Annotated in this window: 52 protein-coding genes, 2 tRNA genes, 1 pseudogene and 1 riboswitch (2 of these 56 only partly in view); of the genes and pseudogenes, 19 read left to right on the top strand and 36 right to left on the bottom strand. The window is 46.7% G+C overall.

Going from position 1 to position 57,671, the window contains the following annotated elements:
* Window positions 1-248, bottom strand: the 5' portion of a protein-coding gene (locus ACN5NT_RS08910) for a hypothetical protein (RefSeq protein WP_419175196.1). It extends 85 nt beyond the left edge of the window; 248 of the gene's 333 nt are visible here — the first part of the coding sequence; it begins with the start codon at window positions 246-248; its stop codon lies beyond the left edge, outside the window.
* Between the two features lie 411 nt (window positions 249-659).
* On the opposite strand from ACN5NT_RS08910, the gene ACN5NT_RS08905 reads away from it, so the two are divergent.
* From ACN5NT_RS08905 to ACN5NT_RS08890, 4 genes are all read left to right on the top strand, one after another.
* On the top strand, window positions 660-1,817 hold the full coding sequence (locus ACN5NT_RS08905; RefSeq protein ID WP_136795880.1) for an MFS transporter: 1,158 nt from the start codon (window positions 660-662) through the stop codon (window positions 1,815-1,817).
* Window positions 1,818-1,956: 139 nt separating this feature from the next.
* Window positions 1,957-2,472: a shikimate kinase gene (locus tag ACN5NT_RS08900; protein WP_419175195.1), complete on the top strand. Its 516-nt coding sequence runs from the start codon at window positions 1,957-1,959 to the stop codon at window positions 2,470-2,472.
* A 199-nt stretch (window positions 2,473-2,671) separates the two neighbouring features.
* Entirely contained in the window at window positions 2,672-3,085 is a 414-nt protein-coding gene (locus ACN5NT_RS08895) for a nitrous oxide-stimulated promoter family protein (protein ID WP_419175194.1), read from the top strand.
* Between the two features lies 1 nt (window position 3,086).
* Complete coding sequence (locus tag ACN5NT_RS08890) at window positions 3,087-3,992, top strand: TIGR01777 family oxidoreductase (protein ID WP_419175193.1); 906 nt, start codon at window positions 3,087-3,089, stop codon at window positions 3,990-3,992.
* 87 nt (window positions 3,993-4,079) lie between these two features.
* On the opposite strand, the gene ACN5NT_RS08885 is transcribed toward ACN5NT_RS08890, so the two are convergent.
* The 8 genes from ACN5NT_RS08885 to ACN5NT_RS08850 form a co-directional block, all read right to left on the bottom strand.
* Complete coding sequence (locus tag ACN5NT_RS08885; protein WP_136795884.1) at window positions 4,080-4,973, bottom strand: phosphoribosylaminoimidazolesuccinocarboxamide synthase; 894 nt, start codon at window positions 4,971-4,973, stop codon at window positions 4,080-4,082.
* Window positions 4,974-5,092: 119 nt separating this feature from the next.
* A complete protein-coding gene (locus ACN5NT_RS08880; RefSeq protein ID WP_419175192.1) occupies window positions 5,093-5,950 on the bottom strand; it encodes a DUF3108 domain-containing protein in 858 nt (285 codons plus the stop codon).
* Between the two features lies 1 nt (window position 5,951).
* Entirely contained in the window at window positions 5,952-6,812 is an 861-nt protein-coding gene (locus ACN5NT_RS08875) for a UbiA-like polyprenyltransferase (protein WP_419175191.1), read from the bottom strand.
* The gene (locus ACN5NT_RS08870) at window positions 6,812-7,387 is read right to left on the bottom strand and encodes a UbiX family flavin prenyltransferase (protein WP_136795887.1); all 576 of its coding nucleotides are present in this window, start codon (window positions 7,385-7,387) and stop codon (window positions 6,812-6,814) included. Before ACN5NT_RS08870 ends, ACN5NT_RS08875 begins: the two co-directional genes overlap by 1 nt.
* Window positions 7,388-7,441: 54 nt before the next feature.
* Complete coding sequence (locus ACN5NT_RS08865; RefSeq protein ID WP_419175190.1) at window positions 7,442-8,290, bottom strand: menaquinone biosynthetic enzyme MqnA/MqnD family protein; 849 nt, start codon at window positions 8,288-8,290, stop codon at window positions 7,442-7,444.
* Between the two features lie 138 nt (window positions 8,291-8,428).
* Window positions 8,429-9,496 (bottom strand): cyclic dehypoxanthinyl futalosine synthase, encoded by a 1,068-nt coding sequence (gene mqnC / locus ACN5NT_RS08860; RefSeq protein ID WP_419175189.1) that lies wholly within the window; start codon window positions 9,494-9,496, stop codon window positions 8,429-8,431.
* 59 nt (window positions 9,497-9,555) lie between these two features.
* Complete coding sequence (mqnE, locus tag ACN5NT_RS08855; RefSeq protein WP_419175188.1) at window positions 9,556-10,653, bottom strand: aminofutalosine synthase MqnE; 1,098 nt, start codon at window positions 10,651-10,653, stop codon at window positions 9,556-9,558.
* Between the two features lie 59 nt (window positions 10,654-10,712).
* Window positions 10,713-12,047, bottom strand: coding sequence for a sigma-70 family RNA polymerase sigma factor (locus tag ACN5NT_RS08850; RefSeq protein WP_136795891.1), 1,335 nt, complete (start codon window positions 12,045-12,047; stop codon window positions 10,713-10,715).
* Between the two features lie 450 nt (window positions 12,048-12,497).
* Here ACN5NT_RS08850 and malQ point away from each other — a divergent pair, with 450 nt between their 5' ends.
* Complete coding sequence (gene malQ / locus ACN5NT_RS08845; protein WP_419175187.1) at window positions 12,498-14,072, top strand: 4-alpha-glucanotransferase; 1,575 nt, start codon at window positions 12,498-12,500, stop codon at window positions 14,070-14,072.
* An 81-nt stretch (window positions 14,073-14,153) separates the two neighbouring features.
* Window positions 14,154-14,229 (top strand) — tRNA-Glu (locus ACN5NT_RS08840).
* Window positions 14,230-14,347: 118 nt separating this feature from the next.
* Here the strand turns inward: ACN5NT_RS08840 and ACN5NT_RS08835 are convergent.
* Complete coding sequence (locus ACN5NT_RS08835) at window positions 14,348-14,857, bottom strand: hypothetical protein (RefSeq protein WP_419175186.1); 510 nt, start codon at window positions 14,855-14,857, stop codon at window positions 14,348-14,350.
* Window positions 14,838-15,272: a hypothetical protein gene (locus ACN5NT_RS08830; RefSeq protein WP_419175185.1), complete on the bottom strand. Its 435-nt coding sequence runs from the start codon at window positions 15,270-15,272 to the stop codon at window positions 14,838-14,840. Before ACN5NT_RS08830 ends, ACN5NT_RS08835 begins: the two co-directional genes overlap by 20 nt.
* Before the next feature lie 673 nt (window positions 15,273-15,945).
* On the opposite strand from ACN5NT_RS08830, the gene ACN5NT_RS08825 reads away from it, so the two are divergent.
* Window positions 15,946-16,021 (top strand) — tRNA-Glu (locus tag ACN5NT_RS08825).
* A 74-nt stretch (window positions 16,022-16,095) separates the two neighbouring features.
* Here the strand turns inward: ACN5NT_RS08825 and metC are convergent.
* The 9 genes from metC to ACN5NT_RS08780 all read right to left on the bottom strand — a co-directional run bounded on the left by metC (window position 16,096) and on the right by ACN5NT_RS08780 (window position 25,032).
* Window positions 16,096-17,262, bottom strand: a complete 1,167-nt coding sequence (gene metC / locus ACN5NT_RS08820; protein WP_419175184.1) for a cystathionine beta-lyase — start codon at window positions 17,260-17,262, stop codon at window positions 16,096-16,098.
* Window positions 17,263-17,367: 105 nt separating this feature from the next.
* On the bottom strand, window positions 17,368-17,829 hold the full coding sequence (locus ACN5NT_RS08815) for a YbhB/YbcL family Raf kinase inhibitor-like protein (RefSeq protein ID WP_217907581.1): 462 nt from the start codon (window positions 17,827-17,829) through the stop codon (window positions 17,368-17,370).
* A 211-nt stretch (window positions 17,830-18,040) separates the two neighbouring features.
* Complete coding sequence (locus ACN5NT_RS08810) at window positions 18,041-18,244, bottom strand: DUF6485 family protein (protein ID WP_136796016.1); 204 nt, start codon at window positions 18,242-18,244, stop codon at window positions 18,041-18,043.
* A 572-nt stretch (window positions 18,245-18,816) separates the two neighbouring features.
* Window positions 18,817-19,494 carry a DUF1847 domain-containing protein gene (locus ACN5NT_RS08805; RefSeq protein WP_419175183.1) on the bottom strand — a complete coding sequence of 226 codons (678 nt, stop codon included), beginning with the start codon at window positions 19,492-19,494 and terminating at the stop codon, window positions 18,817-18,819.
* A gap of 101 nt (window positions 19,495-19,595) precedes the next feature.
* On the bottom strand, window positions 19,596-20,042 hold the full coding sequence (locus tag ACN5NT_RS08800; protein WP_419175182.1) for a GNAT family N-acetyltransferase: 447 nt from the start codon (window positions 20,040-20,042) through the stop codon (window positions 19,596-19,598).
* Between the two features lie 114 nt (window positions 20,043-20,156).
* Window positions 20,157-20,816, bottom strand: a complete 660-nt coding sequence (locus ACN5NT_RS08795) for a thiamine diphosphokinase (protein WP_136795902.1) — start codon at window positions 20,814-20,816, stop codon at window positions 20,157-20,159.
* Window positions 20,817-20,857: 41 nt separating this feature from the next.
* Window positions 20,858-21,922 (bottom strand): ABC transporter ATP-binding protein, encoded by a 1,065-nt coding sequence (locus tag ACN5NT_RS08790; protein ID WP_419175181.1) that lies wholly within the window; start codon window positions 21,920-21,922, stop codon window positions 20,858-20,860.
* A gap of 51 nt (window positions 21,923-21,973) precedes the next feature.
* Window positions 21,974-23,689: an ABC transporter permease gene (locus ACN5NT_RS08785; protein WP_419175180.1), complete on the bottom strand. Its 1,716-nt coding sequence runs from the start codon at window positions 23,687-23,689 to the stop codon at window positions 21,974-21,976.
* A gap of 293 nt (window positions 23,690-23,982) precedes the next feature.
* Window positions 23,983-25,032 carry a thiamine ABC transporter substrate-binding protein gene (locus tag ACN5NT_RS08780; protein WP_419175179.1) on the bottom strand — a complete coding sequence of 350 codons (1,050 nt, stop codon included), beginning with the start codon at window positions 25,030-25,032 and terminating at the stop codon, window positions 23,983-23,985.
* Window positions 25,033-25,158: 126 nt separating this feature from the next.
* Window positions 25,159-25,268: riboswitch (TPP riboswitch) on the bottom strand.
* 238 nt (window positions 25,269-25,506) lie between these two features.
* Between ACN5NT_RS08780 and ACN5NT_RS08775 the strand changes: the two genes are divergently transcribed.
* Window positions 25,507-25,761, top strand: coding sequence for a hypothetical protein (locus tag ACN5NT_RS08775; RefSeq protein WP_136795905.1), 255 nt, complete (start codon window positions 25,507-25,509; stop codon window positions 25,759-25,761).
* A 91-nt stretch (window positions 25,762-25,852) separates the two neighbouring features.
* On the opposite strand, the gene ACN5NT_RS08770 is transcribed toward ACN5NT_RS08775, so the two are convergent.
* From ACN5NT_RS08770 to ACN5NT_RS08750, 5 genes are all read right to left on the bottom strand, one after another.
* Window positions 25,853-26,407, bottom strand: a complete 555-nt coding sequence (locus tag ACN5NT_RS08770) for a hypothetical protein (protein WP_419175178.1) — start codon at window positions 26,405-26,407, stop codon at window positions 25,853-25,855.
* Window positions 26,391-26,732, bottom strand: a complete 342-nt coding sequence (locus ACN5NT_RS08765) for a TraR/DksA family transcriptional regulator (protein ID WP_419175177.1) — start codon at window positions 26,730-26,732, stop codon at window positions 26,391-26,393. The genes ACN5NT_RS08770 and ACN5NT_RS08765 overlap by 17 nt, the downstream gene beginning before the upstream one ends.
* Before the next feature lie 220 nt (window positions 26,733-26,952).
* Window positions 26,953-29,532 (bottom strand): amino acid permease, encoded by a 2,580-nt coding sequence (locus ACN5NT_RS08760; RefSeq protein WP_419175176.1) that lies wholly within the window; start codon window positions 29,530-29,532, stop codon window positions 26,953-26,955.
* A gap of 399 nt (window positions 29,533-29,931) precedes the next feature.
* Entirely contained in the window at window positions 29,932-30,288 is a 357-nt protein-coding gene (locus ACN5NT_RS08755; protein WP_419175175.1) for a hypothetical protein, read from the bottom strand.
* Window positions 30,289-31,120: 832 nt separating this feature from the next.
* Window positions 31,121-31,594 carry a cytochrome P460 family protein gene (locus ACN5NT_RS08750; protein WP_419175174.1) on the bottom strand — a complete coding sequence of 158 codons (474 nt, stop codon included), beginning with the start codon at window positions 31,592-31,594 and terminating at the stop codon, window positions 31,121-31,123.
* A 737-nt stretch (window positions 31,595-32,331) separates the two neighbouring features.
* Here ACN5NT_RS08750 and ACN5NT_RS08745 point away from each other — a divergent pair.
* Entirely contained in the window at window positions 32,332-33,528 is a 1,197-nt protein-coding gene (locus tag ACN5NT_RS08745; protein WP_419175173.1) for a radical SAM protein, read from the top strand.
* A gap of 53 nt (window positions 33,529-33,581) precedes the next feature.
* Entirely contained in the window at window positions 33,582-34,172 is a 591-nt protein-coding gene (locus tag ACN5NT_RS08740; RefSeq protein WP_419175172.1) for a 5-formyltetrahydrofolate cyclo-ligase, read from the top strand.
* A 289-nt stretch (window positions 34,173-34,461) separates the two neighbouring features.
* Here ACN5NT_RS08740 and ACN5NT_RS08735 read toward each other — a convergent pair whose 3' ends face one another.
* Entirely contained in the window at window positions 34,462-34,815 is a 354-nt protein-coding gene (locus tag ACN5NT_RS08735) for a chaperone modulator CbpM (RefSeq protein WP_419175171.1), read from the bottom strand.
* Window position 34,816: 1 nt separating this feature from the next.
* On the bottom strand, window positions 34,817-35,773 hold the full coding sequence (locus tag ACN5NT_RS08730) for a DnaJ C-terminal domain-containing protein (RefSeq protein WP_419175170.1): 957 nt from the start codon (window positions 35,771-35,773) through the stop codon (window positions 34,817-34,819).
* 301 nt (window positions 35,774-36,074) lie between these two features.
* On the opposite strand from ACN5NT_RS08730, the gene ACN5NT_RS08725 reads away from it, so the two are divergent.
* Window positions 36,075-36,641 (top strand): YajG family lipoprotein, encoded by a 567-nt coding sequence (locus ACN5NT_RS08725; protein WP_167495664.1) that lies wholly within the window; start codon window positions 36,075-36,077, stop codon window positions 36,639-36,641.
* 245 nt (window positions 36,642-36,886) lie between these two features.
* Window positions 36,887-37,765 (top strand): HesA/MoeB/ThiF family protein, encoded by an 879-nt coding sequence (locus ACN5NT_RS08720; protein WP_419175169.1) that lies wholly within the window; start codon window positions 36,887-36,889, stop codon window positions 37,763-37,765.
* 91 nt (window positions 37,766-37,856) lie between these two features.
* Here ACN5NT_RS08720 and ACN5NT_RS08715 read toward each other — a convergent pair whose 3' ends face one another.
* Window positions 37,857-38,369, bottom strand: coding sequence for a hypothetical protein (locus ACN5NT_RS08715; protein WP_136795916.1), 513 nt, complete (start codon window positions 38,367-38,369; stop codon window positions 37,857-37,859).
* Between the two features lie 334 nt (window positions 38,370-38,703).
* Here ACN5NT_RS08715 and ACN5NT_RS08710 point away from each other — a divergent pair, with 334 nt between their 5' ends.
* Window positions 38,704-40,506 carry an HD domain-containing phosphohydrolase gene (locus tag ACN5NT_RS08710; protein WP_419175168.1) on the top strand — a complete coding sequence of 601 codons (1,803 nt, stop codon included), beginning with the start codon at window positions 38,704-38,706 and terminating at the stop codon, window positions 40,504-40,506.
* Window positions 40,507-40,571: 65 nt separating this feature from the next.
* On the opposite strand, the gene ACN5NT_RS08705 is transcribed toward ACN5NT_RS08710, so the two are convergent.
* The 4 genes from ACN5NT_RS08705 to ACN5NT_RS08690 form a co-directional block, all read right to left on the bottom strand.
* On the bottom strand, window positions 40,572-41,813 hold the full coding sequence (locus ACN5NT_RS08705; RefSeq protein ID WP_419175167.1) for an aminotransferase class I/II-fold pyridoxal phosphate-dependent enzyme: 1,242 nt from the start codon (window positions 41,811-41,813) through the stop codon (window positions 40,572-40,574).
* Window positions 41,814-42,252: 439 nt separating this feature from the next.
* On the bottom strand, window positions 42,253-44,139 hold the full coding sequence (locus tag ACN5NT_RS08700) for a hypothetical protein (RefSeq protein ID WP_419175166.1): 1,887 nt from the start codon (window positions 44,137-44,139) through the stop codon (window positions 42,253-42,255).
* A gap of 384 nt (window positions 44,140-44,523) precedes the next feature.
* The gene (locus ACN5NT_RS08695; protein ID WP_419175165.1) at window positions 44,524-46,140 is read right to left on the bottom strand and encodes a fumarate hydratase; all 1,617 of its coding nucleotides are present in this window, start codon (window positions 46,138-46,140) and stop codon (window positions 44,524-44,526) included.
* A 336-nt stretch (window positions 46,141-46,476) separates the two neighbouring features.
* Entirely contained in the window at window positions 46,477-47,676 is a 1,200-nt protein-coding gene (locus ACN5NT_RS08690) for a peptidase U32 family protein (protein ID WP_419175164.1), read from the bottom strand.
* Between the two features lie 183 nt (window positions 47,677-47,859).
* On the opposite strand from ACN5NT_RS08690, the gene mnmA reads away from it, so the two are divergent.
* The 6 genes from mnmA to ACN5NT_RS08660 all read left to right on the top strand — a co-directional run bounded on the left by mnmA (window position 47,860) and on the right by ACN5NT_RS08660 (window position 54,914).
* On the top strand, window positions 47,860-48,888 hold the full coding sequence (mnmA, locus tag ACN5NT_RS08685) for a tRNA 2-thiouridine(34) synthase MnmA (RefSeq protein ID WP_167495666.1): 1,029 nt from the start codon (window positions 47,860-47,862) through the stop codon (window positions 48,886-48,888).
* Between the two features lie 41 nt (window positions 48,889-48,929).
* Window positions 48,930-50,273 carry a tRNA (N(6)-L-threonylcarbamoyladenosine(37)-C(2))-methylthiotransferase MtaB gene (gene mtaB / locus ACN5NT_RS08680; RefSeq protein ID WP_419175163.1) on the top strand — a complete coding sequence of 448 codons (1,344 nt, stop codon included), beginning with the start codon at window positions 48,930-48,932 and terminating at the stop codon, window positions 50,271-50,273.
* Window positions 50,245-51,483: a competence/damage-inducible protein A gene (locus tag ACN5NT_RS08675; RefSeq protein ID WP_136795924.1), complete on the top strand. Its 1,239-nt coding sequence runs from the start codon at window positions 50,245-50,247 to the stop codon at window positions 51,481-51,483. The genes mtaB and ACN5NT_RS08675 overlap by 29 nt, the downstream gene beginning before the upstream one ends.
* 345 nt (window positions 51,484-51,828) lie before the next feature.
* A complete protein-coding gene (gene recA / locus ACN5NT_RS08670) occupies window positions 51,829-52,887 on the top strand; it encodes a recombinase RecA (RefSeq protein ID WP_136795925.1) in 1,059 nt (352 codons plus the stop codon).
* Window positions 52,888-53,100: 213 nt separating this feature from the next.
* Complete coding sequence (locus ACN5NT_RS08665) at window positions 53,101-54,498, top strand: NAD(P)/FAD-dependent oxidoreductase (protein WP_136795926.1); 1,398 nt, start codon at window positions 53,101-53,103, stop codon at window positions 54,496-54,498.
* A gap of 254 nt (window positions 54,499-54,752) precedes the next feature.
* A complete protein-coding gene (locus ACN5NT_RS08660) occupies window positions 54,753-54,914 on the top strand; it encodes a rubredoxin (RefSeq protein WP_136795927.1) in 162 nt (53 codons plus the stop codon).
* Window positions 54,915-55,169: 255 nt separating this feature from the next.
* Here ACN5NT_RS08660 and ACN5NT_RS08655 read toward each other — a convergent pair.
* The 4 genes and pseudogenes from ACN5NT_RS08655 to coxB form a co-directional block, all read right to left on the bottom strand.
* A pseudogene (locus ACN5NT_RS08655) lies at window positions 55,170-55,460 on the bottom strand (hypothetical protein); the annotation flags it as partial.
* 167 nt (window positions 55,461-55,627) lie between these two features.
* The gene (locus tag ACN5NT_RS08650; protein WP_136795929.1) at window positions 55,628-56,137 is read right to left on the bottom strand and encodes a ferritin; all 510 of its coding nucleotides are present in this window, start codon (window positions 56,135-56,137) and stop codon (window positions 55,628-55,630) included.
* A 615-nt stretch (window positions 56,138-56,752) separates the two neighbouring features.
* A complete protein-coding gene (locus ACN5NT_RS08645; protein ID WP_419175162.1) occupies window positions 56,753-57,649 on the bottom strand; it encodes a UbiA family prenyltransferase in 897 nt (298 codons plus the stop codon).
* Window positions 57,642-57,671, bottom strand: partial view of a cytochrome c oxidase subunit II gene (gene coxB / locus ACN5NT_RS08640; protein WP_419175161.1) — the 3' end only. It continues 567 nt past the right edge of the window; the window shows 30 of its 597 coding nt (coding positions 568-597); its start codon lies beyond the right edge, outside the window; it ends in the stop codon at window positions 57,642-57,644. The genes ACN5NT_RS08645 and coxB overlap by 8 nt, the downstream gene beginning before the upstream one ends.

The following is a 57,671-nucleotide window of genomic DNA, read 5'->3' as shown; positions in this document are numbered from 1 at the left end:
TGTAATTCGTTATCGACTACGAGGGTCGCCATATAGTCGGTGCCTGAAACCCACCACATGCCAACGAGAATGCCGATAAGCAAAATGTCTTTAAAATTCTTTTTGTACAGGAGATAGCAAATCAGGGCTATGAATGGCACTAAAAACCATGGATTGCTAAATAACCCTGCAACATCGACATCGGCAATCTGCTCGTGCAGATTGGTTGAATCAAACCAGTCTGTAACTTTTTGTACTATGTCCGCCATTGGTAATGATTACACTCTATCCGTTACGTTAACTTTAGTTTTCCAGGCTCCAGGCGCCGCGCAAGGGCTTTCCCGATCATGCTGTTCTCAGCGTAAAGTTCGGTCAGAACCTGATGTTTCACTCGTACTGCATATATACCATACCACTAATTTTTTTGACAATCTATGAACACTTACAGAATTTTTTCTGAATTTCGAACAAAACAGAATACCCGAAAATTTCCGAATTTTCACTGTAACTCAGAAATCATCTGATTATTCAAGTTATATACGCAAATCATAATCTTATAACACTCATGGTTGTAACTTGTCAGCTTTGGTGTCTTAAAGTATTGTCATGGTTCTGTGGAGTTCCACTCACTCACCTTATCCATCCCTACCTTTTCCAGGTAATTGCACTGAGCAAATAGAATGAAAGCAATCAAAAGTAATCCCATGTATTTCTACCTGATGATCCTCACAATCTGCGCAACATCAGGGTTGTATGTATGGCGGGCTCTCTTCGACAATTTTTCAGTACATATTCTTGCCCTTGATGGCCAGCATATCGGAATTATTCAATCCGTGCGGGAAATCCCTGGTTTTCTCAGCCTGCTGGTAGTATACGCGCTCCTTATAATTAAAGAACATAGATTATCTGCAGTTTCAGTCCTCATTTGCGGGATAGGAATTTCCTGTACTGGGCTGTTCCCATCCTTCACAGGTATTATCTTCACTACCTTGATTATGAGTTTCGGTTTTCATTATTTCGAGACTACGAATCAATCCTTGACTCTTCAACATTTTGACAAGCATCATGCGCCATTGGTGTTTGGCAGTTTGCGCAGTGTCGCTGCCGGGAGTTGTGTCGCAGCCAGTGTACTCATATTCCTGCTATCAAACTTCCTGAATTTCAACCAGCTCTATATGTTGTTCGGCGGGATCATAGTTCTCGTATCTCTCTGGGCTCTTGGACAAAACCCTATTGACAGGGCTACCGTGCCTCAACATAAACACATGGTTGTAAAAAAACGGTATTGGCTCTACTACTGCCTTACGTTCATGTCTGGTGCCAGGCGCCAGATTTTCGTAGCCTTTGCCGTGTTTCTCATGGTTAAAAAATTCGATTACAATGTGCAGGAAATCGCCCTGTTATTTTTATTGAACAATGTCGTCAACTACTTTCTCAGCCCACTTATCGGCAAGGGAATCAATCGATTTGGTGAACGCAGCGTGCTGTCTTTGGAGTATGGTGCTCTGATTCTGGTTTTCATTGGTTATGCCATGGTAGAAAGTAAACTCATTGCGGCGTTTCTCTATATTGCGGACCATATCTTTTTTAACTTTTCCATCGCTATCCGGACATTTTTCCAGAAGATTGCAGAACCTGAGGATATTGCCCCAAGCATGGCTGTCGGCTTTACAATCAACCATATCGCTGCCGTCATCTTGCCCGTGATCGGAGGTCTTTTGTGGCTTGTTGATTATAGAGTTGTTTTCCTGTCGGCCGCAATTTTCAGCCTGGTCTCTCTGCTCCTTGTGCAGCTCATAAGTGGACAACTTAAAAAACATGCTGCAAAGATTCCTTGATGTTATTACTCTGCGCAACCTGTATCATATCCTATGTTTTTGTTGTATTTTTATGGCATGCAGCTGATTCAACCATTATTGATATTATGCTGAACTGCACTCTTCACCTCTAATTCCAATAGATTCAAACACGAGTATAATGTCCCCAAAAGCACAGAAAAGTAACATCGTTTTAATTGGTATGCCTGGTTCCGGAAAGAGCACTGTTGGCGTAATCCTTGCCAAAATGATGGCTAAAGACTTTGTCGATACCGATGTACTGATCCAACTTGAAGAAGACAAAACACTTCAGGAGATCGTAGATACCGAAGGCCACATGCAATTACGCAAAATTGAAGAGCGAGTGCTTTTGAATGTCAATCATCAAAATCACATAATAGCAACTGGAGGCAGCGCTGCATACAGTGATGCTGCGATGGCCCATCTCAGTGAAAATGGTATTATTGTTTTCCTGAATGCAGACCTTCCCTGCCTACGCTCAAGAATCACTAATTACGAAACAAGGGGACTGGCCAAAAGGCCTGAACAGAGTTTTGATGATCTTTTTTCAGAACGCTTTGCACTTTACAGCAGATACGCTGACATTACGGTAGATTGCTCCCAACTTACCCAGGAGCAGGTTTGCGAAAAGATCTTGAATGAAATTTCCCGCTAGGAGCCTGTCGGACTATTGCGATTTTCACTCAAATCGAGGCATCGAAAGAAAATCAATCGGAGCCATACGCATGATATTGCGAACATTTATTTTCATTCGATAACGATGAGTTGACTGAAAAGGGCTCAGTCCTACAGACTCCTAGACCGAACTCAGCACAGGTAATGCGTTACACCTGATCGAGCAGCGATTATAATCAATGAAGTATACTGATAAAGAGATACTCTCACCCCCTCGCCTGAAGCAGGAAGCCAAGACCATTGAAGTGATGATCCGCATCTATTGCCGGGCACATCACCAAGGCAATGATCTGTGTCAGCAATGTCTCGATTTATTGTTGTATTCCAGAAAACGGTTGCGACACTGCATCTTCCAGGAAGCTAAACCTGTCTGCGGCAACTGTACAGTGCATTGCTACAAAAAGGAAATGCAGGAAAAAATTCGTGAAGTCATGCGTTATGCCGGCCCGAGAATGGTGTACCGGCATCCTGCTATGGCGATGAGACACCTCCTGGAGAAATGGAGAAAAACTCCTGCTCTTCCAGAAAAAAAAAACCGCACCCATCCTCAAAGGCAGATAAAGACGAACACCGTTTCTAAAGGAGGCCAGTAAGATGCGAACACTTATTTCAGGTGCTACCGGCATGGTTGGCAGCGCCCTGGTTGAATCACTCCACACCAAAGGCCATTCAATTCGGTGTCTGCAGAGAAATAAAAAACCTGGCGCAGAATCTATCTGGCTGACCGAAAATCTGTTCGACAGTAACAGCGGCAGCAATGAACCGTTCGATACCGTCATCCATCTCGCCGGGGAGAACATCGCCGATGGTCGCTGGACAGCAGCAAAAAAGCGAAGAATCAAAAACAGCCGGGTTGAAGGCACGAAGGAACTTGTCGATTATCTCTCTGGCCTGCCACACAAGCCCAAAACCTTTATTTGCGCCTCTGCCATTGGCTATTACGGAAATCGAGGAGACCAGGTTGTATCCGAAAAAAGTCCTGCTGGAGATGGTTTTCTAGCCTCTGTCTGCAAGGAATGGGAGGCAGAGGCGTCAAAAGCTGCATTTTTTGGTGCCCGGGTGGTTCTGTTGAGATTCGGCATGGTGCTCAGCCCGAATGGTGGAGCACTGGCCAAGATGTTGCCCCCCTTCAAAGCCGGATTTGGTGGCACCATTGGTAACGGTAAACAGTATATGAGTTGGATCAGCATCCGCGACCTTATCGAGGTGATAGATTTCTCCATCAACAACGAGTCGCTCAGCGGGCCGGTCAACGCTGTCACGCCAAAGGCAGTCACCAATAAGGATTTTACCACCCAGCTGGCTGAGGTCCTGGATAAACCAGCAAGATTCCCTGTGCCGCCTTTCGGGTTGAAGCTACTTTTTGGTGAAATGGCTGGCGAAATGCTGCTATCTTCAACCAGGGTGCGTCCTGAGAGGCTTATGGCATCAGGCTATAATTATCGGGACACCAACCTCAAGGAAACTCTGAATTGGTGTATTCATGGAGAACAAAGCTGAGAAGGACCATCCATCTCAGCAAGACACAAAAAAAGGGGCTGCACCATAACTGGTCAGCCCCTTTTTCATAAGAATTTTCCAGAGAAGTTATTTGCCGGTTATGAGAGTCACCGCTTCCTCATAACGTTCTTTGGTTTTCTCTGTTATCTCTTTTGGCAGTTTAGGCGCAGGTGCGACTTTTCCCCAATCGAGGGTTGAAAGGTAATCGCGCAGGAACTGCTTGTCATAGCTTGGCTGGCTCTTACCCGGCTCATACTTGTCTTCTGGCCAGAAACGGGAAGAATCAGGAGTTAACACCTCATCAATGAGGATCAGACGCCCCTCATACATGCCAAGTTCAAATTTGGTATCAGCAATGATGATCCCACGCTGGCGGGCATAATCAGCCGCACGCTGATAAAGCTTTACGCTTATCTCCGCAATTTGGGCGGCGAGTTCTTTGCCGACAATTTTCTCCATCTGCTCAATAGAGATATTCTCATCATGATCACCTAACTCCGCCTTGGTGGAGGGAGTGAAAATAGGCTCGGGCAGCTTATCAGACTCTTTAAGGTTCTCAGGAAGTTCAAAGCCACAAACAATATTACTCTTCTGGTATGCTTTCCAGAAAGAACCGGAGATGTAGCCTCGCACAATACATTCCACTGATAATGGCTTAGTCTTTTTCACCAGCATGGAACGGCCCCGGAGCTGGTCTGCATATGGTTTGCACGCCTCCGGATACTCATCAACATCAGCAGTAATCAAATGGTTTTCGACGATATCGCCAAGAAGATCAAACCAGAACAGTGAAAGCTCGGTCAGCACCGCCCCCTTACCAGGAATAGCATCTTCCATCACAACATCGTATGCTGAAATTCTATCGGAAGCGACCATGAGCAGCTTATCATCGTGACCTGGAATGGAGTACATATCACGAACCTTGCCACGATGTACAAGGTTAAGATCTGGAAAATCTGTACGAATAATCGGTTCGGTCATGCGTTTCACTCCTTTAAAACGTATTAAGATAATAGTAATTTTTTAGCGTCATGTGACATGGGGCAACGAGTTGATATCTGGAAGCCGCTCCCATGACATCTTGGATGATGTAGACCCGACTACTTTTTCAACTGTGCAATCTGAGTATACCTGCTGCAAGCGGGGTTATCGTATGACATCAAGGTGGAGGTGATGGAACCGAGTGCCAGTTTTGATGTTATCTTAACCGGTACACGACACTCATCATCGGTATACCAGATCACGGTATCACCACGTTTGTCATAGAGACCCCTGAATTTAAGGATCGGTGTTACCCGAATGGTATCAACTGCGCCCAGCGCTGTTTTCCTGAGCCTGTCTTTTGAAATGGTCTTCACTTCAACCTCCATTCGCTTTTTGTCAGCAAATGTGGGTACAATAAACGATTCACCCTCCTCAAAAGACATCAACCGGCTGCTGAAAAACGAGCTGAATTCGTTATGGGTGGGTATCGCCACCTTGAATTCTCTTGGGTCTTCCTCATTCCTCTGATAGCTGACAACCCCATCCTGTTGATCGTAAACAGTCTTCTTGTACGCCTCGTAATTGTACCCCTCTTTCTGCCATACCTCGTAAAAATAGGGCAGCCGGTCCTCCCCTCTCACCCTGGTAAGATGGACATCGCGCACTGGGTAAATTGAGTTGAAAACACTATCTTTGGTTGTTACCAGAGCATAAAGTTCAAATTCTTCATCCGCCCCCGGCACTCTGCGAATTTCCAGTTCAAGTTCACCGAGCTTGACACCACCTGTATAGGCAATTTTATATCGGAATTTTTCAGAACCTGAATAGGCAATCGGCAGGAGGGAGGGATCTATCTTGCCATACGGAATGATTTCTTTTGGAGTATGTGCCGTTTCTCCAGCGCTTCCAAGCAGTGCCCAGGAAAAGATGGACACTGTTGTCGCACAGGTGATAGCGGCGGTACGCAATTTCATTTCAGCCTCCATTGGTCATAAGGGCAAGCCAGGTAGCAAAAAACAAAGCCACACTGATAAAACCGTTCATGGAAAAGAACGAAACGTGTATCCGCGACAAATCCTCCGGTTTAACGAGCTTATGCTGGTACCATAAAGCACAGGCGGTGAGCAGCACTCCCATAAAATAGAATATATTCAGATTAGCCTGAATACCCGTCATAACAAAGAAAAAGAATGCAATAACGTGAAAGATACCGGCAAGTCTAAAGGCCTTTACCTGGCCAAGCCTGGAAGGTAAGGAGAAAAGCCCTGCCTTTTTATCAAACTCTGCATCGAGACATGCATAAATGGTATCGAATCCGGCAACCCAGAAAAGTACCCCTAAGGCCAGTACCCAGGGAAATCCTTCAAGGGAACCACTTACTGCAACCCACCCCCCGAGCGGGGAAAATGCCAGGGCCACACCTAATACAATGTGGCAAAGGGCGGTAAAACGTTTCGTATAAGAATAGAATAAGGTAAGAAAAAGAGCAACTGGCGATAGCGCCAGAGTCAATGGATTTAGGCTGTAACAGGCAAAAAAGAAAAGCAGACCGGCGATAACAACCATGGCTGTCGCCTCCGACATACTTACTTCCCCAGCCGGCATGGCTCTTTCCTCGGTCCTCGGATTCGCCCCATCAAATTTGCGATCAACGATGCGGTTGAATCCCATGGCACAGGTTCTTGCCCCGACCATGGCCAGAATAACCCAGAGGATCACCCGCCATTCAGGTATGCCCCTGGCTGCCAGGAATGCTCCGGTAAATGCAAAAGGTAAAGCGAAGACAGTCAACTTGAACTTGATCATCTCCAGCAGGATTCCAATCTTGGTAAACATTACTCAGGCTCTCCCCATCGTTTTCGTTTTGGGATATCAATTCCCAACTGATCTGCAAGCCGCCAGGAAAATGTCTGGGCCGCCTCTTCCAAATTCTTCGGCCGGTGATAGTAACCTGGCATGGGAGGGCATATAATGGCACCAGCCTCATGAACATGCAACATGTTTTGCAGGTGAGTTCTGTTCAGTGGTGTTTCCCGCACAGCAAGCACAAGCGTTCTGCGCTCCTTGAGCATAACGTCAGCTGAGCGATGAATGAGATTGATAGATAGACCGTTTGCAATAGAGCCAAGTGTCCCCATGGTACACGGCAACACGACCATACCGTCGTAATGGCTGGAACCGGATGCAGGGGGAGCGGCAAAATCCTTCTCATCAAACCAACGACTTACAGCAGGCAACTCATCTGGAGTAATGTCCTGCTCCATCTGCAGCACCTGTCTGCCGGATGCCGAGCAGATGCCGTGAATAATGATGTCGAGCTTTTCGAGTTCTTCAAGAAAAGATCGCACGAAGAGCATACCTGTGGCACCGGTAATTCCAACTAATATTTTTTTTCTCTTCGAATCGCTCATCACAGGCCTTTCAGTGTAGTCTCTTTTACAGAGGTGCTTACTCCGGCAACGTCATCATGTAAAAGAATGCACTTTAAGTGGTAGCGCACCGGGACTGGCATCTCCTCTTTTTATCAGGTAGGAAAAAAATTGCTCCAACGCCTCCCGCTTCTTCTCATCGAGATCGTACTGAATACCTTTCAGGTATGCCTTGCAACGATCTACCTCCATCGGTATTTTCGGGGCGGCTATTTTACAAATGTCATCCAGACGGGAATTGCCCTCGCTACGGCACTCAAGCAGTCTCTTATGAACCATAGACAGCAGAAGCGGATTTTGCTGGCAAAATTCTTCCCGCACTGCGCAAACCGCAAAGACAAATGGTAATCCTGTATTTTTTTTCCAGACCTCGCCCAGGTCAAGTTGATGGCTGAAATTCCCCTCTTGGGCCAACCTCAAGGCGTCATCGCCTATGGCCAGCACCGCAGCACACTCATCTCGTAGTTCAGACATCACTTCACCGGTGACATACTCCGGCTGCACATTGAAAAACTCTTCAAGCGCCACTTTGGTAAGTGATACTGAGGTTTCAGACTGGCTGGTCAACAATACCCGCTGGCCGTCCAGTTTCTTTACCGGCACTCTTGAAAATAAAAACACTGATCCGACAGGGCCATTGGCGCTGATTGAGAGATCCGGCAAGATTCGATACAGTTCCGGGTGTGCTCCATATTCGTAGCAGGAGACGAAACCGAGATCCAGTTCTCCTTCCGCCAGCATCCTGTTAAGTTTTGAAGGAATAGCCTCAACGACATTCCAGCCGACTTCGGCCTCACGTCGCTTCCATGGTTCGTATATAGGTGCAACGTTGATATAGTTGACCATACCAATTCGCACTATATCGCTTGTGACTTGCTTATTCATAAATACCGCGTGCCTTGCTGCAGCACGCACAATTATCCAAACTCTGATCTTTGATACAAGTCGTGACGGTAAGAGATCTTTTACGCACCATCATGACCAAAAAAACTGCAGATTGTTGCAGTATGCAACCCTCCCCAGTTACTCTACCAGGGTGTAATCCATACGCCTCTGCTTCGGTGTGTAACCAGCATCTACAACTAACCTGCAGATCTCTCTCTCAGACAACCTGAATGTCACTCCGGCAGCGGCCACAACATTTTCCTCAATCATGGTGCTGCCAAAATCATTGGCACCAAATGACAAGGAAAGCTGTGCTATCTTTGGTCCCTGGGTTACCCAGGACGCCTGCACGCTGCTGATATTGTCGAGATATATTCGTGACAGAGCAAGCATTCGCAAATAGGTCATGGCGGTCGCTTTCTCTACATCTGCCAACACTGTATTATCCGGCTGAAACGGCCAGGGGATAAACGCGGTGAAACCACCGGTGCGATCTTGCAACTCCCTCAACCTGCGCAGATGCTCAAGGCGCTCTTCGGCTGTTTCGATATGACCGAACATCATGGTGGCGGTGGTTCTTAAACCCAGATTATGAGCTTCCTCCATTACCGCAATCCACTCATCTGCCGAACATTTCTGCGGTGCTGTTGCCTGACGGACACGGTCATTAAGTATTTCCGCTCCGCCACCTGGAATAGAATCCAACCCTGCGGCTATCAACCTTTTGAGCACTTCCTTGATAGAGAGCTTGGAAATTTCAGCAAAATGGCATACTTCGGGTGGAGAGAAGCCATGAACATGAATCCCTGTACTCTTCATAAAACGAAGCATATCCTCGTAGTATTCCAGAGGAAGATCCGGGTGCAGGCCGCCTTGCAGTAAAATCTGTGTGCCGCCGAGTTCCTGGGTTTCTTTGATTTTCTCACCAAGCTGTTCTTTGGTCAGCAAATACCCACCCGGCTCTTCGGGCCCCTTAAAAAAAGCACAAAATTTACAGGCAGATACGCAGATATCCGTATAGTTGATATTACGATCTATGACGTATGTTACAGTCCTGTCCGGGTGGAGTCTTTGACGTACCGAATTGGCTAGAAATCCTAATTGGTAAAAATCAGCCTCACGCTCAAGGAGTAAAAACTCTTCGTCACTTATGCGTTCCCCAGCTTCAATTTTTTTGGCAGTCTCCTGCACTCTGACAGCTGTCATATTTCTTTAATACACCAGTTATGCGATAGCTTAAAAATTCAGGTTAAATTCCCCGGACCTTACTGATGAACCTGCATCACCTTATAAAGAGTGTCACGCTCCACAGGTATACGCCCAGCTTCTTTAATCAGTTTGACCAGGGTATTGCTGCCAATGGCCTGGTCAGTATCGGCACCAGCCATATGAGTAATACGCTCCTCCTTGACTGTACCATCCATATCGTCTGCGCCAAACGAGAGCGCAACCTGGGCCAGTTTAGGCCCTATCATTACCCAATAGGCTTTGATATGCGGGAAATTGTCGAGAAAGAGTCTGGAGACCGCTATGTTTTTCAGATCATCCATGCCTGTGGTTCGTGACAGGTTTGCCATCTCGGTATTTTGAGGATGGAAAGCCAGTGGAATGAAAGCAAGAAAGCCGTTGGTCTCGTCCTGAGCTTCACGTAAGGCAGCCAGATGCTCGACCCGCTCTTCCAAAGTCTCTATGTGCCCGTAGAGCATGGTTGCATTAGTATTCAAACCGTGTCTGTGGGCTGTTTTGGCAATCTCTATCCAATCTTTGCCCGGTAGTTTGTCGGCACAGGTCAACTCGCGGATTCGAGTGGCGAAGACCTCTGCTCCACCGCCAGGAATCGAGCCCAGCCCAGCCTCTTTGAGAACTTCGTAGGTATCACCCACAGACTTACCTGAAATCTTCGCGAGATGCGCAATCTCAACACAGGTAAACGCCTGAATATGCACCTCGGGCCGTACCTCTTTAATGCCGCGGAGAACCTCTAAGTAGTACTCAAAAGGCAAATCCGGGTGGATACCACCGACCATATGTATTTCGCTGATCGGCTCATCAAGCCGTTCACGAACCTTGGTCTGTACATCTGTAACACTCATCTCATATGCTTTATCGGCATCTTTTTCTTTACCGAAAGCACAGAATTTACAAAGATTAGTGCAGATATTTGAGTAATTTATATGCTGATTGTAGATAAAATACGTATTATCTCCATTCAGCCTGTTACGTACAATATTGGCGAGATATCCAAGCGCAAGTATATCATTGCTCTTATACAGCTGAAGCCCTTCCTCAACTGACAATCTTTCGGAAGATTCAACTTTTTCCAGGATTTTTCCTAATCCAGCCTTTTCGATATAACTTTTCATGGCAATAAAAAAAGCCGGGGTTATCTTCCCGGCTCTTAAAGGAATTGTTTTGAAATTTCTCAGTCGATGAAGAACTTGAGTTTGTCCCTACGGCTGGAGTGTCGCAACCGATTCAACGCCTTTTTCTCAATCTGGCGAATACGCTCGCGGGAAACATTAAATCTTTTACCAATTTCCTCAAGGGTATACTCAGCCTTTTCGCCGATTCCGAAACGCAGTCGGATAATCTTCTCTTCACGTTCGCTGAGAGTTGAAAGGATTTCCTTTACCCTGCCCGCAAGCTCGCGGTTCTGAACTGCATCGTAAGGAGATTGAGATTCCTGGTTCTCCAGAAAATCGCCCAGGGTTGAATCGTCGTCACCAACCGGGGTTTCCAGGGAGATAGGTTCACGGGATGCTTCGAGGATGGAAAGAATCTTATCCATCGGAAGGCTGGTTGCCTTTGAAATTTCAAGCGGTGTTGGCTCACGGCCAAGCTCTTTATAAAGAGCATAAAACGCTTTGAAAAATTGGCTTCTCAGTTCAAGGAAATGAACAGGCAAACGGATCGTTCGGGTTTTGTCCAGAATAGCTCTGGTAATTGCCTGCCTGATCCACCAACTCGCATAGGTGGAGAATTTGTTACCTTTGGTGTAATCAAAACGGAAAACTGCGCGCATTAAACCAAGGTTACCTTCCTGAATGAGGTCGGCAAGAGTTAGCCCCTGATGCATATACCTCTTGGCGATGGATACAACCAACCTCAGGTTGGCCCTGATCATGGTGTCTTTCGCCACCTCGATGGAACGACTGTACGCCTCGATTTTAGCCTGCAGTTCGAAAAGCTCCCGGATATCGGAATATTTTCTAGAAGCACTGGTGACGCTGTAGTGCATCAAATTCAGCTGCTGCTTCTTTGGCTTAAGGGTCGGATCACGTTTTTCCCAGAGATCGATTCGCTCACGCATCAGCGCCATCTCTTTCACACCAGACTGTTCCTCCCGGATTGCCTGAATAATGCTCTCGAAGCCCTGCCGAATAGTCTTGCTGTACTTTGCTTCTTCTTCCGGGGTAAGAAGGTCGAAACGACCCATCTCTCGGAGATACGTGGTCGTGGTCTCCTCAGCCTCGTGAGATTCTGTTTCGGAGCCGGAGCTCAACTCGAACCCGTCAAACCCCTCATCAGCGTCAGACTCGTCCTTTTTCTCCCAAACTTCTCCTGAGAGAGTCCTCTTTTCGCCGGATTTCTCAACCGTTACGATCTCGATATCGTGCGCTCCGAGAAAATTAAAAATCTTCTCTATAGCGTTCGGATCCTTGATCTCATCTGGCAGAATCTCATTAAGGTCGCTAAAGCTGATACAACCTTCATCTTTACCGGCTTTCAGTAAATTTTCTTTGATTTCAGACAGCACAGGGCTACCACTCCATTAACTTGAATTTGAAAGACAGATTCCTGTACACTTAAGTACGTTAGGATAGGTTTCATCACAATACGATGATTTGGCACCTATTGCTGGAACTACCTGATATTATGTATAAAAACCAGCGAAAAGAATTTCGCAGACAAAAAAACTTCAAGACCGCAAAAATAAATCATTTTTAGTTTTTTTGCAATCGTTATTATTCGGGCTGTCAACAGGTCTACGCAATTATCTGCAATATCGATAAAAAAAGCTGATCCGCCTAACGCATAATCAACCCATCACCGCAAAAGTGTCTATATGTCGTTACATACTATAGCATTCATCACTGCGGAAACAAGGTATGGCCATTGGTTATTTTTCCTCATACAATCAGTTGCATGCAAGCTATTCTACAGGATGTGGATTTAACTCAACTTCAGACGATACTCAGACCCCACAATGCCTAACCTACTCTCACAGCGCAGACGTAGCGGAATACTCGCTCATATCAGTTCTCTTCCCTCTCCCTACGGAATAGGCGATATAGGACATTCCAGCCATCGATTCCTTGAATTTCTTGCCAAAAGCGGACAGAGTTGCTGGCAGTTTTTGCCATTCAACCCAACCAATCCGCTCTTCGACAACTCACCATACATGAGCGTTGCCGCCTTCGCTGGGTCGCCATTATTGATAAGTCCGGATCTCCTTAAGCAATCCGGACTTGTCAGCGCTAAAAGCCTTGACCACAATTATGATTTCTCTCCCTTCCAGGCGGACTATACTGCTTCATGGAATTTCAAAAAACATCTACTGGCAGAGGCATTTACCAACTTTGAAGTTGAAAGCAACATGGCATTCCAACTATTTTGCGACCGACACAGATGGCTTGAAGATTATGCCCTGTTCATGGTTTTAAAAGAGCAACACACTAACAGAGGTTGGTTCCAATGGCCAAGAATGCTTGCCGCAAGAGACAAAAGCGCACTCAAAAAGCACTACCTTAAACACAAAGAACGAATTCTTTATTACAAATTCGAGCAATTCATCTTTACCGAACAGTGGAAACAACTGAGATCACTTGCTACTGATTTAGACATATTACTTTTTGGAGATATCCCCATTTATGTCGGGCTGGACTCGGTGGATGTCTGGGCCAACCAAGACATTTACGACCTCGACCCGGATACCTTCCTGCCAAATAAAGTGTCCGGGGTCCCGCCGGATTATTTCAGTGAAACCGGTCAGCGCTGGGGTAATCCCCTGTACAACTGGAGCAGTGAATCAGTTGAAATCCGCAAACAACTCGAAGACTGGTGGGTTGACCGATTCTCTAATGTCTTTGAATTTGTAGATATCGCCCGCATTGACCATTTCCGTGCCTTCGAGTCATATTGGGCCATCCCGGCGGAAAATGATACTGCTGTAGATGGTGACTGGGTAAAAGGTCCTGGTGCGGGTTTTTTCAAAAAGATCAAGCGTCGACTTGGAGAATTAAACATTATCGCCGAAGATCTGGGAATCATCACCCAGGAAGTAATCGACCTGAGAGACAAACTGGAACTCCCAGGCATGAAGGTGCTGCAGTTCGCCTTTGACGGCAACCCGGACAACAGTTTTCTGCCCTACAACTATAACACCTCAAACTGCGTAGTATATACTGGCACACATGACAACGAGACAACTGTGGGCTGGTTTCTGAACCACCAGCTCAATGACGACCTGCGAAAGACAATAAAAGAATTGGCAAACAGAACCCTGCACGACGATTCAGGAATCCACAATGACCTGATGTACCTCGCACTGTCTTCAATCGGCTGCCTGACTATATTTCCACTACAGGACGCACTGGGTTTTGGCAACGATTGCCGAATGAACAGCCCCGGCGTACCAGAAGGCAACTGGGGCTGGCGCTGTATTGATGAATACCTGAGCGAAGAACTCAGCACAAGCCTCCGTGCGCGCACAAAACTTTTTGGCAGGTATAGTGAAAGCAAGCCCAAAAGTGAAATTCAGGCTGAGATGGCCAAAAAGTAAAATCAGATCATCAGGAATGATTTTTTTTGGCAATTACTGTTGACAACGCCACTGCACTTAGGTATATACACCGAACCGTTTGGCCCCATCGTCTAGTGGCCTAGGACATCGGCCTCTCACGCCGAGAACAGGGGTTCGAGTCCCCTTGGGGTCACCACGCATTTCAAGTGGTTACCACTTGTTGATATACAAGACCACACGGTTTATAAAGGCAATGGCAGATTTTCTGCTGTTGCCTTTTTTTATTCCCCCCAGAAAACCGGTGAGCCAGATTTTCAACGAACATTAAGCAACTCCTTTTGATATTCCCCCCACCATTGCTCAATCACCTGTACGCCCAACCTGGCATTACCGGAATTCATCTCCGGTGGATATCTTCCCAGCCTGAAACCCTCGATTAGAAAAGCCGCCTCCCTTCCTACTGTTGACATCCTGCAATCCCTATACGAGGAGTAAACACTGTGCACATTGGCGCACGCTTCCTCTGACGCCAGCAAGGGGATGAGTTCTGCAATATTCATATCTCGCAGCCATGAGGGAGAAGCATTGGGGACAGCAACTGTAGGGCATGGCATCACCCTCTGGCGTTTCAAGTAATCCATTATGCCTGCCGGCGGTACATCACCATAAGAAAAGTCACTGCCCCCGGAAGCGGCTGAATATGCGGAGCCGGTTACGCTAAAAGAAAGCACGATACCAGCCGCCAACAGACAGGAGCGTAACGAAATATTTCCCCACCACCCTGAAGGGTGTCGCACTGCTATACTATCCCCCTTGAAGATCATACGTCTCACCCGCCTTTAATATTCTGGTATCACATTGCAATTCATCAGAAATTCTACGCAACGCATGGTCGCAGCTATCAGGCGCGGATAATAAAAGCTTTTGGGGTACTACCTTCCGCAAAAAACTCACCGTACTGGTCAAATCCGCATCGGTTATCCGCTGCCAGGGCGTTTTGACCATTTGAACCATTAGCTCTATGGTTGGATGTCCGCAACCGGTGATAATTGTGATGCCTTGACCTTTTAATCTGGCGATAAGAGTCTGCTCCTCAATCCAGCCCATTAGAAACAGGCTCCTGGCAAGCGGTCCTGTAGCACCAAACCCGGCCGGAAGTTGTTGAGGTTCAGATACAATTTCCGCAACCCCATCCAGAACTCGATCCGCAAGGCCCAACTTTTTACTGTTTACTGCCATAGCATCGTCTTCCGGCCCGTAACCCACATCAAAAAGCAGCGTTCCAAGATCTGATCCAGCAAATAACAGACAGCAGGTGAACCGACAAACCCTGAAGCCGCTTTTTGCTCAACCACCGCTGACAATGAAAGTTTCTCGAGTCAGGCAGGTTGAGTTCCCCTGCCTGCTCTATTCGCGCACGGTTACATTTCTTTGCCGATTCCCGGTCCTGAGAAAATTGTAGATTTCTACGATAGAGCAGGGGCAGAACAACAGGTGAAGCTGCGACAAGAAAAGGCCACCATACAGGGATTACAGGCAGTGACATTTCACTCCTCCCACATTGGTTGCAATTTCATTACATTACAGATTTTCCAAGTAAGGCAACCCGGTAACCATACCGCAGCACAACATATATCTCACTGATATATTGACCTATACACGCAAAAAGCAGCGGCTAAAAACTGCTCTTTTCAAATTAGACCAAGCAGCAAAAGAACAACTGGCAACGCACGGACATCGTTTAAAGAGAATATTTTGCTCTCAAAACTCAATTGCGCGACCCTGGCCAGTACATATTGTATCTGTGATTTCAAAATGCTCATCGCATATGTTTTGATCGAAGAAAATCAAACAACCTGTCGACTAATTGTTGACAAGGATCTCCAGGTCAGTTATATACACTCGCATTGCTGGCCCCATCGTCTAGTGGCCTAGGACATCGGCCTCTCACGCCGAGAACAGGGGTTCGAGTCCCCTTGGGGTCACCACTCGACAATTCAAGCCGCTCAGGTATTCCTGAGCGGCTTTTTTTTTGCCTGCAACTATCTTATGTTTTCTTGATTTACACCAACACCAGGAAAGCCTGCTGAAGATCCCCTATCAGATCGTCAACCTCTTCAAGACCGACATTCAACCGCACCAGCACCTTGCCCTCACAGGCTTCACCGGACTCACGCCGGTACCTGCCAACAGTCACGAGACTCTTATATCCACCCCAGCTAAACCCAATGCCAAATAGTTTCAGTGCATTTACAAAATCACAGACCTGCTCTTCGCTGTAGTTTTCTTTAAACACGAAAGAAAACAGACCGGCAGCTCCGGTAAAGTCCTTTTTCCATAATTCATGCTGCGGATGAGACTCAAGAGCCGGGTGAATAACTTTTTCGACCAACTCGTTTTGTTCAAGCCATACGCCCACAGCCAGACCAGATTCCTGATGCTGCCGCATACGCACCCCAAGGGTCTTCAAACCACGTAATGCAAGATAGCAATCCTGCGGTGACGCAAACAACTCCATCACTCTATAAAACCTATCCAGCACATCTGCATAGCGCCCATTGACAGTCACTGCCCCCAATAAGACGTCGGAGTGACCTGAGATATATTTGGTCACCGAGTGTATTGACACATCGACCCCAAGTTCAAGCGGTTTGAGAAAAAGCGGCGTCGCCCAGGTATTATCGATAATGGTCACGATTCCTTTCTCACGGGCGATTTCCACAACAGCCTGAATATCCTGAATTTCAAAAGTATTTGAGCCGGGTGATTCCAAGAATATCAATCGTGTTTCAGCTGTCAGCCATTGATCAATATCCTGGCCAACTGCCGCCGGCACAAATGTAGTTGTAACTCCGTAACGCGAGAGGACTTCCCGGCAGAAAGCAGATGTTGGCCCATAAACATTTTCACAAACCAGAATATGATCCCCGCTCCTGGTAAAAGCCAGCAGAGTATTGGTAATCGCGCTTATTCCGGATTGAAAGGCTCGACACAGCGCCCCACCTTCCATGTCGGCCAGTGCATTTTCAAATTTCCGCTGAACAGGAAGGCGCTCCGTCCCGTACGTGATACCGCTATACCCACCCCTGCCTGCAGCCAGCAGGTCCTGGCAGCTTTCAAACAGTACTGTTGAGCCCGTATGTAACTGCGGGTTGATCATGCGGGGTGACGGGTAGTCAGCCTCGTCATCCTTAAGATCTGCAGCAATCACCCTGGTTATCTCGTTCAATTCTCTACCTCCGTAAAAAAATATACGGGTACCGGAAAACCGATACCCGTATTTATAATGCATTCATTCTGCGATCCAAAACATACTCCTGTTCGCACCAGACTTTCAGCGACGAGTATAACAGGCAGCAAATTCAGCAGATGCCAGGATATGATGCTGCATCGCCCCCTGCACTTCTTCCCTGGATTTGCCCGGCCCCAGGCCAAGGTGGCAATCAATTGCATACAACCTGAAGATGTACGTATGTTTCCCGGAAGGTGGGCATGGTCCTCCATAACCGACTTTAAGAAAATCATTCAGGCCCTGCTTGCCGCCAAGCGGGATACTATCTGTCTTTGGAATTCCTTCAGGTAAACCATCACATTCTGCCGGGATATCATAACATATCCAATGCACCCATTCACCATGTACCATATCTGGATCATGGCATATAACAACAAGGGTCTCTGACCCTTCTGGTACCTCGCTCCAGATAAGCGGTGGGGAAATTTCGGCGCCATCACAGGTAAAATCAACAGGAATCTCCTGCATCGGTGTAACTTCCGGACTGGAAAATTTGATAGCCATGCCACCTCTCAATCAGATGTTCAAATACCTTCGGCGTGAGACTAAACAACCTTTGTATTGTCGAAAACATCATTTCAGAACCGCGAACCGGCTGGTTCAACAGAGCTTCAGCAGCATAAATCAACCCACGTAAGTTACCTGCATGCAAAGGAAAATCTATATGAACGGCAATTGCCGCACAAGTAATTTCCGTATGTATGCAGCCATAATTCTATACTCTTCCTTTCTCAACCAAATCTGCAAAATGACTAAAAGAACGATCATATGTTCTCTCAGCTTCAGCCGTAAAGCAGCAAGCAGGCAGTTCCCTCTTTCCCAAATGGTGGGCTAAGCACTGACAACATGCTCCTTTTCTTGGACAGGAATTATTGGTACAATTACAATTTCTCTTATTATCCTCTAAATGACAATCCATTTCTTTCTCCATTACTGCGATAATCTACTTATACCTTTCTGATACTTGTTTACCGCATGCGCTGTCAACTACCACATGTGTAACGTGTTTACTCTCCAAAAGATGAGAACGTGCCTGACTGCTTATGGCGGCAATTGATTCATATTTCCAGCCACATGGCTCTTGAATATAAACCGTTCGCATCAAGGCGTTATGGGTGCACCATACAATACAACAAATGCTTTCAGTTCAACCAGCCGCTAAACAAAGGCCCAAGGTATTTCTCGCCTAGCGACGCAAAAATGAGCCATAACGGCAATATCAGGAAACCTGGCCCCTCATCAAAGAGCCTGCGCAACAATCCACGTCTGTTATGATGCAGATAAACCAGGAAAAAACGAATACTCATATTTCCAGTATCTCTGGCAAACCAGATAAATATTGAAAGAACAAATCCGACCAGAAAGATAATAACAGAAATCAGCCTGGTCGGATTAAATAATAGGGAATGCTGGGTTAGAAAACTTAGGTCCATCTCGTACACCGCCCTGATTAACGAGCGTTCTCAACTCATAACTTTATGTTTAAGCAACCTATTTCAAGGTACGGTAGTAACTGTCCAGGGTATAAATCGCCGCAAGCGGATTATGTCCCAACAACCTGTCTTTTACAGCCAAAACTGTGGTTGGTGCTTCAGCATACTTAAAAAACAATGAATCATGCCCTACACACAATCCCAGAAGAATGTTGAAGTCAGCCTCTCCCTGATTCAGGATCATAGCCTGTAGAATCGGGTTACACATGGTTTCAGGCCTACGTGTATCAATCTGCTCATCAAGTGACACCCCTATGGTTTGTTTCGGCACCCTGCCAATCTTACAAATAGCGGATACAACCTCGAAGCCATGTGACGAAAATATCTGCTCAACGGCTTTTGCCTCTTTTCTCAATCCCAGACAAAAAGCCATTCCAAGCTTCTGGTAATTCATTCGCCGGGCAAACTCAATGATCTCCTCAATTCGAGTCTTGGCAGCCCGAACCCGCTCATACCCGAGGTCACGTCCATGATACCCTGTAGCTTCCTGAATTGCAGCCTGCCTGGCAAAATTGCAATTACCATTGGTATCGTTGTATTCCTCAAGACTTTTTTTAATGAGCTCAGTCATGTTCATGGTAGGACATGATTCGGGAAACCTCCCCTCCTCTATCCGACACAGCCTGTCAGATGCCTTAAATGGACATTGAGCACAATTCGGTGTTTCTGTTTGCATCCTCTCCCCTCTCCTGCCCCTGATCTTGTAAAAAAAATGCCATGCGTAGCACAAAAAATACTATTTGCTTCGATAAGCACCGTATAAACAGCCGCTTGTTTTTATAACTTTTTTTGCATACAGACCGAATTATTCATACTTTCATATGGTGGATAATTGTCGATTACCTGGTAACCCGCCTTTCGATAAAGTCCGATTGCCTCAGGTTGACCTTTGCCTGTTTCCAACACCGTGCAGCTGAACCCGCATCTTCGGGCAAGTACTTCAAGCTGGTCGAGAATGATGGTTGAGTAGCCTCTCCTCCGGCACTCTTCAGCAACAAACATTCGCTTAATTTCCACCGCGCTTTCAGAAAACTTTCTGAAACAGCCACAGGCCATGGGCCTACCATCCAGGTAACCAATTATGGCCGGTTCATCGATTTCAATCTGGTTATGCTTTGCATACGTTTTTTGCTCTGGCCCATATCTCTTTACCAATTCAATATCGAGCAACATGGTGAGAAGCTTAAAATCCGCATGGGAACTGCTCGCCTCAACAAACTCCATCCCTCCTCCCCTCAGCATTCATTCAATAAGTTTTGGGCTTCTGCACCCCTGTATTGCAACAACCGTCTCAAGCTTTACTGAAAATGAAACTCCATTGTTAGCCAAATCGTAAGATTACAGTTCTTTTGATATTTCATTTTGATCAGAACATATTACTGCAAGAACCCCTTTGGTAAAAAAGAGCTTTGCACCTTCTCCAATTACCACATTACTCAGCCCTCGACTTGAACCAAAATTCAATGGTTCATCGGCCAGTGGATATTCAACCCCTTCCAATGTTATTGAATGGACATCGCCAACAATTGGGAGCAGAGATACTCTCTCCCCCGATTCCGCATCTACATCATGATTCCCGGGATGCAGTATCTGTATTCTGTTCGAGTGATCATGAATTGATACCTTGATATTAGAATATTTTTCCTGACTGGCCAGCATAAGGTTGCTCAAGCTCATATCCAAGCGACCTCCTATCGCTCCAAAGAGATCTATCTTGACAGCTCCCCTGGACATGGCAAGGTCCAAGGCAAGTTCGAGATCTGTTGCATCTTTCCTGGTGGGATAGCGGAGAATTTCTATTGCTTGCTGTTGATACTCCACAAGCAAATCAGAATCTATTGAATCCAGATCACCAATGAGAATATGAGGCATACAACCGGCCTCAGCACAAAGGTTTGCTCCTCCATCTGCTGCGATAATTGTGTCTGCCATTTGAGCGATATGACAGAATTTCTCAGATAAATTTCCCGAACCATTTGCAACAATCACGACTTGCATGACGATATTCCTGAATTTTGATGAACCATTTTTTCTGCGTATCACTCAGATGGCAGCAACTTGACGGCTGAAGGATTTATTGCCAGCTTTATAAGTGCACCTTCCGGAGGTGGTGCAGGATCTAACGGTAGCTCGAATCGTAAAAGCTCCTCCCCTACTCTCACTTCAAGCCGGTAACTTGCTCCCTGAAAACGAGAAAGAGTTACTAGTCCGGAAATACACGGCCAGCCACGTGGGACCTGTTCCTGTTTCTCTAATACCTTTGCACCATCCGGCCGGATAAGAACAAGATAGCTGGAGTCCGGTTCGAATATGCTATGATCCACGAGCTGCCAAAATGAACCTTCGGGTACACTTCTATCCCTTCCTGACAATCTGATAAGGTTCTTAAAACCCAAAAACTCAGCCACAACCTTGTTTGCCGGGGTTTTATACACGTTTTCGGGACTGTCATATTGTTGCAGGATTCCATCTTTTAATATTGCAACTTTATCAGCCACACTGAATGCTTCTGCCTGATCATGGGTGACGAAAACAGCTGTAACACCAATGGATTTCAAGATCGCACGTATCTCTGCCGTCAAACGATCTCTTAAGGTCCTGTCCAGTGAACCCAGCGGTTCATCAAGAAGCAGCAACTCCGGTTCCGGCGCAAGGCAACGGGCCAACGCCACTCTCTGGCGCTCGCCGCCTGAGAGTTGATCTATCCGTCTATTTTCAAAGCCGGATAAACCAACGAGCACCAGCATAGCTTTTACTTTTTCTTGCACCCTTTCGTGTTCGAGTTTTTGCATCTCCAACCCGAACGCAATATTCTGCCAAACTGTCTTATGCGGGAAAAGCGCATATTCCTGAAACATCATGCCAATTTGACGTTTATGTGAAGCAATTGGCTGCAGGTCTTTTCCATTATAGAGAATGGTCCCTGACTCCTCCCGTTCAAGGCCCGCGAGAATCCTGAGCAAAGTGGTTTTACCTGAACCGGAAGGCCCGAGAAGACAAAGTACTTCTCCCTTTTCCAAAGTAAAACTTACACCTTGAAGTACGGTTTCATCGCCATACCGGCTATTTAAGCTAGTCACTTCAAGTAATTTAGAGGTTTTCATTCTAGTCCTTACCTTGTTACTTTTCACTACAACCCTCTCCGGGCAACCGGATCACCGTAAAGCATTCCGCGATCGATCGAGTTTTGCAATCAACCAGAATCCCGAGCAAGTCACCAGCATCAAAATCGTGCTCATAGCCATTGCCTGCCCGTAATTCATCTCACCAGGCTGGCCTAGAAATCTGAAAATTGCCACAGGCATTGTCGGAGTGTGCGGTCTGGTAACAAAAGCTGAAGCGCCAAATTCTCCCATCGAGATAGAAAATGCAAAAATAGCCCCAACCAGAATTGCCCGCCTGATTATCGGCAGATCAACCTGAAAAAATACTTGAGCCGGTGATGCACCAAGCATTGTTGCTGCTTCCCGAAGCGATTGTGGTATCTGCCTGAGTTGAGGCAAAATGCAGCGAACCACAAAGGGAAATGCCACCAGGGCGTGAGCAATTGGCACCAACGCCAGCGAATCACGCAAATTGAGGGGTGGTGCATTTAAAGTAATGATATAGCCAAAGCCCAGCGTTACGGCAGAAGTTGCAAGGGGCAACATTATCAGAGCGTCCCACAATGTTGTGGAAGATTTGTAACGCCTGATTGAAGTTACAATCTCTTTTCTTCTACCTTGATCAGATGCCAGAAAAACCGAGGCCATGAGCCCAAGTACAACTGCAATCAACATTGCTCCAATACCAAACCCAACACTGTTGGCTACAGCCTTGATCGGCTCAACGAAAAAGACTGAGTGGGCCTCGGTGGAAAACAGCGCTGAATAATAGCTCAGGGTCAATCCCTCTTGCCCCGTAAACGAGCGCAACACCAATGCCATCAGGGGGGTTACCAATAGCAGCAACATAATGCAGACATTACCGATGATCATAAGCCTGGCAAAAGAAGTTACGGGGCGCACAGCGCCCCCTGCCACAGAGTCAGAGTAGAAAGAACTCCTCGATTTAGTGTCGAGCCTGGCGTATATCCACATCAGGATAAAATTGATAGTTATCTGGATGAGCGATAAAGCGGCAGCCATAGGCAGGTTAAACATCTGCACAGCCTGACGATATATCTCGACTTCGATAGTGGCATAACCTGGGCCACCAAGAATGAGAACCACCCCAAAGCTGGTGAAACAGAAAATAAAAACCAAAAGCCCGGCGGACCCAATAGCGGGCAGGAGCAATGGCACGGTAACCCGTAAAAAAGTCTGCCAGGGTGATGCCCCAAGCATCCGCGCCGCCAAACGGAGATTAGGATCGAGACCGGCCCAGTAACTTGATACAATGCGGACAATCAGTGAATAATTATAAAAAACGTGAGCGAGTAGAAAAAAATAGACAGTCTGGTCGAGCCTGATTGGAGGCACGCTGAAATTAAACACATTTATCAGCAAGTCATTCGCCAGCCCATTCTCCCCCAAAAGTGCCCGAAAGGCTGCGGCAACAACAACGGTTGGCAGCACGAAAGGAACCGTCATGACTGCCTGCAGAAGACTCTTGCCGCGAAATTGGTATCTGGCAAAGATATAGGCTGCAGGAAGGGCAATCAGCAAAGTCAGCAAGGTGGAAAGTGCCGCCTGCCAGATGGTGAACCAGAGAATACGGAAATAAACAGGACTGGCGACCAGTTTGGCAAGCCTTTCAGGTTGCCAGCTGCCCTCCGGTAAAAAAGAGAACAGCACGATCTTGGTTAACGGATAAAAATAGAACAGTGCCAAGAAAACCAGAGGCAGGGAAAAAACCAGCCACCGCAGCGAATTTCGAGATTGTTCATTCACCAGTACAACCCCAGTAACAATATACCTTTAACCAGCATTCCCCATGACCACTATGTAAATTTCACCAACATGCAGGTTATACAACCTGCGTAGTCAAGATGTCGCCAATGCCCTGGAGCCAATCCCCTTGCACAGCCCATTAATCTAATTATATTCTCATTTTCCAATCAAACAGGCTGCCTGAATCTGGTGCAACGAACTCCGCGCTTTCCCATACCTGTGCCGATGAGATATCGGGGTTGTGCTTTAATGACTGGTTGTTTTAAAGAATACTCGAGACCCAACATCCGTAATTATCGCAACATCACGTTTGTCCAATCCTCCAGCCATTTTTCCCGATTGGTCTCGATGGCTGCGGGATCGACCTTTAACGGTTTCTCTGCGACTTTTGAATACTTTATAAATATTTCAGGCAGTTTTGCTTCGCCGCTAGCCGGATAGACAAACATTTGCAGGGGAATATCCTCCTGAAACGTTTTGCTGAGCATAAAGTCGACAAATTTTCGGGCAATCGTGACATTTTTGCTCCCTTTCAGGATTCCCACAAATTCGATCTGCCTGAAAGCGTTGTCATCGGTCACTAATGCCACGGTTGGAGCCTCTTCAGGCTCAGTCTCAGCATAATATACAGTTGCCGGTGGGCTGGTAGCATAACTCACCACTATAGGGCGATCCCCCTCTGAAGCAGCTGTGAAGTGTCCGAAGTAGGCATCAGACCACCCCTGGGCAATCAGCACCTTATTCTCACGCAACTTCTTCCAGTAATTAAGATAATCGCCCTCGCCAAACTTGCCTATGGTTGCAAGCAGAAACGCCATACCCGGAGAGGACGTAGCCGGATTCTGCACTGCAATGAGGCCTTTATACTCCGCCCTGGTCAGATCTGTCAGGTCAGTTGGTGGGGCTATCCCCTTTTCCTTAAACCAGGCTTTATCGTAGTTGAGGCAAACATCACCATAACTCACAGGCAACAACCTGTTTTCATTATCCAGCTTTAATTGATCGGGGATCATTTCCAGCATGGGAGACTGGTACGGTTCAAAGATATCTGCACCGATAGCCCTGGATAGAAAAGTGTTATCTACCCCGAAGAAGAGATCCGCCATTGGGTTATTCTTAGAAAGGATAGCCTGAACAAGAGCAGCCCCGGCATCACCTGACTTTAAAAACCGAACAACAACGTCATTTTCTCTTTCAAATTCGGCAATAACTTCTTTACTGACATTAAAACTGTCATGGGTCATCAAAGTTAACGTCTGTCCTGCATGGCACCAGGCAGGCAAAATGAACACGAGAGCAAAAATTAACAATACTCTCTTCAACTTGCAAATCGCTCCATTCATACTTATTTCCTTTAAAGTGAAATTTTGCCCGGAGAAGCTGTTCTGATCTGCAGTTTTTACAATCAGATACTACTTTCGGGCAGAGGAGCGTGTGCAATAAAAAAAGCCACCCCCAGAGCGGAGATGGCTGAAAGCCACACTTTTCCCTCCGCCGGCATTATCCGGATCAGGTTAAGCGGTCGGGTCCTTTCAGACCCCTCTCAGCCTGGTTATTCCAAGCTCCCGCGTATCAACTTGTACTTACAATGATTGACCGTACGATTAATGGTATGTCATGCAGATTAAGCCGGCAACATAAAATTGAATACCTCAACGTATTCAGAGAGTAAACTGTCTGAAGCAGTTACCTGCAGCCAATAAATCGGCCTGGAATTTGCATAATTTGTGACTACATATTATTTTCAAATCAGCTACGCAAAGCATTGCGACAGCTATGAGATACTCCCAAAAATCAACTATACTACTTGAAACACTATGATTTTATCTGATATCTACGCGACCATTTATCAATTTATCGTCAGTTACCCCATCATTGCCGCCATTGTAGGAGTGGTCCTTTTGGTATTCCTCTGGCAAAAGCCGTGGGAATTTTTGCGTATCACTATACTGGTTCTGATAATTGCAGCCGCCGGATACTATTTTGCCTTACTGACAATGTCGGCAGATTATGGTTCGGACCAGAAACGAGCAATTACTACAGAGAGAGAACAACAGTTAGAAGCTAATTAGCCCGAATCCCTCATGCGCACTTCAGGCTAAAGAGAGCCCCAGGGTGATACGTACCACCAGACACCAAGCCGCCTTATTATTTGAAATTACCTCAAGGGATCAGTTGCCAGCAATTGCCATCTACGATTTCTATAGAATCGAGTTCAGAAAAACCGGAAGTGCCATCTGAAACCACCACCAGATCCGCCCTGGCAAGCTGCGCCAACGCCCTCGGTTTTATCTCGCCTGATACAGAACGCACAACAATATGAATAGCAGGATCAACCACCGACCTTAAACTGTTTGATTCACAGACAACAAGCGCATTATCGGGAATTCTTTTCGAGAATTCCCGATACCCTGCCTCTATCCCTGCGTCATCACTTCTAAGATAGAACACTTTTTTCGCACCTGCCCGTAGCATACGGGAGGTATCCTTTGGACCATTAAGGCGATTTTCTTCAAACAGTTTTCCTTCAGGAAAATCACGGCTGTGATCCCCATGATAAAGATGCTCGTCCGGGAAAATAGCAGAGACCTTCAACGCATAGATGTCATATTCAGCTGAAAACGATTGTATCAGGCGGCAGACGAATTCGGTTTTACCAACATTTCTGCCGGCGCCACCAATGATTACCAGATTTATTTCTCTAGATTTTTTCAGCACAGTGCACACAGAAAGGGTTGGCCGGGTCAATCTCGAGACGGCGACCTGCAATCTCTTCATCGCACATGGCACAGTAGCCAAACGCCCCACCTTCAATTCGTTCAAGAGCTGCCTCAATGCGGGTAAGTTGTATCTCTCGCCGTCGCTTGCCTTCAAGTGCCATAGCTTGAGATTGCATGGCATCCATCCTTGAGAGGCGTCCTACAGTTGATTGATCCAATTCGACAGTGCGGGTGGAGGCCTGACCGGCCTTTTTCTGCCCGATCAACTCCTCCCGCTGCTGCAAAAGTAGTTCCGTCAGTTTGTCTATATCTATTCCACTCATAACCAGCTGCCTTTCTGGTAGCAATACCCCGATGAAAAATTCCACTCACTGAAAACTATCAGATCATAAAAAAAGGTTCGCACCTGTCTGCCGACCTAGGACAGTTCAGGTGCGAACAAGAGGTTTCTGAGTCAACGTCAATCGGCATCATAGCTGATTGAACACTTCTTGGAAACACCAAAGCGTAAGACCACCGGATGCAGGTTCTTGGTATCCTAATTCATTGGCGATCTACTCCGCCCCCATCTTCCGGATTATCGTGTTCTGTATTCTCTGCTTCATCGTCTTTAGGCTCTGAAGTTCCTCCTTCAGCTTCTTTGATTGCCAGATCGACTTTAGCCTGTTCACGAGCCATTCTCTTATCAGCAAGTTCCGATTTTTCACGTGCCTGCAGGGCGAGTCGCAACTGATTGACAAGATCCTGGTCAAGCGTTGAGCCACCGAGCTCTATCTTATCCATCTCCGTCCTGGCTTTAGCTGCCGCATCAGCAGCAGCCTTTTCAGCCTTTTTCAATCTTTGCCTCAAACGGTCAAGATTATCCTGCGCTTCAGCAAGATCACCCGCCTCCCCTTCTTCCGGCTCTGCTCCCAGATCGACTTCCTGTCCGGCCTGCACCAGTGCCAGCAAACCATTGGTGTGTTCGATATTCTGGACATTATCGCCAAATATATCAAATACACCTTCGCTCCTTATGGTAACCCCCATAAAGGTGAGCTCAGCATCAGCAGAATATTTTGAGATAGAGTGATGATCTGCATTTTCCACCAGGATCATTTCCGCATTGATGCGTGTTTCACCTATGGTTTGCTGTAAATCAGCAAGACTCTTTTCCGACAGGTCAGAATAATTGGTAGCCAGAACCCGAATGGTAGCACCATCCCACCGCTTATCTCTGGTAGTAAGATATGCCAGTAGCAACATCAGCCGGCTCGTTGCATCACCTCGCCACCAGACATCTATTCTCCGTTTTTCAGGCTCGACAAGCTCAACCTCATCCCAGCTACGCTGATCGCCTTTGAAAATTACAAGATGGCATCCCGCTCGATAACCACTCCTAAGATATTTCACATAATTCCTGGTGCGGGCAACGGAAGTATCATCTTTATCTTCAAGCCAGTTGAGGAGTATTGTGTTCGCTTTTATGGGACCTAAACCAAACGACTGAATAAGCACGTCCAGGGATAGTAGAGCATCAGGACTGGCAATTACTCGTGAGAAGATGTCAAGCCGGTGACTTTCCACTTCCCTTTTCAATTCAGCAGCCGCCTCAAGCCTCCTTTTACGACTTTGTGCCCCTTCTCCCTCAATAAATTGCACCACAGTGGTTAAACCACTTTTTCCCTCAAGCCAGCTTGCAAACTCAAGCAACCTTCCCCTTCTTTCCCTGGTGGCAGAAAAGGCCAGAATATATGGTCTCCAGTCCCTTGGATGATCAGGGTCCGAACCTGCCTCGAGAAGAAGAGACCGTACTTTTTGTAAATTATGGGAACGTTGACTGTCGGCCCAACGAGCCGGACGGGTGGTTCTCCGCAAATATTGATATATGGCAAAAAGAATAGCGATAGCTGCAATACCATATTCCCAATCTATGGCCAACATCACCCCCAGACACGCTGCGGCCCCGGCCAGACTGATGTTTTTATGGTACCATTTGAATCGCGGCCTGAAGGAAGGGCTGGAGGCTCCTGCTTCATAATAGGTTGCGTAATTCAGCAACCCGTAAGAAATCAGAAAAAACATGGAAACCAACCGGGCTATCAGGTCGAGTTCACCTAAAGCGATAGTTGCAAAAGCAATAGCGGCCGACAAAGCCACTCCTCTTTGAGGGTTGTCCGTTTCAGCACTGCCTTTGGCAAAAGGATTCAGAAAAAGGAATATTTTATCTTTGGCGAGGGATTGCAGTATGCGCGGCGCACCTAAAAATGAGGCCATGGCAGATGAAAGAGTGGCTGCAATGACACCGGCATCGATAAAGATACCCATGTACGCAATATCAGCCATCGCACCATAATCGTTCTGCAGTATAGTAAGCGGTCTGCTGGCTGCAAAAAGAATTGCTATGGTTACGTAAACTACAATAGACAGTCCTACAGCCACAAATGTTCCAAGAGGTAAACTTTTCTCAGGATATTTCAGATCTCCCGACATGCTTACCCCTTGGGTAAAACCGGTAACCGCTGGAAAGAAAATAGCAAATAGTACCCAGAATGGTGCGGCATTTTGTGGACGCGCGAGGTTTTTGGCCAACAACCCACTATCCCAGTTCGCTACTCCCCCGATATAAAATGAAGTCAGAGCCAGCACCAAAAATGCCATAACCAGATACTGAAACTTCGTGGCCAGGTCGGCACCAACCCAGGCTAAAAGGAACAGAAGAGCCACTGCAAGCGCGGAGATCATTTGAGGGAGACTTGACGGACCACCCGGGAAATAGCCAGCGACAACTTCACCAAACCCAATACAATAAAAGGCAATTGAGACCGACTGGGCAAGAAAGAGCACGAATCCCAGCGCCCCTCCAAACTCGAGGCCGAGGGTGCGTGAGATGAGGTAGTAATCGCCTCCACCTTTCACTTTGAAATTTGTGGCAATCGCCGCAAGGGAAAAGGTAGTCAGCACCGATATACTATTAGCCAACCCAATGATGAGCAAACCATACATCAAGCCTGTGCTACCTACCACATAACCAAGGCGCAAAAAAAGGATTATGCCGAGAATGGTAAGGATGGAAGGAGTAAAAACGCCGGCAAAAGTCCCTAATACGCCGGTTTGTTCTGGCAAAGCATTCTTTGGCTGCATAGATTTTCCCTATTCATATTATCTTCATACCAGATAGTGCCACTACAACCTCTGGCATAATTTAATATTTACAACAAACCATTCGGAATCAGCAATCTTTTAGCTGGTCGAAGACCAGTCTATGATTGGTGAGCTAACTCACAGAATACTCCCTGAAATATTGTATCAGTTCGAAGCGAAATCAGAAAATAAGCGAGTCACACACCAGATTTTTTATCGCCGAGACAATTTGTATTGCCAGTTCAGCTGACATTAACGCACATCCGGGGAAAGACGCAGGAAAGCCCAAAACCGAGACTGCGGGTCAGTCTTTTTTGTGTGTGTTGCGGGGAGTAGGTCAGAAGACAGAAGGATGGGAGATACTACTAGGAATGAATATCCGGGCATAATCGGAATTACTTATATTAGCGCATACCTGATCACCCAGTAAAATCCTATGCCAACAACCAGATAAAACCCGATACGTAAGAACATAAAGGTTATTGATTTTGGTGATCTATGTGACAGATAATGTTTACGAAAGCGCAATTCTGAAATAACCTGTGATGCTAGATACAGCAGACAAAAACCGAATATTCCGATAATGATATAAGGAGAGAATAACAACTCGCTTGGTGTACTGTTACCGGAATAGATATCTACAACGATAATAAAAAATATCAGGAGCGGGAAAAGAATAGTTATCCAGCCGTTGGATCGCTCATCTTTCAACTTCCTGAAAAATGCCCTTTCTTCATCGGAAAATCTATTATCCATAACAAACTCACACTGGTTACTGATTGGTTCTTATACCTGCGGGGTTTCCGCACCACGTTGGATATCCTCGCTTAATCTGCCTCAGCCAAAAGATGTTCTGTATATCGTATTAATATTTAACATCAATATATATTGCTCACATTAAAATCCAGTTAATATGGAATATAAATATATAGTATCAAGTTGCGAACTCAAATCATTCTATCAACAGGTAACCGCATCAAGTAAAAAAATCTGAATGAAAGCAAAATACATCAGACAAAATAGTAACAATATGACAAAACAGAATATATAGACAAACGACATACTGAGCTTTAAAGTTCAGCATCGAAGATAATGAAGGGGATATGTGAGGTCGTCTGTGCATTTTTTTCCCGATAAAAGAATATTACATGGAAAAGCTCTCACAAAAATATGGGGGATACATTGTCTATCACATAATTTATAGTCGGCAGGTACGACAGGTACACATCTCCAGGCAGGACAAACGCCCCATAATACCAGCAACTTTTTTATGTTAAGTATCACCAACATAGAGATAATTAACCGATAGCAATATCTTGTGCAAGCACAAACAAAAAAATGTGTACTTTCGCTATATTGCGAACAGCACACCCTGACAAACAACCGCTTCTGGTTTATTATAAATGTCTGTTTTAGTCTGGTGTGATATTGTAATTTACTGTCACGAAGAATCCCCTCAAGGGGCGATCAGTGATGATGAGAGATACTGGCTTAAAAGAGATCAATTCCGGGAGGGGCATGTCTGGATAATAACGACAATAGCCGATGTTGAATACATCGGCTGCTGCCGAAAAGAAACAGTTCAATGCTAATCAAAGCTGTGAATGAGAATATAATCACCAGCGGCAGCGCCACCATGGCAACTTATACCACCTGCGGGCTTTCCGAACCTATCAACTTTACCGTTTGTATCATATTTTGCCCAAAACCAGTCTCCAGCTTCCGGGTTATATCCTTTAACTTTATACATAACGGTAAGGGCCTGACGTTCTTCGGCCTCATTATGATTTTCCTTTACCACAATCGTACCACCATTCACCAGAGGCTTCGCAGAGGTGAGTCCCGCCTCGTTGACATACACTTTATGTAGCGGACCATGCGGCACACTGCCTTCCCGCATTCCCTGGTGATCCGGCCAGAATCCCCAGGAACTGTAAGGTGATGTCCTGGAGATATAGATCCACAGCGCATCCAGACCTGGCTCAGGCATTTCAGCCCAGGCCAATGACGCAACCAACGAACACAGTACTGAGGCCATTGCATACTGAATTCTCTTTTTCATTATTGCCCTTCGAAATCATTCAATTTTGCACTTCACTTGTACAGCCGACCTGTGAACCTGCTGCTGATTAAAGTGCTGCTTTTATGATAAAATACGTAGCTAAGGCTTATTGACCTTTTCATTATATGGTAATTAGGGCGTGGAAAAAGAGTTACTTCTATTGGGCAGGCAGCAGTTTGAAGGATTCAATTCTGATTCATGATCTCATTTACGGCATCAGCTGGTTGATACGCCGTACTGCCGGCATGATGATGTATGCTAAGCTGGCAGATTTATATGTACGCTATCACTATAAATAGTCCGGCACGCTGGCGGAACCTTGAAAATTCAAGTTTTTACCTATTATTTGTCACCTCTCCGCTGTTCTTCAATTCGACGCGCTTCGCGTCTGTGCTCCTTGTGCAAAAACCAGATCGGACAAGATGTGCGGAATGTGCAATAAATCTCAGGATCGAGACAATGCAGGCACTCCTCGCACAAGCCAACTTTGTGTTTCGAACAATAATATTGTGCCGGACGGTCATGGTGAGTACTACAATGATCCATAAAGAATACTCCTGCATGGTAAAGATAAATTTGCTATATTGCAGACCAGTTATAGCACATTACAGGGTTCAATAAAACCGAGGAAATCGGATAGTTTTTTTCACAGGTTCCAGATGAAGCCAACAACAACATTCACTTCTGATACCGTACAGATCAGCCTCCGGAAAATGGGGTCTGCAAAGTATGTCAAAATGAGCTATCCCGTTTTCAGCGGTATCTATGCTGAAGTTGAAACCCGGGACCTTGTGCTGCACTTCAACCTTAACAACGAAATAATTCGTGCCCGGGGTAAAGGGGCAGACTGGCCCCATCCCCATGAATGGCTTAAACGCAACATGGGCAACGACTGGATCTATTACTCCACTGGTGGCTATACCGGAGTTTACGAGGCTACGGGTGAATATTACCTCCCGAACCTGCCGTACAAAACCAATGGAATGCTTGGAGGCGCTCCTTTCCAGAACGGTTGCCTGCAAGAGCTGATCAATTCATGGCCGAGGTGCCTTGAAGAGATCCTGACCAGAGAAAGCAATCTCCCAGAAGACATCGTTTCCTTTCTTGAAAAAGCGTTGGCGAACAATGCTGACAGACTGCAACAGACGGCTGATAACCTGTTTACCCTTTGCGGTGGACGCTCAACCGTATTACCACCTGATGCACGCCACGTTGATTACAACGTTATCCCTATTACTGTTGCAACTGGCTGCCTATACAAGTGCAGGTTTTGTGAAGTCAAAAACAAACGACTATTTGCCCCCAAATCTCCAGCAGAAATTGATCATCAACTAGATGGGTTGATGCGTATATACGGGGATGACCTCATCAATTACAACGGCCTTTTTCTGGGCGAGCATGACGCCTTGAATGCCGGACCCAAGCTGATATTGTACACCCTCAAATCCGCTGAAGAGAAACTGAATCTCTCCGGCTCATTCTTACATGGCTGTAGCGCATATCTCTTTGGTTCTGTTTCATCGTTGCTGAATACCCCCGACGACTTTTTTCGGGAAATTGAGCAATTACCCTTTCAGGTTTACATCAATATCGGGCTTGAGTCCCATGACCAGGCCACACTCGACCTGCTTGGCAAACCAATCACTTCAGCTCAGGTAGCAGATGCCTTTGCCCGCATCCAGGATATCAATGACAATTTCAGCAAAACTGAGATTACAGCCAATTTTGTTCTCGATGAAGATCTGCCTCAAACACATCTCCCTGCCTTTCTCGAACTGGTCCGCGAGTCCCTGCCTCGGGTTAAACCGAAGGGGTGCGTCTACCTGTCACCGCTGAAGTTTGGTCAACCTTCACGATCTAAAACATTTGGTTTCAATCGTCTGAAAGTACTCAGTCGGGTTCCAACCTATCTTTACATTATTCAAAGGCTATAAGGTCCTACTCCCACGCAGTTGCACTGGTTAATGACTTCAAAACAGGAAATAACATGAATGACTCAAAACAGTTGCGAAAAGATATTCTTGGCAAACGTGACTCACTCACCAGGGATGAGATTGTCTTAAAAAGTTCTGCCATAGAGCAATCGTTCCTCTCACTCCCGGAGCTTTCTGAAAGGAATAATATCTTTCTTTACGTAAGCTTTCGAAGCGAAGTAGAAACCTTACCACTCCTGCATGCACTTATACGTTTGGGAAAAAAAGTCTCGGTGCCAATAACATATGTGGAGGAACGCAGGCTCGATGCCATATCAATTACGAATCCCGCTGAGGAATTGATTCCAGGCTATTGCGATATACCTGAGCCCAAAAAAGAAATCCTTACAAGCAACTATGTTAACCCCATGGATATCGATATGATCGTGCTGCCGGGATCTGTTTTTGATGAACGTTGCGGGCGCTTTGGGTATGGCGGGGGATTTTACGACAGATTCGTCTCAGCCAACCCCAATGCCCTACGCGTCGGACTGGCTTTTGAAACACAGATTATCGAGCGTGCTCCGCTACAGGATCATGATGAGCTGCTGGATCTTGTCATCACTGAGAAACGGATAATTCGGGGTTCCCGTCAGGCAGTATAGATAATACGCATCCACCCATCCTGTGTTATTTATTGTTATTGTTTGGCAATTATCGCAGATTAGGTTGCCGATAATGATAATTCATATATATTTTCAGGCATCTTCTTATTACGGGTACACTCATTCTGGCCTCGTAATTCCTTTTAAGATGCTTTTCCAAACCCGCATTGAGCATGGTCAACCTCAGAGACCATGCTCAATGCTGTTGAAATCACTTTCCCTTACTCCATATCCACCTACGATGTTTCCAATTTGCGCTCATTCGAACCAATAAGATCGGAATATACGGCTATTCTTCCCCAACCCGGTTCCGCAACTGCTCTAATTCTTCCAGCAACTCTATGGCCAATGCCGCCCCTGGCAAATTCACTCGCAGATCTTCCTGCAATCGCACGGTCATCTGCACTTTTTTGATGTTTGTTGCCGAAAACATCCAGCTCCTGGGCGAGGCTCCGGCCGCACGGATGGGGGCAATAATTCCCTCGTTAATCATTTCAAAGACAAATTCATCGCCTACTTTGCAGACATTGCAAAGCTCGGTAAAGGTATATGTTACGCTTTCATCGAGCAAAGTGGGCTCTTTTTTGTCTACGTCCTGCCTGTTCTTCAAAACTTTCCTGTCTGATTTTTCTTCGCCAGCCATATCACACCGTAAATGTAACACGTGGATTAAAGGGCATTATTCGTGCCATCTCCTCATACAATTCTTTTTGCCGATTATTCTCGACCCTGGGCGTATGAATCTCAATAATGAGGTATTGGTCTCCGCTCTGACTTCGACTGCAGAGCCCTTTTCCTTTTAATCGTAATTTTCTGCCGGATTGTGAACCAGCCGGCAGATTTAAATCCACTGGCCCACCAAGGGTGGGGACCTTCAACTTCGCACCAAGAGCGGCCTCCCAGGGTGTCACTGGTAACACCATCGAAACATCACGTTTTACCACCGTAAAAAATGGGTGTTTTTCAAAAACAACCTCTAGAAAGAGATCCCCACGAGGACCGTGCTCCATCAACAACTCCCCCTGCCCTTCGAGCCGTATTTGCTGCCCTTCAATTATACCCTTCGGGATGGATACCTGTAGCGAGGTAGTCTCACCCCCGTACCCAAATCCATGTGGTGACGATCTGTTCAGGGAAATTGTTTTTCTGCTACCACTAAAACTCTCCTCGAGCCTGATAGCCAGCTTCGCATGAATATCGCGTCCCCGGTTAAGGCCACCCGTTTGAAAAAATGAAAAGTCACTCTCCCCTGTTCTATGGCCCCTTCCGAAAAGCGCCTCGAAGAAATCACTGAAACCATTGGTTGAAGAACTGGTGTAGCGATGACCGCCGGTAAATTCCCGAAAATCCCACCCTGGAGGTGGTTTGAAATCCTGACCAGCTTTCCATTTACTGCCAAATTGATCATACGCTGCCCTTTTTTCTTTATCCTTCAACACCTCATAGGCTTCCCCCACTTCCTTAAATCGAACCTCGGCATCTTCACTTTTATTCACGTCCGGATGATATTTGCGGGCGAGCTTTCGGTAAGCCCGCTTGATTTCATCCTGACTGGCATCCCTCGATACACCAAGAATTTTATAGTAATCTTTATATTCCATACAGTTACCCTTCAGGCATGTATGACGACCCTGATTTACAACCACTCCGCTACGTTCTCTTTATTTATATGATATCTACACGTTTCCCACAATGGTATGAACATACAGTGGCAGCTCCTGGGTGTTTCGTTGCCGAATCATCAGTATATATAGCCACTACAGCAAATACACCGTTCCGGGTTCCAAGGACGGAATCTGCCAATTCTTTTTCGAATTCAAAGAGATCTATGGTATATTCGAGGCCATGGTTAATGACGATGTATGCAACACCGCACAATACTATCGAGATATGGAGAGACAGATGAAAAGACTTGCAGCAATAGCCCTTGCTCTACTCTTGGCCGGATGCGCTACCAAGCAACCGGTAACAGCCAACCTCGACCTGAGAATTGGTGCTCAGCCTGCCACCCTTTACCAGAATGCTGCAGCAAATATCCAGGGCACAGATCTACGAAACGACAAAAAAGTTATTCGTTATACGGTCAAAGACGAAATAACCTCAGAGCTACCGACTCTTACACCTCCGCAAATTATTCTCAAGGAATCCCTCTCGAGAGGCTTCGAAGGCCAGGGGCTAGCCATAAACCCCGCTGCACGTGTACATATGACCGTGGAAATCAACGAGTTGCTGGTAAAAGTAGACCAACCACAAATTCTCCATGACATCCATGCAAAAAGCGTGATCACCCTTAAAGTTGTGAACGGTACCAGAACTCTCACTAAAAAATACAACAGGGAAGAAACTAAGGAGACTGTCACTAAACCCAAAATTGCCCAACTCGAAAAGATTCTCAATGACCAGTTGAGTGACATAGCCCAACAGATACTGAAAGACGAAGATATTCGTAAAACGGTTTCCGCCATCTAATCAGGCGTTATTATCAATTCAGGCAGTGTCAGCTTCGAAGTTTGTTACAATAAATCATGGCAGTTTTTATCCCTGAAAGACCGAAGAAGACTCTAGGCAGGTACTGCGCTTTATGCGCATTTCCTGCAGGGCTCTTGAGAGCGTGGCCAAATGTTCTCAAGAGCCTCCAGGTAACTCTATATTAGAAGAAACTGATATATTTCAAGGGATTCAATCCCCACTACCGGATACATTCAGAAATGCAGGTGAATACCAAAACTATCGTTTCAGATGAGCTGCGCTGTAAAATTGAAGCTGCCGCTGAAGATCGGCTCCGCCCGGATCAAACTCCATACCAGGCGCTTCTGTTTGCCCAGGAACGTGATCTGGCTATGCAAACCGGTCATTCTCATAGGGAAATACAGCTGGCAGCACTGGCGATGGAAATTGTTCCTGAACGGTATGCTCGTAATCAAAAAATTCTCTCCTGTGATGACCAGATTCGGTTGCTCAACTCCCATGCTGTGGTGATCGGTCAAGGTGGACTGGGGGGAACTGTCACTGAAATCCTTGCACGAATCGGTATCGGGAGGCTTACCCTTGTCGATGGTGATTATTTTGAAGACAGTAACCTCAACCGACAGTTACTGAGCAGTACGGATGTGCTGGGCCAGATGAAAGCCGAGGTGGGTGAAAAGCGAGTCAAAAGTATTAACCCTGCAGTTGAAACCAGATGCATCACACAGTTTCTCACCGCAGAAAACGGTGAGGCGATTATCGGTGATGGTGAAATAGCTGTCGACTGTCTCGACACTATAAGCGCCAGGTTCGTGCTTGAAGACATCTGTCGCAAAAAGCACATCCCCATGGTTTCTGCCGCCATAGGTGGTGCCAGCGGCCAGGCTACGGTGATCTTCCCGGAAGACCCCGGCTTGAAACTAGTGTACGGTGACCCCGATACTGCTCCGAAAAAAGGTGGTGAGGCCACTCTCGGCACCCTGCCGTATGCAGCCATTGCCATGGCCGCTTATGAGTGCGCTGAAGTAGTGGGGCTCGCTGTCAGACGTCCCTCCCAGCTTCGCAAGAAACTGCTACTGGCAGATTTCCATTATCACTCAACCGAGACCCTGATTCTCGCTGAGTAGTCCCACCAGGGCGGAATACGCTCATAACACAAAAAAGGCCCCACTCCTATTGCTGCATGTGGGGCCTTTTCGATCTTTGCGGAATATCCAATTATTGCTTATTAGCACCATACAAGCCCATGAAGATCTGACGGAGCATATCTTCATCGACCCTCGTCATTATCTGTTCTTCATAAGGATCATCAAGTTCTTCATTTTTATCCTCATTTTTCGGTCGACAACTGTTACCATGGTATCCTTTTGCAGAAATAGTTTCTTTTCTGTATGCGGGATTACCCGACCTGAATTCATAATGTTTTCGACGATCCAACCACTGATCAGTCTCATCGTGTGTACCTGCGAAGGGTATGAAGAGATATGATCCGTTGCGTACAGTCACCAGCCGATATCCATTGCCGAGATCATATTTTACGCAATTACTGATTCGGTATTCGCCGTTCTTGGTTCTCTTGCAGTACACCTCGTCGGCGAGAATCCCTCTTCCTCGTATATTGTCGAGCAGCACTTCGCATTGCATGGCCGCCCACTCACCCTTTCGCCCTGAGCGCCGCATCGCCTTCAGTTGCTTGTCAAATGTTCGGGAACACAACAGATATCGTATCAAGACACTTTTCTCCAGAATGTGCAAACCTCGATACACCCAGGTTTTTATACAATACAGAATAAACCGGCTGGCCTCAGTCAATACTTTTTCATGTTTTTTATATCTGTTTATTATATTTGTCAAATCGCTATTTCCGATACTTAATTGTTCAACTATCTGACAAATCCACTTCCGGTTTTATAAGACGGCATAGCTCTTTACTTCTCAAGATGCCAAAATATGCTATGCTGCTTACTGTTATCCTTACAGCATTTTTGACTGCTAGCTTAACAATCACACTTTATTCAACCTGGCCTTGCCGGAATAGATATACAATCAGACACGGGGACTGCTGATGTCAGACAGATCTCGAACTCTATTCTTCTTTAAGACAACCATACTACTGCTCATTTTGCTGACTGTTCCGTTTTCCCTCTGGGCCCGATCGGACAGCATGCAGATCATGAGTAAAAACATCCTTATTCTCAATTCTTATGGGGCTGATTACAGCTGGACTAATTCTCAGCAAAAAGGAGCTATGTCAGTCTTCCACAATCTGGATATAAGCAACACTATCCGCGTCGCCTATATGGACAGCAAGAGTCTGGATACCGACAAATACCACAAATATTTGTTGGAGATTTTACAGGAAAAATTCGGCGGTGTTCGATTTGACGGCATATTAGCTACAGACAACGACGCTATGCTTTTTTTGTCGAAATACGCTCATGATTTGTTTGGCGATATACCAATACTGGCTACTGGCATCAATGGCTATCGTGACAGGGAATTACCTCAAGGGATAACCTATGCCATTAAAGAAAATGCATCTCACCTGGCAACCCTGCAAGAAGCAATACGGCTGCAGAGCAATGCAAAAAATTGTTATATACTCGCGGATATAACAACTACCAGCAAGGCCCTTATCTCTGAAATTCAACAAATCGAGCAGCAACTATCCACCAAAATCACCTTTCATTATCTGAACAACCTTTCATTTGAAGAGCTGATTGCCCAGGTGGCACTGGGTAGCCCTGACGATATATATTACCTCCTCCCATTCTTCAAGGATGCTGCAGGTAACAGCTTTTCTGAAGGGAGAGTAGCCCGCTCTCTGGCACAGGTCTCTCCCGCGCCGATCTTCGTTTCCTGGAATTTCCAACTTAATAAAGGCACTCTGGGAGGCACTGTGCTCTCAGGCTACAATTTTGGGGTAGCTGGAGCGACAGCCCTGCTTGATTTAATCAATGGCAAACCAGTAACAAACCTGTCCGAAGAAAGTAACGTGGCTGAGTTCATAATCGATTACGAGGTTGCGGGCAGGTACGGTATCAAAACATCCGCCTTCCCCAGAGACGTCAAATTCATTAACAAGCCTCCGAGCTTTATCGATAAACATATTGAGGTCTTGCTACCCGGGGCCATTATAATACTCATCCTGACCACAATCTTGGTACTGATTGCTAAAATGCTTAAGAAGGAGCAAATAATCAATAAGACCAGCCAACAGGTCCTACGTCTGAAAGAGGAAATCATCGACACCCAACGCGAGCTGGTAACAACGCTTGGCGAAGTCATTGAAAGCCGATCCCACGAGACCGGCAATCACGTCAAGCGGGTGGCCCAATTCTCACGCTTGATTGGTGAAAAAATTGGCCTGTCTAAGGAAGATCTTGATCTGCTTGAGATGGCTTCCCCCCTCCATGACGTTGGCAAAATCGGTATTCCGGACGCCATCCTCAACAGCCCTGCTAAGCTTTCGGACACTGATTATTCAACGATGAAGCAACATACCAGCATCGGTAAAAGTATATTGCAGTTTTCAAATAGAAAGCTACTGGCAGCGGCACGTTACATTGCTCATCAGCACCACGAACGATGGAATGGCACCGGCTACCCACAGGGTAAATCAGGTGAGGAAATTCATATTTTCGCCCGTATCACCACGCTGGCCGATGTCTATGATGCCCTGTCGAATAAGCGTAGCTACAAAGAAGCCTGGCCGGAAAAGCGGGTGCTCGAATATCTGCAGAAAGAAAGCGGGGAATATTTCGACCCCGAACTGGTAAGGGTATTTATTGAGAATATTGATGAAATCAGGGAGATTCGCCTAAAGTTTATGGGCGATACCTATGATGAAATACAGGAAGCCGGGTAACAGCAACTATTACCCGGCTTCCTTGGAATTGCCTGCACTATTGATATCCACTTACCTAAAGAGAATTACACCTCTCTCTGGTCAAGATCAAAGGTGCCCGCTTCAACTTCCTGGTCGATGTCTTTCAAGGCTCTGCGGATCTGTTTGAGCGCCTGGGTAGTGCGATGTTCATTCTCCACCAGTGCAAGACGAATATATCCATCGCCCTCTTCACCAAAGCCAGCGCCCGGGGATACCGCAACATTGGCACGGTCCATTATTTCCACAGAGAAACGAACAGAGCCCATGCGATCATACGGTTCAGGGATCTTCACCCAGACAAACATGCCGGACTTTGGCACATCTACCTCCCAGCCCATACGCACAAGACCGTCACAGAGAACGTCACGACGTTTTTGGTATACCTCGACCTGCTCGGTGATGGAATCATCACAATCGCGCATGGCCACAATACCCGCCACCTGGATCGCTGAAAAAATTCCATAGTCGTAATAGCCCTTGATCTTGGCCAGTCCTTCGATAATATTTTGATTACCTACACAGTAGCCAAGACGCCAGCCGGCCATATTGTACGATTTAGAAAAAGAGCTGAACTCCACGCCTACGTCAATCCCGCCAGGTACTTCAAGAAAACTCGGTGCCACACAGCCATCATATGTTACCTTGGCATAGGCAAAGTCGTTAATAACCATAAAGTTATATTTTTTCGCAAGTTTGACTACCTCTGCGAAAAACTCCTTAGTTACCAACTTGCCGGTCGGGTTATGCGGAAAGTTGAGCATTAACAACTTGGGTCCGGGATAGAGCGATCTTGCCATCTCATCTATCTGGGCAAGAAAGGTATCTTCAGAACTCAGCGGAATACGCAGCACGTTGGCACCAGCAATTACAGCAGCATAGACGTGAATCGGGAATGCAGGTGCAGGAACAAGCACGGTATCTCCCGGGCCAAGCAGCGCCAGACTGAGATGCGAGATACCCTCCTTTGAGCCGATGGTGCAAATCACATCGTTTTCGCCATTTAGGTTAACGTCGTAATTTCTCTTATAATAGAGGGCGATCTCCCGTTTAAGATTCTTCATTCCGCCTGCCACCGGATAACGATGGCTCTTGGGGTCGATTGCAACCTCGCACAGTTTTTCGGTAACCGGCGTCGGAGCGGGATCAAGCGGGTTGCCCATGCCGAGATCAATAACGTCGTCACCTCTCCAACGCTTCTCCATCTTCATTTTGTTTATCAAACCAAAAAGGTATGGAGGGAGCTGGTTCATGCGTTCCGCAAAACGAACAGAAAACTGAGGGTCCATATATCTCTTTTACTCCTCTTTTTTTATCTTTTTTGGGGTGATCGTATTTCAGGAAAGCAGACAATAAACGATTTTGTCGTCTCCACAGGCGAGCTGACCACCTTGCGTCCTGGTGTACAATCCCAGAAGTGAAAATTTCGAAATTTGAGGAAACAGAAAACACTTCCATTGGGAAATGATGTTTCCTGAAAAAAAAGACGATTATTTTGAGCCTGAAATAAAAAAACAGACACTGCAAGAATCGTGATTTTTCAACAACCTAGAGCCATTGAAAATGCTATGATATAAGGAATATCATATAGTCTCAACCCTTAAAATGAATGAAGACTGCAAGATTATTAAAGAGAGGCACTGTGCATATGGCGATAGGTTAGCCCGAATGCTCGTTGACCGGGAAGTTATTCCTCCGCCAACTCTTTTGTATCACTGAGTAAAACTATTACAAAAGATAATTACGTGGCAGTTTCAGCAATGCCACGGCTATAAATGAATAGGTAGATAAACAAAACATCCATACCACCAGCAAACTCAACCAGCGTTCACTCAATACTTTCACATTCTGCCCACAAAGTATGAACAGCATACCAGCAATGGGGAACAGGTACCTTCCCTGTGGTTGAAAATCCGCAGTCCAGGAATGGTAGGCCGAGACACAAACCAGCAGGCCAGATATCACCAGGGCAGCTAATGCATAGCGCTTGTTTATCGTTGAACCCCTGACAAAAATTGTGATGAAGAAATAACAAGCGAGCAAGAGTGCGGAAACCCTGAACACACCATATACAAATCCCGAGGCCGGAGTATTAAGATATCCATAGACACCAAAAGATGACCTGAATGACCTCTCCCCCCACCTGTAATCTCGTATTATTTCTGTAAATGTTACCCCTTTGCTCTTCAGCATCATATTCTGCATCTGCACGCCCGCATCTGCATCCGGCCGTAAAAAGGGTTTGGCATACGCTGCAATCGCTTCATTGATCAGCAGGCTCTTGTGCAGTCCGTTGACCTGATAATCGACGAGCTTTTTGCTGCCAAACAGAGAAACGCTCATGAGGGTAAGGATAACAAGCTTTTTGTAGAGGATCTTTCTCTCTTCCGGCTCAGCCTCATTGATGAGATTGTAAAAGGAGACCAGGGCCACTATCCCGAAAAATATCGTATAAAAATAGAAATTTTTCTTTAACAGCAGTAGGCAGCCGAGGAGTAATCCGACGGTGACACCATGTACCAGCCAACGCGGCAGACTTTTCTGCTCAAAATATTTCCGGAGTGTGCTGTCCGGCAGGACGACCTGGCATGAGGTAAAGAACATTATCGTCAAGGCAAATGCTTCAGAGTTGCAGTAACTGTACAAATACCAGATCTGTGGTGATATCAGGAGAGGTAATGCCATTATCCTCGCTGGCTGAACCTTGACCAGATACAAAATGATCGCCAGCAGCAGCATCACATTGCCCATCCTGCCTGCGGTATATGGGTTCTCGAACATTTTTTCAAAAGCAAAAGCAAACTTACCGGCGACAAAATAATAGATTTCATCGGTATTCAATCTCGACACCCCGTACGGGCTGTAGGTACTTTGTACCTTTTCGTCGAGTATTTCCGGTGGGAGCCAATGGCTCTTATAGTAGTTCAGCGCAGCAACGTGCACGTATTCATCGGGATGCACATTACTTTTGCTGGTTATAGCCATAATTGTTACCAGCACCAGCGCCACCACCAGGCAAAGGATCACATAGGAGTAATTGCCACCACAACTCGTTACCGTTGCATATATAGCAAGAATTATACAGCAGAGTATCGCCACTCGGTAAAATTCATCAATGCGACTTGTTGCCTGAACCTCAGCCGGATACAAGGTCACTTCGAAAGTAGGGTCATTACCTGAAGATTCAATTTTCACCCCACCTTTCACCAGGGTGAGGTTCTTCACATCATTCTTCGGCTTCATTCGCTTTAAAGCGCTCTCTGAAACCATCTGTATTTGTTTGTGGCCTGGCTGGGTAATTACTAAATGCTTCAGTGCCACTGTTCCCGTAAAATCATGGGTATCAATTCTCAGTCTTTCGATATTTTTCAGGCTGCGCATGGACAAATTGTACTGTTCCCGGCCTGGACTGATACGTATCCTGGCCATTCTTTTCTCTGCGAAGTCCTGCCCTGCTTCAGCCCAGTAAATTTTGAAATTGCATTCAGTCTTGGTAACTATCTTCAGATCGACCCTTGCCCGTTCCAGGACCAGAAAATGATACGCTAAACCAACAAGAACACATAACACCAGAGCAAACTTCCAGCTAAAGCCCTCGCTCAGCCATTTCTGCATAATCTATGTCCCCAAATGTTTTAGCGTGTCTATATACCAGAGGATTCTCATTCTCCGCAAAATGACAAAACCCTCGCATCACCTCGAGCTCCAACCTGCAGACTCACTCAACAGTCCAATAATATTTATATTAATTTGCAAGTCGACACCATAATCCTATCTATCTAATGCATCATTTACAACTTATTTCCAATTTATCCTATATTGACCTCGCTTGTTCTGAGTTTTTCACCAATCCTGAACCAGAAACGTAAGAACTCAACACTCTCATAGCTGATGAGAAATCCACGCCGGCCTCACAGGTGAATCTGCATAAAAAAAGGCGGCACCGGAAAATCCGATGCCGCCTTTGTGACGTGATGATCAATAACAGTGTCAGGGCATTTACATCAACTCAGAGAAAAAGTCGTTCCCCTTGTCATCAACCAGGATGAATGCCGGGAAGTCAACCACATCGATTTTCCAGACCGCTTCCATACCAAGCTCCGGATAATCGATACATTCAACTTTCTTTATATTCTCTTCAGCAAGGATCGCTGCCGGACCACCGATCGAGCCAAGATAAAATCCACCGTGTTTCTTACAGGCGTCAGTAACCTGTTGAGAACGGTTACCTTTGGCGATCATGATCATGGAACCGTCATTGGTCTGTAGCAGGTCCACATAGCTGTCCATTCTGCCAGCTGTGGTCGGACCGAAGGAACCTGAAGGTTTACCGGGAGGAGTCTTGGCCGGCCCTGCATAATAAATGGGGTGCTGTTGCAGGTATTCAGGCAGGGGCTTATCGCCATCGAGCAACTCTTTGAATTTCGCATGGGCGATATCACGCCCTACCACAATAGTGCCGGTAAGAAGCAATGAAGTACCGACAGGGTGTTGCGTCAACTCGGCAAGAACCTCCTTCATCGGCCTGTTCAGGTCAATTTTCACATCATGCTCATGCTTACCGCGGTATTTCTCCGGGATCAATCTGCCTGGATTACTATCGAGCTGTTCGACAAAAAGGCCTTCACTGGTAATCTTGGCTTTGACATTACGATCTGCGGAACAGGAAACGCCCATTCCCACAGGGCAGGAGGCGCCATGCCGTGGCAGACGAACGACGCGTACATCATGGGTGAAATACTTGCCGCCGAACTGGGCCCCGATGCCGAGTTGTTCTGCTGCTTTCTGGAGTTGGTCTTCAAGCTCAATATCTCTAAATGCCCTGCCATACTCATTGCCGGTGGTGGGCAGCGCATCGTAATACTTGGTTGAAGCAAGCTTTACAGTCTTCAGGTTGGTCTCTGCGCTTGTACCGCCAATAACGAATGCCAGGTGATATGGCGGACAGGCAGCTGTACCAAGAGTTTTCATCTTCTCCACCAGAAACGATTTCAACGTTTCCGGGTTCAGGAGCGCCTTTGTTTCCTGAAAGAGATATGTCTTATTGGCACTACCACCACCTTTGCAGACAAAGAGGAACGAATACTGGTGTCCCTGGGTGGCATAGAGGTCAATCTGCGCAGGCAGGTTGGTACCTGTATTCTTTTCGGTATACATATCCAGGGCGACCGTCTGGGAGTAGCGCAGATTCTCTTCAGTGTAGGTCTTAAAGACCCCTTTCGAGAGCATTTCCGCGTCATTTGCTCCTGTCCAGACATTCTGGCCCTTTTTACCGACGATGGTCGCTGTTCCTGTATCCTGGCAGATTGGCAGCTCAAATCTGGATGCTACTTCTGCGTTACGCAGAAAAGCAAGGGCAACACCTTTTTCGTTGGTGGAAGCTTCCGGATCATCCAGAATTTTAGCTACCTGCTGATTGTGAGCTGAGCGAAGCAGAAAAGAAACATCGCGCATCGCCTCATTGGCGAGCACTGTCAACGCTTCAGGATCAACTGAAACGATCTCTTCACCGTTGAAAGTCTCTATGCTTACATATTTCTCAGAGTCTGCAATCTTGCGGTACTGTGTTTCATCCTTGCCCAGAGGATACGGGTCCTGATAATAGAATTCTGCCATTTCTCGCGCTCCTTTCTCTCGTTCTCTAGAATATCGTTCTGTTTTACCCTGTGATCAGAGCTGCATAGTGCCAATAATTGCAATCACAACTCTGTCTCACCGGCATTAACGAAACATTCAGCCCGGTGCCAACATGATAATTCGCTGATACAGCTGCACACAATGACTGGATTTTAATACTATTCTCACCAGAACAATGTTTTACCTCGCCGCCGATATTTTGGCCAGACCTTTTTGGCAACCGCCGATTCAACCCAAAAAGGCTGAATGCCATTGGCATCCAGCCTTTTCGTTTGATTCAAAAAAGAGATAGGATTTCAGGATAGTCTGGAATAATTACATATCGTCCGCAATTTTTCTGCGTAAAATCCCCAATACCTCAACGTCCTCAAGCGCAGGCTCGGTTGTGAGAAAAACCCTGTTACCCGGATTCGCCTTTTCCAGAGTCTTGCCCTCTTCGTCGCGAAAAGTGGTAATTCGAACTTTAGTAGCCCCCACACCCTGCTTCATATATTCCACCTCGGTACCGGGAAAGAGAGTGTTGCGTATTTCCACCAGCAGGCCATTGTCGAGATCACGCACAACCGCAATCGGCTCATATGTCTGAATAACCCGTGAGGTCATGTAATTCATCTCACTGGAACCCGGCCGCTCTTTTATGAAATTTTCGGTGATACCGCGGGTACCTGTTCTGAGCAACTCTTCCATAAATTCTTGCGGCAAGGTGATTTCCTCAGGCTTTTCCCATGCCTCTTTGGGCAGACCAGCCAGATAATCGAGCGCGGCCCGATAGACGCGAACCACACCTCCGACATAAAAGATCGATTTCATGCGACCTTCGATTTTCAGGGAATCGGCACCGGCGGCTATCAGTTGCGGCAGGCTTTCAAGCAGACAAAGATCTTTCGAGTTAAAAATATAGGTACCGCGTTCATCCTCATCCACAGGGAAATACTGACCGGGACGCTTTTCTTCAACCAGGGCATAGCTGTAGCGGCACGGGTGGGCACAATTGCCCTGATTGGCATCCCTGCCTGTCATATAATTTGAGAGCATACAGCGACCCGAATAGGAGATACACAGAGCTCCATGCACAAACACCTCAAGTTCGCCGCTGACGCCTTTTGAGATATCAGCTATCTCCTGCATCGACAACTCTCTTGCCAGATTGAGCCTGAGGGCCCCCTGGCTCAGCCAGAACGCTGCCGAAGCAGCATTGGTCACATTGGCCTGGGTGGAAAGGTGAATGGGCAAATCAGGAACCGCTTCTCTGGCTGTCATCAACACCCCGGGATCAGAAATAATAACGCCATCCGCCCCCATATCGTGTAACTCGCGCAGATAATCCGGCAGACCCGAAAGGTCATCGTTATGGGCGAGGATGTTTACCGTTACATACACCTTCACATTATGCTGATGGGCATAGTTGATACCCTCACGCATTTTTTCAGGATTGAAGTTGCCAGCTTTAGCACGAAGACTATAGTGTTTACCACCGAGGTATACAGCGTCTGCACCATAGTGAACGGCTGTCATCAATTTCTCATAATTTCCGGCCGGGGCCAGTAACTCAGGCATCTTTGGGACAGCCCCATTGTCGCTTTTAATTTCTTTCATAGTCGAGTAGTGTGTAGCGTTATTTTTTTCGGCCGGTTGGCACCTTTGTCACACTCTTAATAGATGAACATCCCAAGGATTGCAAGGACATCAGTGAATAGAATGAACATAGGCATCGCAATGAGCGGTGGTGTGGATTCCACAGCCACTGCCCTGATCCTTCGTGAACAACACAATATAGAAGGCTTTTTCATGCGCCTTGCTCAGCCCAATTTCGAATTTCAAAAAGAACGTGTCGAAAAACTGGCTGAACGTCTCTCAATCAAGTTGCACATAATAGATCTTCGTGAGCAATTCTCCAAGCAGGTGCTCGATTATTTTTCCGGCGCCTACTTTGGAGGCATAACCCCGAACCCGTGCGTTGTCTGTAACCGGGAGATTAAATTCGGGCTTTTTCAGGAAGCTATCCTCGCTGCAGGTATGGACTCCATGGCCACTGGACATTATGCCAGAATCGTCCGGGACGATAACGGCTACCACCTGCTGGACGGTATCGACCCTCTGAAAAATCAGTCATACTTTCTCTCAAGACTCACCCAGCAACAGCTGTCAAAGGTTCTGTTCCCGCTTGGAGCAAAACATAAATCCGAAACCTACGAGTTTGTCAAAAGCCACGGATTCACCCATTTTGAGGGACAGGAAAGCCAGGATATCTGCTTTCTCGGCAATGAATCGGTTGGCAACTTCCTGGAATCACGCTATCCGGAAAAAATCGTCAAAGGCCCAATCATCTCCACCGAGGGCAAGATGGTCGGTGAGCATGACGGGCTCTTTCGTTATACAATAGGTCAGCGTCGTGGTCTTGGCATCCCCGATGCCACTCCCTGGTATGTTACCGGCATAGATGCAGCCAACAATACCTTGATCGTCGGCAAGGCCGAAGATCTCTTCAGCACTGAAATCAAGCTAATCGATTTGCACTGGCTCACTGGCAAAGTTCCAGATCTGGATAAACACTATAATGTACGAATCCGCTACTCACATAAAGGCTCTCCGGCAAAAATAGAGCAGCAAGAAGAAAGCAGAGGCCGTATCCTGTTTGAAGATGAACAGAGAGCTGTCACCCCCGGCCAGTTCGCAGTGATCTATGACGGAGAAGAAGTACTTGGCTCCGGGATTATCGCCTGCTAAACACCTAGTCCATTTTTATACTCATTCTATTTAATTAAGTCATGAAACGCGTACTCCTTACCACCCTTGGCTGCAAGGTCAATCAATATGAATCCGCCGCCTTCCGGACCAGCTTTACCGAAGCCGGTCACATGGTCGTTCGCCAGGGAGAGGAAGCTGATATTGTCGTGATCAACACCTGTGCTGTAACTGCCAATGCAGGCGCCCAATCACGCAACGCCGTTCGCCAGGCCGTTCGCAATAATCCTGATGCACGGCTTATGATCACCGGCTGTTATGCGGAAATTGCCGCGGAACAACTCTCTCAACTTGAAGAGTTGGCAGGCAGGGATTTCTCGATTATCGGTAACAGCAAAAAAGACATCCTGGTACCCACTGCCGTGGATTATGATGTAGAGATGCAGCAGATGCTCCTTGGTGCAATTAACGAAGCCAGTGAAATCTGCAGGTTGCCGGTACGCCAGTTTGGAGACCGCACCAGAGCCTATCTACGCATTCAGGACGGCTGCGAGAGTTTTTGCACCTATTGCATAGTGCCGTACACCAGGGGACCAAGTCGAAGCCTGCCTATCGGTGAGGTGATATCCCAGGCGAAGACTTTTGCCGAAGAAGGATACCAGGAACTGGTACTTACCGGCATTCACCTAGGTTATTATGGGCGGGACCTCGATGAGGGAATGGACATTACCAGACTCATCGACCGACTCTCTCTTGAGACGCCGCATGTCCGCTATCGTATCAGCTCTCTTGAGCCCACTGAAATCACCGATCATTTGCTTGACCTGATGGTAACTCGCAACAACATCATGCCGCATTTCCACATCCCTTTGCAAAGCGGTGATGATGAGATCCTCAGCAGGATGAACCGCAAATACACAACAACGGAATTCCGCGCGGTCGTGGAGAAATGCCTGGCCAAATTACCAGAGGCAGCGATCGGTATTGATATACTCGCAGGTTTTCCGGGAGAAACCGAGCAGCACTTCACCAACACCCGTGACTTCCTGGCATCCATAGGCTGCACCTACCTGCACGTATTCCCCTACTCCAGAAGACCTGGCACCGTCGCAGCCTCCTACAACGATGATGTCCCTAAAAACGTAAAAGATAGCCGAGTAGCCGAACTTCGAAAACTCGGGGCGCAAAAAAAAGACATCTTCCATAAACGCCAGGTTGGCAGAATCGTCCCGGTTCTGGTAGAAGGTAAACGAGATAGTGACGGTTTTTTAAAGGGTTTTTCAGATAATTACGTACCTGTCCGCTTTAAAGGTGAAGATACGCTGAAAAAATGCATCGTCCAGGTACAACTCACTGAGATTGACGGAGCACAGGTGAAAGGGGAGATTTGCAGAAATCATGAGAGTGGAAATAATTGCCATAGGTGATGAACTTACGTCAGGCCGCATACTCAACACAACCAGCAGCTTTGCAGCCAGACATCTTTTCGAGGCAGGCTATGAAATATATGCCATGCACACCATCGGCGACACCCCTGCACTCATCGGGGAAGCACTCAAGCGTGCCATCGACCGGGTAGACGCGGTACTGGTCACCGGCGGACTCGGGATGACGGATGACGATCTCACCAACGAAGCGGTCTCCAAAGCGCTGAACCGCCCTACTTTGCCCAATCTTGACGTATTGGCTAATGTGCGTCAACACCTTGATTCTATTACAACTGGCCCCGTCGGCCAGTTGGAGAAACTCGCATGGTTGCCGGAAGGTGCCGAGGTACTCAACCCGGATTCTCGCATGGCCGGCTATATGCTTGTTCAGGACAACACTCCGGTCTATTTTTTGCCGGGTGTGCCGAGCCAGATGAAACAGTTGCTGGTTGAGCATGTACTGCCGGGCCTGGCAACCTGGAACACAGAACACGCCCTCTCGACCTATCAACGAATTTTCAGGATATTCAATCTTCCTGAGTCTGAAGTAAATCGTCGTATCGACACCCTGGACCTGAATGGCTCAGCCCATATCGGTTATTACCCGGTTTTCCCCGAAGTTCACCTCAGCCTCACCATACGGGATAAAGAACCGGAAAATGCCAAACGACTATATCAATCCAGTTGCCAGGCCATCGACACGGTGCTTGGTGACGCCATTTATGGACACAATCGTGACAGCATGGAGCGGGTTGTAGGCAACATGTTGCGGGAAAAAGGGTTGACCCTCGCCGTTGCCGAATCGTGTACCGGCGGCCTGATATCCCAGAAACTCACCGCAATACCCGGGAGCTCTGCCTATTTTCTTGGAGGCGTTATCTCGTATGCCAATAGCCTGAAATCCATCTACCTCGGTGTTCGCCAGGACTCACTTGAAAAATGTGGTGCGGTCAGCCGTGAGGTGGCTGAGCAGATGGCCGTTGGAGTGCGTACCAGAAGCGAATCTGATATAGGTTTAGCTGTAACCGGTATCGCCGGGCCAGACGGTGGCACTGAGGATAAGCCTGTAGGCACAGTTTATATTGGCATTGCCACCCCAAACAGTAACTGGGTTTCCAAGTTCCTTTTTGAAGGAAACCGCCATCAGGTTCGTGAGCTTACCGCCCAGACAGGTCTCGATCTGGTCCGAAAATATCTTCTCCACCCATAACTCCTGATATATTCAGCCACAATTATAAAAAAAATTCCGCCACTGAAAAATAATCTGCCGGGTGGGTCACTATATGATACCCCACCTATGTCATACTCATGACGAAGATTAGAAAGAGCCCGACGTTCTCAGAAAGCATGGTTCTAAGTGACTGTCGCTAAGGCCAGCACTGTCTGAACTGATGAGAAATTCGGGATAGCTCCTTATTTTAACGGTGATAATTCCGATATTGTTGGTTTTTGGTAATACCCTATCTCTACAATATCCAAAGTCGTATATCTATGGTACATATGCTGGTTTGAATACTCAAACCGAATTAACCTTTGCTCATTCAGGAGAAATGATATGGCAGCAGGTGCAAATAAAAATAAAGGAAACAGCGTCGAAAACGCTATCAGCCAAATTCACCGCCAGTTTGGTAAAGGCTCTATCATGCGCCTCGGTACCCGGGAGTCTGAGAACATCCCTGTGATCCCCACAGGTGCCCTCAGTCTTGACCTGGCGCTGGGTGTCGGTGGTCTGCCAAAAGGCAGGGTAACCGAGATCTATGGCCCGGAATCATCCGGTAAAACCACCCTGGCACTGCACGTTGTCGCACAAGCCCAGAAAGACGGCGGTACCGCAGCCTTCATCGATGCGGAACACGCCCTCGATACCAGCTACGCAGAACGATTGGGAGTAAATGTTGACGACCTGCTCGTTTCGCAGCCGGACTTCGGTGAACAGGCTCTTGAGATTGCCGAAATTCTCATTCGCTCCGGCGGTGTTGATGTCATCGTCATCGACTCTGTTGCCGCCCTGGTACCACGTGCCGAGATCGACGGTAATGTCGGTGACTCCCATGTCGGCCTTCAGGCGCGCCTTATGTCTCAGGCCATGCGTAAATTCACCGGCGTCTTGAACCGCAGCAATACTGTACTGATCTTCATCAACCAGATTCGTATGAAGATTGGTGTTATGTTCGGCAACCCGGAGACAACTACCGGTGGTAACGCATTGAAGTTTTACTCTTCCCTGCGTATCGATATCCGAAGGATCAGTCAGATTAAAGACGGCCAGGAAGCTATCGGTAACAGGACCAAAGCCAAAATTGTCAAGAACAAGGTCGCACCACCATTCAAAATTGCCGAATTCGATATCATTTATGGCGAAGGTATCTCTAAGACCGGTGATCTGCTTGATCTGGCTGTTGAGAACAACATCGTTGATAAGAGCGGTGCCTGGTACTCATACCAGGATGAACGAATTGGTCAAGGCCGTGAAAATGCCAAGCGGTTCTTAAAAGATCACCCGGAAATGACCCTTGATATCGAAAACAAGGTGAGAATGGGTTTTGGCATGCAGCCAGTCAGCCTGCCACCCGAAACTGCAGATACCAAGGTTGCTGAAGCCGCAGAAAAGTAATTCATACTCAGCTCCTTTTCTAAAACTGTGCACCATGCGACAGATCAGCCCCTGTGGTCAGCCCACAGGGGCTTTTTTTTACCCGAATTCAACCGATTCTGATAATGATTTCCTGCCATTTCAGGTAGAATGTACTTGACTGCGTACATCGTCCGGAGTGGTTCTGCGCTTCGGACCTCAATGTACTGACTTCTTTTTCTACAGGATCATATTATGCCGGTACCAGGCTCAGCTAAAAGATTCGATGTCATTATTGTAGGGGGAGGTCCCGCCGGTCTTTTTGCTGCCTACTATCTTGCAGAACACTCCAGCCTCAGCGTACTTCTCATAGAAAAGGGCAAAGCTCCCTTAAAACGGCAATGTCCCATTAAGGATCACGGCTGTGTGAAGTGCAAGCCGTGCAATATCCTCTGCGGAATTGGCGGTGCCGGGCTTTTTTCCGACGGCAAACTCAACTTCATCCATAAGCTTGGCAAAACCGACCTGACCCAATTCATGCCAACCTCTGAGGCAATGCAGCTTATAGATGAAACTGAAGGGATATACAACCGTTTCAACATGGATGGAGCAGTGTATCCCACCGATATGGAAGCCGCGAAGGACATCCGCAAATATGCTAGAAAACAGGGGATAGATCTCCTCATAATCAAACAGAAGCACCTTGGCAGTGACAACCTGCCAGGCCATATTGCCGCCATGGCCGATTATGTGCAGGCCCAGGGAGTGACGTTCCATCATTCTGAAGAGGTGGAGTCAATAATTGTCGCTGGAGACCATGTGGCTGGAGTACGAACCAACTGCAGCACTTATGAAGCGGCCAGTGTCATATTGGCGCCAGGCAGGGTCGGTGCTGAGTGGATGGGTAAAATAGCTCGTGAAAATAATCTTTCCGTCTCCCAGCGCGGCATAGAGGTGGGAGTTCGTGTTGAGGTCCATAACGAGATTATGCAGGATCTTTGCGACATCATCTATGATCCGACTTTTTTTGTGCGCACCAACAAATATGACGACCAGACACGAACCTTCTGTACCAACCTTGGCGGTTTCGTCGCTCTCGAAAATTATCAGAATTTTGTCTGCGTCAACGGCCATGCCTATATGGACAGGAAATCAGAAAACGCCAACTTTGCTTTTCTGTCGAAAGTGGTTCTGACTGACCCGGTTGAGGACAATCAGGCCTATGGTGAATCGATAGGTAAACTGGCTACTCTCATTGGTGGTGGCAAACCAATACTGCAACGTTATGGAGATCTCAAACGTGGCAGACGGTCTACCTGGAACAGAGTGCGTAACAGCTATATTGAGCCGACTTTAACCAACGTAACCTGTGGCGATATCGCCATGGCTCTTCCCGAGCGAATCCTGACCAACCTGATGGATGGCCTGCAGCAACTCAACAACGTTATCCCCGGTGTTGCCAATGATGAGACCCTGCTCTATGCCCCGGAGATTAAATTTTTTGCTACCCAGGTAGAGTCTGACAACAACCTTGAGACCTCCATCAAGGGATTGTTCGTCGCTGGGGATGGTCCAGGTGTTGCCGGCAATATTGTTTCCGCGACCGCAACTGCCCTTATTCCTTCCAAGGAAATCATTCGACGCTACTCCTGATTCTCCAGCCATTATCCCGTCTCTCATCCGGCGGAGTCTCAAGGACAGCCTTTCAGTTGCGGACACTGTACTCATGATTTTCTTTTAAATATAAGAAATAAGAAAGTCGTTTATAGCCTGCTTATGTCTTTTAATATTTGCTTTAAAATAAATGTATTTTTGTACGTCGATTGTTATTGACAGTGAAAATTAATAGGATATAATCACTATTAAACGATAACGATTATCATTGCTAAATACTATGGAGGCTCACAATGCAAAAATGGGAATGTCCTTGTGGTTATGTGTACGATCCGGCAGAAGGTGATTACGAAAATGGCGTAGAGCCAGATACCGCATGGGAAGATCTCCCTGAAGACTGGGTCTGCCCGGTTTGCGGTGCAGAGAAAGACTCTTTCTGGAAATACGACGGTTAACCTGAGACTATTATCAGTCGCTGCAGGGTAGCTCCACCCTTACACTTCCTTGCAGCGGTTTTGGGCTCCTCCAAATCAGGCCACCCTCATCTTATCCTGTAACCACAACACTTCGCCTGTAATTCCTCTCAGACAATGTCTGATGAATAGAATTACTGGATTTTCACCGTAATTTTTTATGAAACACCAAAGCCCCTTCAGGAAAAATTCTGAAGGGGCTTTGGCATGTTAGGTAAGGTCCTTAGAGCGTTACTGTCACATCTTGCCGATCTGATCATAGAGATCTTCATTGAAACCGATATAATAAGAGTTGCCGATTCTCAGTGCAGGTGCTCGCAAATTGCCTGTTCTACCTGATATCTTTGCAACAATCTCCTCCTTGTCATCAGTTTTCGGGTTATATTCCAGAATTTTCTTGCCACTTGTAACCACAACTTTCTCAGCCCCTTCAACCAGGCCCCAGACATCGTCACCGGATATGGTACTTTTGGCGGCATTGACTTCTTCGTTAATCTCCAAACCACTTTCTGAAAAAACCGTCCCGGCTTTTTTGCAGGATACTCAGCCTTTTCGTAAGTATGCCCAATCAATTTTCATATTTTCTGCCCTTGTTCTGTGGGGTATCCAAAGAGCCGCCTTCGTGCCGGCACAACTTCATGGCAACAGAAGGCGACTCGATTGTACAGGAGTTTAATTGAAATCGGATATCTACACTAGATACCTGCAGGTTCGGTAAAAACTCTCTTAGCCATTTCCATATCCATGGCAAACATACCTGCGGTATCAGTACCAACCAGTTTCAGACGATCAAGCACCTCACCAACACTCGCCTCTTCTTCCACCTGCTCAGAGACAAACCATTGCAGGAAGATATTGGATGCATGATCACGCTCATCAAGAGCTGTATTTATCAGATCGTTTATCAGACCAGTGACTTTGGCCTCATGGTCGGCAACCGCCTGAAAAGCATCGAGGGGAGACTCCCAATTTGTCTGTGGCTTATCGATCACCTTCAACTCAATCTCACCTCCCCGCTCCAGTAGATAATCAAACATCTTCTCAGCGTGGAAGTTTTCCTCCTTTGCCTGGCCCCGCATCCAGTTGGCAAAGCCAGGTAATCCGGTTTTGGCAAACCATGCGGCCATGGAAAGATAAAGATATGAGGAAAAAAGTTCTGCGTTAATCTGTTCGTTCAGGGCGTCGGCCATATTCTGGGAAATCATGCAATAATCCTCCTGCTCGGGGTTACGGGTTTTTTAATATTTCAGTTCATTTGATACACACGAAGTGTAATGTCAGGTGTATCACTAATTATCTTTCTTTTTTTTGTCCTTCTTTTTCAAAGATTTCTTGCCTTTTTTGCCAAATATATCCTCAAGTGCGATTATTGGACACCCCTTACACTTCTTCCCTTTTTTCCTGTATTTCAAGCAGCATTTAGATTTCGGCATGCATCAATCCATAAATTTCTATAATTCTGAGTTAGGGGGCGATGCTATCACTCCGTGCCTGATCACCCCCCTGTTGACTTCCAATCATGATAATATTAGTAATCATTATTGCAAAGTTTTTCTGTCCTTAGCCTGAATATTCTTATCGAACAGCAACCCGGGGATAAAAAGGAATCAGAGCACCATCAACCCGCGATATGGAAAAATGAGGAGATAGACAAGAGAGGTGAGATGTAACTGATTGGCTGGTGCCCCACCCTGGAATCAGTATGCTTATCTGCTGGTGAAGAAAAGCCTTTAATCCACACGCTGTTACCTCTACAACCTTAGTCGTTATACCTCACTCCGTGCAGCTGAGATCAAGTTATAATAACAAAAGAATAGTGGTCAAAACGAAAGAATCAACATGTGAAAAACCAACATGGTGTTCAGGGAGATGAAGAGCATTTTATAGTTCCTGCTCTTTTGCAAAAGTAATTGGCGAGAAATCATGATAGTAAAAATCGCTGCATTTAGGCCAATCAGGCCACATTGCCTGAAACTTTCTACCATTGGAGAAATGGTGAATAACAGCATGACAAAGCCGAGCGAGCTGATCCAGACGACTGCCAGTTTTCGTAATCCAGTCTCTGAAAATTTTTGCAGAAAACTGGGCTGTACCGAGGCCAGATAATCGTGCTTGTGTTGCAGCTGCACCAGAAAAAAATGTGGGATCTGCCACAAGATGAGTAAAGCGAAAAGTAATAATGCCTGATGTGACAGCAGCTCTCCCCCCATGGCCGCAAGACCGATCAGGGGAGGTATCGCTCCACAGATTGCGCCCGGAACCAGAGCATACAGGGTTACCTTTTTGAGCGGAGTATAAAAGCCGTTATAGAGGAATAATGCCACAAAACCGAGGCCAGGTGATACTCCGGAGATACTTGCCAGTTGCAGAATTGCCATTCCGCTGCAAATAAGGAGTGCTGTTTGCAGAGCGGCAAATTTAACAGACAACTCCCCCCGCACCAGTGGCCTGTTCCTGGTTCGCTGCATCAGACTGTCTGAAGCCACCTCCTGCAGCGAATTCAGCGTCGCAGCCCCCATTGCCAACAGAAACACACCTACCGACACTGCCCATCCACTTGAGAGACTGGAACCTGGTGCCAGGCTGGCACCAAATGCTGTCGAACAAGCGATCAATAAACAAAGCGGTACCTTAGCAAGTCGCCTGCCTGCAGAAACTGTATGCAGAAGATCTACGTGAAATGTAGAGCAGTTGGAATCATTTCTGATCTCATTCATCCTCACTTTCCAGCCAAACCAG

It is taken from the genome of Desulfosediminicola sp., from assembly GCF_048381775.1.
Taxonomy (GTDB): Bacteria; Desulfobacterota; Desulfobulbia; order Desulfobulbales; family Desulfocapsaceae; genus Desulfopila; species Desulfopila ganghwensis.
The sequence above is the reverse complement of the archived record's forward strand: the minus strand, read 5'-3'. Positions and strand labels throughout refer to the sequence as shown.

Coding starts and splice junctions, on each gene's coding strand:
- ACN5NT_RS08905 (WP_136795880.1), top strand. CDS start 660: ATGAAAGCAATCAAAAGTAATCCCATGTATTTCTACCTGATGATCCTC.
- ACN5NT_RS08900 (WP_419175195.1), top strand. CDS start 1,957: ATGTCCCCAAAAGCACAGAAAAGTAACATCGTTTTAATTGGTATGCCT.
- ACN5NT_RS08895 (WP_419175194.1), top strand. CDS start 2,672: ATGAAGTATACTGATAAAGAGATACTCTCACCCCCTCGCCTGAAGCAG.
- ACN5NT_RS08890 (WP_419175193.1), top strand. CDS start 3,087: ATGCGAACACTTATTTCAGGTGCTACCGGCATGGTTGGCAGCGCCCTG.
- ACN5NT_RS08885 (WP_136795884.1), bottom strand. CDS start 4,973: ATGACCGAACCGATTATTCGTACAGATTTTCCAGATCTTAACCTTGTA.
- ACN5NT_RS08880 (WP_419175192.1), bottom strand. CDS start 5,950: ATGAAATTGCGTACCGCCGCTATCACCTGTGCGACAACAGTGTCCATC.
- ACN5NT_RS08875 (WP_419175191.1), bottom strand. CDS start 6,812: ATGTTTACCAAGATTGGAATCCTGCTGGAGATGATCAAGTTCAAGTTG.
- ACN5NT_RS08870 (WP_136795887.1), bottom strand. CDS start 7,387: ATGAGCGATTCGAAGAGAAAAAAAATATTAGTTGGAATTACCGGTGCC.
- ACN5NT_RS08865 (WP_419175190.1), bottom strand. CDS start 8,290: ATGAATAAGCAAGTCACAAGCGATATAGTGCGAATTGGTATGGTCAAC.
- mqnC (WP_419175189.1), bottom strand. CDS start 9,496: ATGACAGCTGTCAGAGTGCAGGAGACTGCCAAAAAAATTGAAGCTGGG.
- mqnE (WP_419175188.1), bottom strand. CDS start 10,653: ATGAAAAGTTATATCGAAAAGGCTGGATTAGGAAAAATCCTGGAAAAA.
- malQ (WP_419175187.1), top strand. CDS start 12,498: ATGCCTAACCTACTCTCACAGCGCAGACGTAGCGGAATACTCGCTCAT.
- ACN5NT_RS08835 (WP_419175186.1), bottom strand. CDS start 14,857: ATGATCTTCAAGGGGGATAGTATAGCAGTGCGACACCCTTCAGGGTGG.
- ACN5NT_RS08830 (WP_419175185.1), bottom strand. CDS start 15,272: ATGGCAGTAAACAGTAAAAAGTTGGGCCTTGCGGATCGAGTTCTGGAT.
- ACN5NT_RS08815 (WP_217907581.1), bottom strand. CDS start 17,829: ATGGCTATCAAATTTTCCAGTCCGGAAGTTACACCGATGCAGGAGATT.
- ACN5NT_RS08810 (WP_136796016.1), bottom strand. CDS start 18,244: ATGGATTGTCATTTAGAGGATAATAAGAGAAATTGTAATTGTACCAAT.
- ACN5NT_RS08805 (WP_419175183.1), bottom strand. CDS start 19,494: ATGCAAACAGAAACACCGAATTGTGCTCAATGTCCATTTAAGGCATCT.
- ACN5NT_RS08800 (WP_419175182.1), bottom strand. CDS start 20,042: ATGGAGTTTGTTGAGGCGAGCAGTTCCCATGCGGATTTTAAGCTTCTC.
- ACN5NT_RS08795 (WP_136795902.1), bottom strand. CDS start 20,816: ATGCAAGTCGTGATTGTTGCAAATGGTTCGGGAAATTTATCTGAGAAA.
- ACN5NT_RS08790 (WP_419175181.1), bottom strand. CDS start 21,922: ATGAAAACCTCTAAATTACTTGAAGTGACTAGCTTAAATAGCCGGTAT.
- ACN5NT_RS08780 (WP_419175179.1), bottom strand. CDS start 25,032: ATGAATGGAGCGATTTGCAAGTTGAAGAGAGTATTGTTAATTTTTGCT.
- ACN5NT_RS08775 (WP_136795905.1), top strand. CDS start 25,507: ATGATTTTATCTGATATCTACGCGACCATTTATCAATTTATCGTCAGT.
- ACN5NT_RS08765 (WP_419175177.1), bottom strand. CDS start 26,732: ATGAGTGGAATAGATATAGACAAACTGACGGAACTACTTTTGCAGCAG.
- ACN5NT_RS08760 (WP_419175176.1), bottom strand. CDS start 29,532: ATGCAGCCAAAGAATGCTTTGCCAGAACAAACCGGCGTATTAGGGACT.
- ACN5NT_RS08755 (WP_419175175.1), bottom strand. CDS start 30,288: ATGGATAATAGATTTTCCGATGAAGAAAGGGCATTTTTCAGGAAGTTG.
- ACN5NT_RS08750 (WP_419175174.1), bottom strand. CDS start 31,594: ATGAAAAAGAGAATTCAGTATGCAATGGCCTCAGTACTGTGTTCGTTG.
- ACN5NT_RS08745 (WP_419175173.1), top strand. CDS start 32,332: ATGAGCTATCCCGTTTTCAGCGGTATCTATGCTGAAGTTGAAACCCGG.
- ACN5NT_RS08740 (WP_419175172.1), top strand. CDS start 33,582: ATGAATGACTCAAAACAGTTGCGAAAAGATATTCTTGGCAAACGTGAC.
- ACN5NT_RS08735 (WP_419175171.1), bottom strand. CDS start 34,815: ATGGCTGGCGAAGAAAAATCAGACAGGAAAGTTTTGAAGAACAGGCAG.
- ACN5NT_RS08730 (WP_419175170.1), bottom strand. CDS start 35,773: ATGGAATATAAAGATTACTATAAAATTCTTGGTGTATCGAGGGATGCC.
- ACN5NT_RS08725 (WP_167495664.1), top strand. CDS start 36,075: ATGAAAAGACTTGCAGCAATAGCCCTTGCTCTACTCTTGGCCGGATGC.
- ACN5NT_RS08710 (WP_419175168.1), top strand. CDS start 38,704: ATGTCAGACAGATCTCGAACTCTATTCTTCTTTAAGACAACCATACTA.
- ACN5NT_RS08705 (WP_419175167.1), bottom strand. CDS start 41,813: ATGGACCCTCAGTTTTCTGTTCGTTTTGCGGAACGCATGAACCAGCTC.
- ACN5NT_RS08700 (WP_419175166.1), bottom strand. CDS start 44,139: ATGCAGAAATGGCTGAGCGAGGGCTTTAGCTGGAAGTTTGCTCTGGTG.
- ACN5NT_RS08695 (WP_419175165.1), bottom strand. CDS start 46,140: ATGGCAGAATTCTATTATCAGGACCCGTATCCTCTGGGCAAGGATGAA.
- ACN5NT_RS08690 (WP_419175164.1), bottom strand. CDS start 47,676: ATGACAGCCGTTCACTATGGTGCAGACGCTGTATACCTCGGTGGTAAA.
- mnmA (WP_167495666.1), top strand. CDS start 47,860: ATGAACATAGGCATCGCAATGAGCGGTGGTGTGGATTCCACAGCCACT.
- mtaB (WP_419175163.1), top strand. CDS start 48,930: ATGAAACGCGTACTCCTTACCACCCTTGGCTGCAAGGTCAATCAATAT.
- ACN5NT_RS08675 (WP_136795924.1), top strand. CDS start 50,245: ATGAGAGTGGAAATAATTGCCATAGGTGATGAACTTACGTCAGGCCGC.
- recA (WP_136795925.1), top strand. CDS start 51,829: ATGGCAGCAGGTGCAAATAAAAATAAAGGAAACAGCGTCGAAAACGCT.
- ACN5NT_RS08665 (WP_136795926.1), top strand. CDS start 53,101: ATGCCGGTACCAGGCTCAGCTAAAAGATTCGATGTCATTATTGTAGGG.
- ACN5NT_RS08660 (WP_136795927.1), top strand. CDS start 54,753: ATGCAAAAATGGGAATGTCCTTGTGGTTATGTGTACGATCCGGCAGAA.
- ACN5NT_RS08650 (WP_136795929.1), bottom strand. CDS start 56,137: ATGATTTCCCAGAATATGGCCGACGCCCTGAACGAACAGATTAACGCA.
- ACN5NT_RS08645 (WP_419175162.1), bottom strand. CDS start 57,649: ATGAATGAGATCAGAAATGATTCCAACTGCTCTACATTTCACGTAGAT.